At 35.1% G+C, this 57,671-nt stretch carries 51 protein-coding genes and 1 tRNA gene (1 of these 52 running past the window's edge); 46 read left to right on the top strand and 6 right to left on the bottom strand.

The window, feature by feature from the left end; genetic code table 11:
* Positions 1-7: 7 nt before the first annotated feature.
* The 3 genes from metF (at position 8) to ACFSTE_RS11740 (ending at position 2,972) form a co-directional block, all read left to right on the top strand.
* Positions 8-961: a methylenetetrahydrofolate reductase [NAD(P)H] gene (gene metF / locus ACFSTE_RS11750; RefSeq protein WP_176028795.1), complete on the top strand. Its 954-nt coding sequence runs from the start codon at positions 8-10 to the stop codon at positions 959-961.
* A gap of 140 nt (positions 962-1,101) precedes the next feature.
* Entirely contained in the window at positions 1,102-2,208 is a 1,107-nt protein-coding gene (locus ACFSTE_RS11745) for an acyloxyacyl hydrolase (RefSeq protein WP_378257039.1), read from the top strand.
* Between the two features lie 17 nt (positions 2,209-2,225).
* Positions 2,226-2,972, top strand: coding sequence for a head GIN domain-containing protein (locus ACFSTE_RS11740; protein WP_378257037.1), 747 nt, complete (start codon positions 2,226-2,228; stop codon positions 2,970-2,972).
* 3 nt (positions 2,973-2,975) lie between these two features.
* Here ACFSTE_RS11740 and gldA read toward each other — a convergent pair whose 3' ends face one another.
* On the bottom strand, positions 2,976-3,872 hold the full coding sequence (gene gldA / locus ACFSTE_RS11735; protein ID WP_378257035.1) for a gliding motility-associated ABC transporter ATP-binding subunit GldA: 897 nt from the start codon (positions 3,870-3,872) through the stop codon (positions 2,976-2,978).
* Between the two features lie 135 nt (positions 3,873-4,007).
* Positions 4,008-4,472 carry an Lrp/AsnC family transcriptional regulator gene (locus ACFSTE_RS11730; protein WP_176028798.1) on the bottom strand — a complete coding sequence of 155 codons (465 nt, stop codon included), beginning with the start codon at positions 4,470-4,472 and terminating at the stop codon, positions 4,008-4,010.
* Positions 4,473-4,645: 173 nt separating this feature from the next.
* Here ACFSTE_RS11730 and ACFSTE_RS11725 point away from each other — a divergent pair, with 173 nt between their 5' ends.
* The 22 genes from ACFSTE_RS11725 (at position 4,646) to dnaG (ending at position 31,333) form a co-directional block, all read left to right on the top strand.
* A complete protein-coding gene (locus ACFSTE_RS11725; RefSeq protein WP_378257032.1) occupies positions 4,646-5,605 on the top strand; it encodes an NAD-dependent epimerase/dehydratase family protein in 960 nt (319 codons plus the stop codon).
* 12 nt (positions 5,606-5,617) lie between these two features.
* The gene (gene kbl, locus ACFSTE_RS11720) at positions 5,618-6,805 is read left to right on the top strand and encodes a glycine C-acetyltransferase (protein ID WP_176028800.1); all 1,188 of its coding nucleotides are present in this window, start codon (positions 5,618-5,620) and stop codon (positions 6,803-6,805) included.
* 400 nt (positions 6,806-7,205) lie between these two features.
* Positions 7,206-8,036, top strand: coding sequence for a prephenate dehydratase (locus tag ACFSTE_RS11715; protein WP_176028801.1), 831 nt, complete (start codon positions 7,206-7,208; stop codon positions 8,034-8,036).
* Positions 8,036-9,193, top strand: coding sequence for a pyridoxal phosphate-dependent aminotransferase (locus ACFSTE_RS11710; RefSeq protein WP_378258945.1), 1,158 nt, complete (start codon positions 8,036-8,038; stop codon positions 9,191-9,193). Before ACFSTE_RS11715 ends, ACFSTE_RS11710 begins: the two co-directional genes overlap by 1 nt.
* Positions 9,190-10,038, top strand: coding sequence for a prephenate dehydrogenase (locus tag ACFSTE_RS11705; RefSeq protein ID WP_176028802.1), 849 nt, complete (start codon positions 9,190-9,192; stop codon positions 10,036-10,038). The genes ACFSTE_RS11710 and ACFSTE_RS11705 overlap by 4 nt, the downstream gene beginning before the upstream one ends.
* Before the next feature lie 28 nt (positions 10,039-10,066).
* The gene (locus tag ACFSTE_RS11700; protein WP_176028803.1) at positions 10,067-11,158 is read left to right on the top strand and encodes a bifunctional 3-deoxy-7-phosphoheptulonate synthase/chorismate mutase type II; all 1,092 of its coding nucleotides are present in this window, start codon (positions 10,067-10,069) and stop codon (positions 11,156-11,158) included.
* A 25-nt stretch (positions 11,159-11,183) separates the two neighbouring features.
* Entirely contained in the window at positions 11,184-12,134 is a 951-nt protein-coding gene (gene rsgA, locus ACFSTE_RS11695) for a ribosome small subunit-dependent GTPase A (RefSeq protein ID WP_176028804.1), read from the top strand.
* Positions 12,135-12,158: 24 nt separating this feature from the next.
* Positions 12,159-12,611, top strand: coding sequence for a D-aminoacyl-tRNA deacylase (dtd, locus tag ACFSTE_RS11690; protein ID WP_378257028.1), 453 nt, complete (start codon positions 12,159-12,161; stop codon positions 12,609-12,611).
* Positions 12,612-12,634: 23 nt separating this feature from the next.
* Positions 12,635-14,554 carry a DUF3857 domain-containing transglutaminase family protein gene (locus ACFSTE_RS11685; RefSeq protein WP_378257026.1) on the top strand — a complete coding sequence of 640 codons (1,920 nt, stop codon included), beginning with the start codon at positions 12,635-12,637 and terminating at the stop codon, positions 14,552-14,554.
* Between the two features lie 18 nt (positions 14,555-14,572).
* Positions 14,573-16,564: a transglutaminase domain-containing protein gene (locus tag ACFSTE_RS11680; protein WP_378257024.1), complete on the top strand. Its 1,992-nt coding sequence runs from the start codon at positions 14,573-14,575 to the stop codon at positions 16,562-16,564.
* A gap of 44 nt (positions 16,565-16,608) precedes the next feature.
* Entirely contained in the window at positions 16,609-16,935 is a 327-nt protein-coding gene (locus ACFSTE_RS11675) for a nucleotide pyrophosphohydrolase (RefSeq protein ID WP_176028806.1), read from the top strand.
* On the top strand, positions 16,935-17,189 hold the full coding sequence (locus tag ACFSTE_RS11670; RefSeq protein ID WP_378257022.1) for a hypothetical protein: 255 nt from the start codon (positions 16,935-16,937) through the stop codon (positions 17,187-17,189). Before ACFSTE_RS11675 ends, ACFSTE_RS11670 begins: the two co-directional genes overlap by 1 nt.
* A gap of 3 nt (positions 17,190-17,192) precedes the next feature.
* Positions 17,193-18,416, top strand: coding sequence for a 3-phosphoshikimate 1-carboxyvinyltransferase (locus tag ACFSTE_RS11665; protein ID WP_378257020.1), 1,224 nt, complete (start codon positions 17,193-17,195; stop codon positions 18,414-18,416).
* A gap of 74 nt (positions 18,417-18,490) precedes the next feature.
* Entirely contained in the window at positions 18,491-19,540 is a 1,050-nt protein-coding gene (gene queA, locus ACFSTE_RS11660; RefSeq protein WP_176028809.1) for a tRNA preQ1(34) S-adenosylmethionine ribosyltransferase-isomerase QueA, read from the top strand.
* 358 nt (positions 19,541-19,898) lie between these two features.
* Positions 19,899-20,828: a chalcone isomerase family protein gene (locus tag ACFSTE_RS11655; RefSeq protein WP_176028810.1), complete on the top strand. Its 930-nt coding sequence runs from the start codon at positions 19,899-19,901 to the stop codon at positions 20,826-20,828.
* A 128-nt stretch (positions 20,829-20,956) separates the two neighbouring features.
* Entirely contained in the window at positions 20,957-21,997 is a 1,041-nt protein-coding gene (rlmN, locus tag ACFSTE_RS11650) for a 23S rRNA (adenine(2503)-C(2))-methyltransferase RlmN (RefSeq protein WP_176028811.1), read from the top strand.
* Between the two features lie 123 nt (positions 21,998-22,120).
* The gene (locus ACFSTE_RS11645; protein WP_378257017.1) at positions 22,121-23,098 is read left to right on the top strand and encodes a polyprenyl synthetase family protein; all 978 of its coding nucleotides are present in this window, start codon (positions 22,121-22,123) and stop codon (positions 23,096-23,098) included.
* An 82-nt stretch (positions 23,099-23,180) separates the two neighbouring features.
* Positions 23,181-23,744, top strand: a complete 564-nt coding sequence (locus ACFSTE_RS11640) for an RNA polymerase sigma factor (protein ID WP_378257015.1) — start codon at positions 23,181-23,183, stop codon at positions 23,742-23,744.
* Positions 23,731-24,465 (top strand): hypothetical protein, encoded by a 735-nt coding sequence (locus ACFSTE_RS11635; protein WP_378257013.1) that lies wholly within the window; start codon positions 23,731-23,733, stop codon positions 24,463-24,465. Before ACFSTE_RS11640 ends, ACFSTE_RS11635 begins: the two co-directional genes overlap by 14 nt.
* A gap of 89 nt (positions 24,466-24,554) precedes the next feature.
* Positions 24,555-25,601 carry a hypothetical protein gene (locus ACFSTE_RS11630; RefSeq protein WP_378257011.1) on the top strand — a complete coding sequence of 349 codons (1,047 nt, stop codon included), beginning with the start codon at positions 24,555-24,557 and terminating at the stop codon, positions 25,599-25,601.
* A gap of 630 nt (positions 25,602-26,231) precedes the next feature.
* Positions 26,232-29,225, top strand: a complete 2,994-nt coding sequence (locus tag ACFSTE_RS11625; protein ID WP_378257009.1) for a T9SS type A sorting domain-containing protein — start codon at positions 26,232-26,234, stop codon at positions 29,223-29,225.
* Between the two features lie 146 nt (positions 29,226-29,371).
* Entirely contained in the window at positions 29,372-31,333 is a 1,962-nt protein-coding gene (dnaG, locus tag ACFSTE_RS11620) for a DNA primase (RefSeq protein ID WP_378257007.1), read from the top strand.
* Here the strand turns inward: dnaG and ACFSTE_RS11615 are convergent, their stop codons facing one another.
* Positions 31,334-31,966, bottom strand: a complete 633-nt coding sequence (locus ACFSTE_RS11615) for a response regulator (protein ID WP_176028817.1) — start codon at positions 31,964-31,966, stop codon at positions 31,334-31,336.
* 143 nt (positions 31,967-32,109) lie between these two features.
* Complete coding sequence (gene nadE, locus ACFSTE_RS11610) at positions 32,110-32,898, bottom strand: NAD(+) synthase (protein WP_378257005.1); 789 nt, start codon at positions 32,896-32,898, stop codon at positions 32,110-32,112.
* Positions 32,899-33,033: 135 nt separating this feature from the next.
* Here nadE and gldB point away from each other — a divergent pair, with 135 nt between their 5' ends.
* Positions 33,034-33,978, top strand: coding sequence for a gliding motility lipoprotein GldB (gldB, locus tag ACFSTE_RS11605; RefSeq protein WP_254884129.1), 945 nt, complete (start codon positions 33,034-33,036; stop codon positions 33,976-33,978).
* A complete protein-coding gene (gene gldC, locus ACFSTE_RS11600) occupies positions 33,978-34,316 on the top strand; it encodes a gliding motility protein GldC (protein ID WP_176028820.1) in 339 nt (112 codons plus the stop codon). The genes gldB and gldC overlap by 1 nt, the downstream gene beginning before the upstream one ends.
* Before the next feature lie 63 nt (positions 34,317-34,379).
* On the opposite strand, the gene yihA is transcribed toward gldC, so the two are convergent.
* Positions 34,380-34,985, bottom strand: a complete 606-nt coding sequence (gene yihA, locus ACFSTE_RS11595) for a ribosome biogenesis GTP-binding protein YihA/YsxC (protein ID WP_176028821.1) — start codon at positions 34,983-34,985, stop codon at positions 34,380-34,382.
* 10 nt (positions 34,986-34,995) lie between these two features.
* Positions 34,996-35,760, bottom strand: a complete 765-nt coding sequence (locus tag ACFSTE_RS11590) for an alpha/beta fold hydrolase (protein ID WP_176028822.1) — start codon at positions 35,758-35,760, stop codon at positions 34,996-34,998.
* A gap of 290 nt (positions 35,761-36,050) precedes the next feature.
* Between ACFSTE_RS11590 and mraZ the strand changes: the two genes are divergently transcribed.
* The 19 genes from mraZ to ACFSTE_RS11495 form a co-directional block, all read left to right on the top strand.
* Complete coding sequence (mraZ, locus tag ACFSTE_RS11585) at positions 36,051-36,521, top strand: division/cell wall cluster transcriptional repressor MraZ (RefSeq protein ID WP_176028823.1); 471 nt, start codon at positions 36,051-36,053, stop codon at positions 36,519-36,521.
* Complete coding sequence (gene rsmH / locus ACFSTE_RS11580) at positions 36,508-37,404, top strand: 16S rRNA (cytosine(1402)-N(4))-methyltransferase RsmH (protein ID WP_378257000.1); 897 nt, start codon at positions 36,508-36,510, stop codon at positions 37,402-37,404. The genes mraZ and rsmH overlap by 14 nt, the downstream gene beginning before the upstream one ends.
* 34 nt (positions 37,405-37,438) lie before the next feature.
* Positions 37,439-37,750: an FtsL-like putative cell division protein gene (locus tag ACFSTE_RS11575; protein WP_176028825.1), complete on the top strand. Its 312-nt coding sequence runs from the start codon at positions 37,439-37,441 to the stop codon at positions 37,748-37,750.
* Between the two features lie 5 nt (positions 37,751-37,755).
* A complete protein-coding gene (locus ACFSTE_RS11570; RefSeq protein ID WP_378256998.1) occupies positions 37,756-39,750 on the top strand; it encodes a penicillin-binding protein in 1,995 nt (664 codons plus the stop codon).
* Positions 39,750-41,210 (top strand): UDP-N-acetylmuramoyl-L-alanyl-D-glutamate--2,6-diaminopimelate ligase, encoded by a 1,461-nt coding sequence (locus tag ACFSTE_RS11565; protein ID WP_378256996.1) that lies wholly within the window; start codon positions 39,750-39,752, stop codon positions 41,208-41,210. Before ACFSTE_RS11570 ends, ACFSTE_RS11565 begins: the two co-directional genes overlap by 1 nt.
* 48 nt (positions 41,211-41,258) lie before the next feature.
* The gene (mraY, locus tag ACFSTE_RS11560; RefSeq protein WP_176028828.1) at positions 41,259-42,494 is read left to right on the top strand and encodes a phospho-N-acetylmuramoyl-pentapeptide-transferase; all 1,236 of its coding nucleotides are present in this window, start codon (positions 41,259-41,261) and stop codon (positions 42,492-42,494) included.
* Positions 42,495-42,523: 29 nt separating this feature from the next.
* Entirely contained in the window at positions 42,524-43,882 is a 1,359-nt protein-coding gene (gene murD / locus ACFSTE_RS11555; protein ID WP_176028829.1) for a UDP-N-acetylmuramoyl-L-alanine--D-glutamate ligase, read from the top strand.
* Between the two features lie 21 nt (positions 43,883-43,903).
* Positions 43,904-45,103 carry an FtsW/RodA/SpoVE family cell cycle protein gene (locus ACFSTE_RS11550; RefSeq protein WP_176028830.1) on the top strand — a complete coding sequence of 400 codons (1,200 nt, stop codon included), beginning with the start codon at positions 43,904-43,906 and terminating at the stop codon, positions 45,101-45,103.
* Positions 45,100-46,203, top strand: a complete 1,104-nt coding sequence (gene murG, locus ACFSTE_RS11545; protein ID WP_378256993.1) for an undecaprenyldiphospho-muramoylpentapeptide beta-N-acetylglucosaminyltransferase — start codon at positions 45,100-45,102, stop codon at positions 46,201-46,203. Before ACFSTE_RS11550 ends, murG begins: the two co-directional genes overlap by 4 nt.
* A gap of 11 nt (positions 46,204-46,214) precedes the next feature.
* Positions 46,215-47,561 (top strand): UDP-N-acetylmuramate--L-alanine ligase, encoded by a 1,347-nt coding sequence (gene murC / locus ACFSTE_RS11540; RefSeq protein WP_378256991.1) that lies wholly within the window; start codon positions 46,215-46,217, stop codon positions 47,559-47,561.
* Complete coding sequence (locus ACFSTE_RS11535; protein ID WP_378298154.1) at positions 47,558-48,274, top strand: cell division protein FtsQ/DivIB; 717 nt, start codon at positions 47,558-47,560, stop codon at positions 48,272-48,274. Before murC ends, ACFSTE_RS11535 begins: the two co-directional genes overlap by 4 nt.
* Before the next feature lie 7 nt (positions 48,275-48,281).
* Positions 48,282-49,640: a cell division protein FtsA gene (gene ftsA / locus ACFSTE_RS11530; RefSeq protein ID WP_176028834.1), complete on the top strand. Its 1,359-nt coding sequence runs from the start codon at positions 48,282-48,284 to the stop codon at positions 49,638-49,640.
* Positions 49,641-49,691: 51 nt separating this feature from the next.
* A complete protein-coding gene (ftsZ, locus tag ACFSTE_RS11525; RefSeq protein ID WP_378256987.1) occupies positions 49,692-51,689 on the top strand; it encodes a cell division protein FtsZ in 1,998 nt (665 codons plus the stop codon).
* Positions 51,690-51,797: 108 nt separating this feature from the next.
* Complete coding sequence (locus tag ACFSTE_RS11520; protein ID WP_176028836.1) at positions 51,798-52,247, top strand: GatB/YqeY domain-containing protein; 450 nt, start codon at positions 51,798-51,800, stop codon at positions 52,245-52,247.
* A gap of 34 nt (positions 52,248-52,281) precedes the next feature.
* Positions 52,282-52,355 (top strand) — tRNA-Arg (locus ACFSTE_RS11515).
* A gap of 359 nt (positions 52,356-52,714) precedes the next feature.
* The gene (locus ACFSTE_RS11510; RefSeq protein ID WP_378256985.1) at positions 52,715-54,031 is read left to right on the top strand and encodes an ATP-dependent DNA helicase; all 1,317 of its coding nucleotides are present in this window, start codon (positions 52,715-52,717) and stop codon (positions 54,029-54,031) included.
* A 653-nt stretch (positions 54,032-54,684) separates the two neighbouring features.
* Positions 54,685-55,287, top strand: a complete 603-nt coding sequence (locus tag ACFSTE_RS11505) for an RNA polymerase sigma factor (RefSeq protein WP_176028910.1) — start codon at positions 54,685-54,687, stop codon at positions 55,285-55,287.
* A 144-nt stretch (positions 55,288-55,431) separates the two neighbouring features.
* Positions 55,432-56,466 carry a FecR family protein gene (locus ACFSTE_RS11500; RefSeq protein ID WP_378256981.1) on the top strand — a complete coding sequence of 345 codons (1,035 nt, stop codon included), beginning with the start codon at positions 55,432-55,434 and terminating at the stop codon, positions 56,464-56,466.
* Between the two features lie 46 nt (positions 56,467-56,512).
* Positions 56,513-57,671: the beginning of a SusC/RagA family TonB-linked outer membrane protein gene (locus tag ACFSTE_RS11495; protein ID WP_378256979.1), read on the top strand. 2,195 nt of this gene lie beyond the right edge of the window; only the first 1,159 of its 3,354 coding nucleotides appear in the window; it begins with the start codon at positions 56,513-56,515; its stop codon lies off the right edge, out of view.

Genomic DNA, 57,671 nt, shown 5'->3' with positions numbered 1-57,671 from the left:
AGCGAGAATGAAAGTAACAGAACATATAAAAAAAGCCAAAGGAAAAACATTGTTTTCCTTTGAGTTAATACCACCACAAAAAGGAAAAAGCATACAGGAACTATATAATAATATAGACCCGTTAATGGAGTTTAATCCACCATTTATAGATGTAACAACTTCTAGAGAGGAATTTATTTATATCGACAGGGATGGGTTGCTGGATAAGAAATTAACACGAATGAGACCGGGAACTGTAGGGATTTGCGCTTCTATAAAACATAAGTATAATGTAGATACAATACCTCATGTACTTTGCGGAGGATTTACTAAAGAAGAAACAGAGTATTTATTAGTAGATTGTCATTATCTGGGGATTGATAATGTTATGGCATTAAGAGGAGATGCTATGAAAGAAGAAAAGTACTTTGTCCCTACCAGAGGAGGGCATACATATGCAAATGAATTGGTAAAGCAAATTACCAATATGAATAAAGGAAAGTTTTTACATGAAGTTATAGAATCAGACAATAAGTCAGATTTTTGTATTGGGGTAGCTGGTTATCCCGAAAAACATATGGAAGCTCCTTCTCTCGATGCAGACTTAAGAAGATTAAAAGAAAAAGTTGATGCAGGAGCAGACTATATTGTGACTCAGATGTTTTTTGATAATAAAAGATATTTCTCTTTTGTAGAAAAAGCAAGAGAGCATGGGATTGAAGTACCGATCATACCAGGAATAAAGCCTGTGGCGGTACAGCGACATTTACAGTTACTACCTCAGGTTTTTAAACTAGATATGCCAGATGAATTAGTAAGAGCAGTAGAGGGATGTAAGACCAGAGAACAGGTGCGACAGGTGGGAGTAGAATTCGCTATTCAACAGTCTAAGGAACTATTAGATTATGGAGTACCGGTTTTACATTATTATTCTATGGGGAAATCTGATAATATTAAACAGATAGCCGAAGCGATTTTTTAAATATATGTTAGGATATTGTCCATATAGAGATAATTAGTACTTTTGACCGGATATCAAAAGAAAGAAATGTAGTCATCTTTAGGTAGATTGATTACATTTTTTGTTTGAATAAAAAGAGGTTACAAATTAAGATTTGAAATGTGAAAAAAGTTTTCTTTGGAGGATTTTTGATGTTAAGCTTTTTGTTAAAAGCTCAGGAGAGTGAAGTAACGAATGCTCGTAAGTATACAGTTGGGATTACTGCTTTTAGTGGCACCGTGTTGAAGCATAACCCTACAATATCTCACCTGATTACTGGACACCCATCGGGGATTTTATTGTCAGTTGATAGGAAAACATTTGGAGATCGGGAATGGCAACGTTTATATAACTACCCGGATTATGGTGTTTCATTTATTTACCAAAATATGGATAATACATATTTGGGAGAAAATTATGGGCTTTACGCACATTATAATTTCTATTTTCTAAAGCGAACTTTGATGTTTCGAATTGCGCAAGGGATAGCTTATACGACCAATCCTTATGATATAGATGATAATTATAGAAATATAGCATATGGATCGCATATAATGAGTTCTACATATGCATTGCTACACTATAAAAAAGAAAATATTGTAAAAGGAGTGGGGGTTGAAGCTGGTATTGGAGTGGTGCATTACTCCAATGCTAATTTTAAAGCACCTAATACCAGTACCAATACATTCCTGTTTACTGTAGGAGTTAATTATGCCGTAGATAATGAGGAATATACATTTGTAGAAAAGGAAAATGATTTGCTAAAAGGAAAAGAACCTGTGGGAGTAGGTTTTTTCTTTAGAGGAGGAGTCAATGAAAATGATGTAGTAGGATCAGGACAATATCCGTTTTATACCATAGGAGGATTTGTTGATAAACGATTAAATAAAAAAAGTGCAATTCAATTGGGAACAGAGTTGTTTTTTTCCAAAGCATTAGAACGTTATATAGATTTTAGGGCAGTAGGAGGATTTAATAATGAAACAACAGGAGACGAAGATGCTAAAAGAGTTGGGGTTTTTGCAGGGCACGAACTGCGCATTAATAGATTGTCATTGCTTACTCAATTAGGATACTATGTGTATTATCCATATGATTTTGAAGGAGAACTGTACAATAGGTTAGGACTGCAATTTTATATAACAAATAAAATAATCAGTTCTGTCACGGTACGCTCTCATGCAGCGAAGGCCGAAGCGGTAGAGTTCACGATTGGGTATCGTTTATAATTAGAGAATAAGAAGAAATGAAAAATATAAGCTGGTTGTTCGTTATAGTACTTTTTTGTGCATGTGATTCGGAAAATGCTCCGGATTGTTTTCAAAAAGGAGGAGACACCATAAGAAAAGAATTTGAGGTATCCGGGTTTTCCAGAATTTTAGTGAATCCAAATATAGAAATGATTATTAAGCAAGGAAATGAGTTTTCTGTGTATGTCGAAACAGGAGAAAACCTACTGGAAGAGGTAAGTGCAGTGGTAGAAAACGAGCGTCTTATTCTCAATAATACGAATGATTGTAATTTAGTGAGAAGTTTTAAGCAAACAACTTTTTATGTGACGGCTCCTGATATAACGGAAATACGGAGTGCAACACAATTTGATATTGCCTCAGAAGGAGTGTTGAGCTTCCCATCTTTAGGGATTCTTTCGGAAGATTTTGGAGAAGATACAGGAAGTACAAATGGAACATTTCACCTGACAATAGATAATAATAGGGTAAGTGTGGTAGGAAATAACGTGGCTTCTTTCTTCCTGGAAGGAAAAACGAAGGCTTTATCCATAAATATTGCTTCGGGAACAGGAAGGTTTGAGGGGGAACGATTCATTGCAGATGATGTATCTGTTTTTCACAGAGGAGCTAATAAAGTAATTGTTCATCCGGTGAATAAGCTGAGTGGAGAAATAAGAAGTACAGGAGATCTTATTGCTGTAAACAGACCGGATGAGGTAGCTGTAGAAGTTTTCTTTACAGGAAAACTACTCTTTCAATAGCGGTTATTCAGAAGTTAATTCCCGGAATAAGCTTTCCAGGCTTTTGTTTTGTTTTCTTAGCTGTAAAATCTTTAGCTCATTTTCGTTGGCAAAATCAAAAACCGCAGTACGCATATCAGTAGTAGTGTCAAAAGTTAGCTCATAAACAAGTCCATACGTATTTGTGACTGTCTTGATATTAGGAATTCTTTTTAGAAAAGCATCTTCTATTCTGTAATCAAATTCTACTTCAATAATCTGAGAAGAAGCATCTGTCAGATCTTTTAAGTAAGAGTCATTGACAATTTTTCCTTTTTTGATAATGATAACTCTGTCGCACATAGCTTCAACTTCCTGCATGATATGTGTAGAAAGTAAGATCGTTTTTGTTTGTCCGATCGCGCGGATAAGTTCCCTGATTTCGACCAGTTGGTTAGGATCAAGACCTGTGGTAGGTTCATCGAGTATTAATACTTTTGGGTCGTGTAGAAGAGCTGCGGCGAGCCCGATTCTCTGTCTGTATCCTTTTGATAACTGATTGATTTTTTTATGGGCTTCAGTTGTTAAACCGGTTAGGGAAATTACTTCCTCAATTCGCGAAGAAGAAATTTGGTGTAGTTGTGCTTTGAAAAGCAGGTATTCCCTAACATACATTTCTGTATAGAGGGGGTTGTGTTCTGGGAGGTAACCGATACTTTTTTGAACCAAAAGAGCTTCGGTAACCGTGTCATGACCATTGACAATCGCTGTTCCCTCTGAAGCATTCAGATATGTAGTCAATATTTTCATCATTGTCGATTTTCCAGCTCCGTTAGGACCTAAAAAACCAACAATCTCACCTTCTTTGATAGAAAAAGAAATAGTATCTAATGCTTTTTGAGATTGGTAATGTTTGGAAATATTGGATACGGAAATAGACATGAGATAATATTTTTTTCAAAAATAGGAAAATAGATACTGAAGAAGGCTACTCTTTTTTTGAATTCAAAAGAAAGTACATTTATTTGTATCTGATTTCTTGATGTACTAACGAAAGGAATGAGGGATTATGATAGATTATCCGATAAAAAATTCAGAAGTATGTTTGATCTCTTTTAAAACAAAAGTACTGTTTAGTACACCAATGTTTTCAATCTTAGATAGTTTGTACTTGACAAAATCATGATATTCCTCAAGGCTTTTTACGTTTATTTTTAAAACAAAGTCAATCTGTCCTGCCATATGGTAACATTCCTGTACTTCTTCCAGGCTTTGAATTTGTTCTTCGAATTTTTCTATAAAAGCCTCATCGTGATATCGCATTGATACCTGACATATAGTTGTAATAGAACGATTGATAAGATCCTTGTCCAGAATGGCAACATATTTCTTAATGTACCCCTGTTTTTCCAGCCGACGGATTCTTTCATAGACAGGAGATGGAGTAATGTTGAGGATTTCTGCTATTTCTTTAGCAGTTTTTTTAGCATCTTTTTGCAAAATCCTCAAAATTGTTAGGTCGGTTTGGTCTAAATATTCCATTATGTTTAAAAAGTTACTTCAAAATTCAGTTCGAATAGCTGTAAAAAGTAAAATCAGCTGCATATGAATACAAATAAAGCGAAAATTACTTAATTTTCTTCTGTATATGATTGTAAAAGCGATGTTTGTTACTTTTGTTAGTAAATAATGCTTTTAATAATAACTTGAAATATATGCAGACCGTTGTATTAGTAATTGGAGCAAATGGACAATTAGGTTCTGTTTTGACACAGGCCTTGCAAGAGAAATTTGGGAAAGAAAATGTGATCGCTTCTGATTTAAGGGAAAAAGAAGGGTATAGCGGAATTTTTGAAATAATTGATGCTACTGATAGTGAGCGAATTCAGGAAATAGTAACTCGATATAAGGTCACTCAAATATACCATCTGGCGGCTATTTTATCTGCTAAGGGAGAAGAAGCCCCTTTGAGAACTTGGGATATCAATATGAAAACACTTTTTAATGTGTTGGAAATTGCCAGAACAAATTCGATTGATCGGGTTTTTTATCCGAGTTCAATAGCTGTATTTGGGGCAAATGCAACTCCGTTGAATACGCCTAATAATGAGAATCTAAGTCCTACAACTGTATATGGTATTAGCAAGGCAGCCGGAGAGAACTGGGCGCAATACTATTTTGAGAAATACGGAGTGGATATACGCTCATTGCGTTATCCGGGGGTGATTGGATATCAGTCATTACCAGGAGGAGGAACCACTGATTATGCAGTAGATATTTATCACAAAGCTGTACAGGAACAAGAGTTCAGCTGCTTTTTGAAAGAAGACACGATGCTTCCAATGATCTTTATGGAAGATGCTATAAGGGCTACTATAGAATTGATGGAAGCCCCTAAGGAAAGTATAAAAATAAGAACATCTTATAATTTGGCTGGCGTAAGTTTTTCTCCGGATGAAATTATAGCGGAGATTCAAAAAATATATCCTAATTTTAAAGTAAAATTTGAACCTGATTTTCGCCAGGATATTGCTGCAAGTTGGCCGAGGTCAATTGATGATACCGAAGCAAAAAAAGACTGGGGATGGGAACCGGAATATACACTGGAAAAAATCACTCAGATAATGATCCAAAAATTAAGAGAGCAATATAAGAACCAAACGAATCTGATCTAAATTAAAAGCATTATGTTTTCTAATATAAAAGAAAGTTTACAAAAAGAACTTGAAGAAATTAAAGCTGCCGGATTGTATAAGGCAGAAAGAATTATTACAACTCCACAGGGAGCAGCAATTGATACAGAAACCAATAAAGATGTGTTGAATTTCTGTGCAAATAACTATTTGGGATTATCTTCTCATCCCGATGTGATCGAAGCAGGAAAGGCTGCGATTGATTCACATGGATATGGGATGTCATCAGTACGTTTTATTTGCGGGACACAGGATATACACAAGGAATTAGAGAGAAAAACGGCTGATTTCCTAGGAATGGAAGACTGTATTTTATATGCTGCTGCATTTGATGCTAATGGTGGAGTCTTCGAACCGATTTTAGGAGCAGAAGATGCTATTATATCAGATGCCCTTAATCATGCTTCGATCATAGATGGTGTTCGTTTGTGTAAGGCAAAACGTTTTCGTTATACTCATAATGATATGAAGGATCTCGAAGAACAACTGAAACAAGCTTCGGGATCAAGAAGAATATTGATTGTTACAGATGGGTCCTTCTCGATGGATGGAACAATAGCACAATTAGATAAAATCTGTGATTTGGCAGATGCGTATGGAGCAATGGTGATGATAGATGAATGTCATTCTACAGGATTCTTAGGGAAAACAGGAAGAGGAACTCATGAGTATAGAGACGTGATGGGGCGTGTTGATATCATTACAGGGACATATGGAAAAGCTTTAGGAGGAGCTTCAGGAGGATTTACAGCAGCAAAAAAAGAAATCGTGGAAATGCTTCGACAGCGATCCAGACCATATTTGTTTTCTAATACAGTAGCGCCTTCAATTGTAGGAGCTTCTATAAAAGTATTGGATCTGTTGACTTCTTCTACTGCATTGAGAGATAAACTGGAAGAAAATACAAAGTATTTTAGAGAAGAAATGACAAATGCAGGGTTTGATATAATACCTGGGGATCATCCTATTGTACCAATTATGTTATATGAAGCGACATTGGCGCAAGAGTTTGCAGCAAAATTGCTAGAAGAAGGAATTTATGTAATTGGTTTTTTCTACCCGGTAGTCCCTAAAGGAAAAGCGAGAATACGAGTGCAATTGTCTGCAGGACATGAGCGGGAACATCTCGAAAAAGCAGTGAAAGCATTTGTGAAAGTAGGTAAAGAATTGAAAGTGATATAAATACAAACGTTTGTTAGTGGTTGTTTTTATGTGAATACGGTAAGCAAACATCATTTTTTTTAAAAAATACCTATATAAAAATGCTATTAAGTAGAAAATTCGTGATAATTGCTGTTTTTAGTTGAAAAAAGCAAAAAGAATTTTAAAATTTAATTTTATTCTATAATTTAGCACTGTAATAATTAAGACAAGACATGATCAGTTTATTTACTTGGAGCCGATTTTACTTTTACTTCTTTTATAAAAAAAGAAGCGGGATGGCTATGTAAATAATTGAGACCAAATTTATACAGTAAAAATCCCGATGAAAATCGGGATTTTTTTTTGTAATTAATTGAAATGGTATGAATTTGATGAAAACAATGTTTTGAGAATAAGAATGCTTTAATACAATAGTAAGTTGAAACAAAAGGTAGCTATACAAGGAATAAAAGGGTCCTATCATCATGGGGTAGCACAAGCGTATTTTGGAAAAGAAGTAGATGTACTGGAGTGCATGTCTTTTCAGGAGTTAGTACATAGTGTAGAAAGTAAACAAAGTACGGATGCGGTCATGGCAATAGAGAATTCCATAGCAGGATCTATAATACCTAATTATGCGTACATAGATGAATCGGACTTACGAATCACTGGAGAATATTATCAGCCGATACATCATTGTTTAATGGCATTGGAAGGGCAGCAGGTACAGGATATAAAGGAAGTTTATTCACACCCGATGGCATTGTTACAATGCAAGGAGTTTTTCAAAACATATCCACACATAAAGTTGGTAGAAGATGTAGATACTGCAGATGTGGCTAAGAGGATTCAGGAGAATAAATGGAAAGGAATTGCAGCAGTAGCAGGAGAAACAGCAGCTGATATATACCAGTTGGATGTCCTGGCAAAAAATATTCAGACGATCAAATCAAACAGTACTCGATTTTTTATTCTCAATTCCAAAGAAAATCAGACGACAAATGAAGTGGCAGTTAACAAGGCATCTTTAAAGTTTGTAACAGATCACAAAAGAGGAAGCTTGGCAACAGTATTGAATGTGATGAGTGATTGTAATCTCAATTTGACAAAAATTCAGTCATTACCTGTTATTGATAAACCATGGAAATATTCCTTTTTTGTAGATGTAACATTCGAAGAGTATGAAGATTTTGGGAAAGCGATTTCAATAATGAAAATAATGGCATTGGAATTAAAAATATTAGGAGAGTATAAAAATAATAAAGGATAATAATGCAAACAGCCAAACGATTAGAAACGGTAGAAGAATACTACTTTTCTACAAAGCTTAGAGAAGTGCGAGCACTGGCAGCAGCAGGTAAACCGATACTCAATATGGCTATCGGAAGTCCTGATCTGGCTCCGCCAAAAGAAGTTATAGAGTCGATACAGGAATCCCTGTATCAAGAAGGAGCACATAAGTATCAGAGTTATCAGGGCTTGCCGGAACTTCGAAAAGCAATGGCTGATTTTTATCAGAATAAGTATGCAGTCTCTTTGGATCCGAACCATGAAATTTTGCCCTTAATGGGGTCAAAAGAAGGGATTATGCATATCTCTATGGCGTACCTTAATGAAGGGGATGAAGTGTTAGTCCCTAATCCGGGATACCCTACATATACTTCTGTAACCAAATTAGTAGGAGCTAAACCTCTGTTTTATGATTTGAATGAAGCAGGGGGATGGGAGCCGGATTTGGATTTTCTGGAAAAGAAATATAACCTCTCAAAAGTAAAAATTATGTGGGTTAATTACCCCCATATGCCTACAGGGGCCGCTGGAAGTAAAGAGTTGTTTGAAAAACTGATCAGGTTTGCAAAAAAACATGCCATTCTTTTAGTAAATGACAACCCTTACAGTTTTGTGTTAAATGAATCTCCTCTAAGTATATTGTCAGTTGATGGAGCAAAAGAAGTGGCGCTCGAATTAAACTCTCTGAGTAAAACATTCAATATGGCTGGGTGGAGAATCGGTAAAGTAATGGGGGCAAAAGAAAAGATAGAAGCGATTCTAAAAGTAAAAAGTAACATGGATAGTGGAATGTTTCAGGGGATTCAGCGAGGTGCGATCACAGCGCTTCACTTGTCGGAAGAATGGTATCATTCTATGAATGCTATTTATAACGAAAGAAGAAAATTAATTTGGTCATTGGCGTCTTCTTTAGGGTGTACCTATGATATAAATGCAACAGGGATGTTTGTATGGGCTAAATTACCAAAAGGAGTAGATGCAGTAGACTTTATAGATAGAATACTCTATGAAAACAGCATTTTTATAACCCCGGGAGATGTTTTTGGGAGTAATGGCAAAGGATATATTCGCTTTTCCTTATGCATTAATGAAGAAAGTATAAAAGAAGCGATGAAACGGTTACAGGTGGCAGTATGAAAGTATTTGTAATAGGAATAGGACTTATTGGAGGGTCCATGGCAATTGATATAAAAGCAGCTTTTAATGATGCAATAATTTATGGAGTTGATAGTAACAAAGAGCATATAGAGCAAGCACTGAATTTAGGCTTGATTGATCAGGCGGCAACGAATGTTCAGTTGAAGGAGGCAGAGGTAGTTATTTTGACAACTCCTGTTGATATAGCAGTTCGCTTATTACCCGATGTATTAGATGAAATAAACGAAGAATGTTTGGTGTTTGATGCAGGATCTACAAAGAAGAATTTATGTGAGGTAGTGGCAGAACATCCCAGAAGAAGAAACTATTTGGCTACCCATCCGATAGCAGGAACAGAATTTTCCGGACCCAAAGCAGCTATTGCAAATCTCTACCGAGGAAAAACAAATATTATTTGTGAGGTAGAAAAGACAGCATTTAAACTGCAAGAAAAAGCGATGGAGATTTTTAATAGATTGGGAATGAGAATTCGATATATGGATGCAGCTTCACATGATAAACATATTGCCTATGTTTCACACCTGTCGCATATTAGTTCGTTTATGTTGGGGAAAACAGTGATAGAAAAAGAAAAAAATGAGAGAGATATCTTTGATATGGCAGGAAGTGGGTTCGCTTCTACAGTGAGGCTGGCGAAAAGCTCTCCGGCAATGTGGACACCGATTTTCGAACAAAATAAAGACAATGTGATAGAGACATTGGAAGAATATATAGCAAATCTGGAGAAATTTAAAAAAAATATAGAAGAAGATAAGTTTCCTGAGATCTATAAAGAAATGAAAGAAACCAACCATATAAAGACAATTTTAAAAGGAATTAACTGATAAAAAATACAAATCAAAAAATTAACCTATGGAGAATAAAAAGGAATTAAGGACTTGGTTAGATGATTACAATCTGGCGCATCCATTAGTGATAGGAGGTCCTTGTAGCGCAGAGACAGAAGAGCAAGTACTAAAAATAGCCCACCAGCTCAAGGATACCGATGCTACAGTGCTTAGAGCAGGAATCTGGAAGCCGAGAACACGCCCAGGAAACTTTGAAGGAGTAGGAGCGTTAGGGTTGAAATGGCTGCAAAGAGCCAAAGAAGAGACAGGGATGAAAATTGCGACAGAGGTAGCGAATCCACACCATGTAGAGCTTGCATTAAAGCACGATGTTGATGTGTTGTGGATAGGAGCCAGAAGTACAGTATCTCCCTTTATAGTACAGGATATTGCCGATGCGTGCAAAGGGATTGATAACCCTGTCTTAATAAAAAATCCGATCAATCCAGATCTGTCATTATGGTTAGGAGCTGTAGAGCGTTTTTATACAGCGGATGTCAAAAATCTGGGAGTAATACACAGAGGGTTTTCTACCTATGAAAAAACCAAATATAGAAATATCCCAGAGTGGCAGATACCGATTGATTTACAAAATAGATTTCCTGATTTGCCTCTGATTCTTGACCCGTCTCACATTGCCGGTAGAAGAGATCTGATTTTCGATCTATGCCAGACAGCATTGGACCTTAATTTTGACGGCTTGATTGTAGAGACACATTATGATCCGGATAATGCATGGAGTGACGCAAAACAACAAATAACACCAGAAACCTTAGTTCAAATTATGAAAGATCTTAGAATACGAAAAGAAGTAGGGGAGAATGAATCGTACCAGAAAGCATTAGATAAGTTGCGGGCAAAAATAGATGTGGCGGATAATCAGCTACTCGAAATTATGGCCAAACGGATGAAAATATCGGATGAAATAGGAAAGGTAAAAGCAAAACAAAATGTGGCGATCCTGCAGTCCAAAAGATGGAATGAAATACTGGGAAGAATGATTCTGGAAGGAGAAGAACATGGACTGAGTGAAGAATTCATTTTGAGAATTTATAAAGCAATTCACCAGGAGTCTATTAATCATCAGAAAAATATATCAAAAGTACAGACTGCATAAGATATAATTTGCATCTTTGTGCTCTATGACAGGTACTGTTTATAAATCTACAGGAAGTTGGTATACCGTTAAAACAGATAACGGGAAAGTGTATGAGTGTAGAATTAAAGGAAAATTTAGAATCAAAGGAATAAAAAACACGAACCCGGTTTCAGTTGGGGATCGGGTCGGGTTTTCTGTCGAAAAAAATACGGAAGAAAATAGAGGGATTATAGAAAGGATTGAGGAACGAACCAATTATATAATTCGCAAATCAGTAAACCTTTCCAAACAAACCCATATTATTGCTTCTAATATTGATACTGTTTTTTTGATTATTACATTGAATAACCCTCCAACGTTTCCTGCATTTATCGATCGCTTTTTAGTAACAGCAGAAGCATATGGAATTAAAGCAGTGCTGTTGTTTAATAAGATAGATGTCTATGACGAAGAAGAACTGTTAGAAGTAAAATACCTGGCTGCGCTTTACAGAAAAATAGGATATGAATGTATCGGCATATCTGCTAAAACAGGAAAAAATATAGCCAAAGTTAAAAACCTGATGAAGGATAAGGTTAGTGTTTTTTCAGGGCATAGTGGAGTGGGGAAATCTACATTGGTAAACGCGATAGAACCGGGACTTTCTTTAAAGACAGCAGAAATTAGTGATCAACATCAGCAGGGACAGCATACGACTACTTTTGCAGAAATGTTTGATTTGAGTTTTGGGGCTCGTATTATTGATACTCCGGGAATTAAAGGATTTGGAGTAGTAGATATTGAAAAGGAAGAATTAGGAGATTATTTTCCTGAGTTTTTCGAACTAAAACCTATGTGTAAGTTTAATAACTGCTTGCATATTAATGAACCAAAGTGTGCTGTAAAGGAGGCGTTGGAAAGAGAAGAAATTGCCTGGTCGAGATATAAGAGTTACCTTCAGATACTAGAAGGAGAAGAAGAACATTACCGAAAAAATAATTATTCAGAAGACTAATCACCGTTTTTTTTGAGTTGAGATATGAGAGTAGTAATTCAGCGAGTAAAAAATGCCTCCGTAGAAGTTGATAAAGAACTAGTTTCGGAAATAGGGCAAGGGCTATTAATTCTTGTAGGAATAGAAGATCAAGACACAGAAGAAGATGCAGTATGGCTATCAGGAAAAATTACACATCTTCGAATTTTTGAGGATGATAAAGGTGTTATGAACCGAAGTGTAAAGGAAATTGATGGAGATATTATTCTGGTTAGCCAGTTTACCTTACATGCAAGTACGAAAAAAGGGAATAGACCGAGTTATATCAAAGCTGCAAGACCAGAAACTGCAATCCCGTTATATGAAAATCTACTGAAACTACTGAAATTAGATTTGGGGAAACCGGTTGGCTCAGGTATTTTTGGAGCCGATATGAAAGTCGCACTTGTCAACGATGGTCCGGTGACGATTATCATTGATACAAAAAATAAAGAATAAAAATCATTTACAAATCGTTTAAAATGAGACATAAAAAGAGATATTGGCTTTTTATGGTGATAGTGCTATGTGGTTTATTTAAGCTGTTAGCACAAGATAAATCGCATTATCAGTCACTTGTGTTAGATTCAATGTTTACTAAAAATACTAATGCCGTTCTTAGGTATGAGAAGATAGTAGTGACAATAGAGAGTAGTAAGGCAGTAGTTGTAACAACTAAAAGAGCGGTCACTGTACTCAATAAATACGGAGATAAGTATACGGATACTTTTGAACGATATGACCCTTCAACTTCTATAAAAAAACTGGAAGCAAGAATATATGATCAATTGGGAAATGAGATAAAAAAAATTAGAAAAAAAGACTTTAATGATCATAGTGCAGTTAGTAATGGAACACTTTTTTCTGATAGTCGAGTGAAATTTATAGAATATACACCTGTATCTTATCCATATACATTAGAGTTCGAAAGTGAAGTGGTGTATTCCTCTACAGCATTCATTCCAGAATGGTTCCCTGTGAAAGGGTATAAAATAGGAGTAGAAGAGTCAATATATGAAATTAATAACCCAAATAAAATATCATATAGAAAACAGGAGAAAAATATTGAAAAATATGAAGTTGCTGTTAAAAATACTGGAGAAAGTATTAAATATATTTTATCCAATGTTCCAGTAGTGGAGGAAGAGATGTATAGTCCTGCATTTAGGGAACTGGTTCCTAGGTTACGAATTGTTCTGGATGAGTTTTACCTGGAAGGAAAGAAAGGAATTGGAACAGATTGGGAGACCTTAGGGAAGTGGCAGTATGAAAATCTTATAAGAGGGCGAGGAGACGTATCGGAGAAGACTATCCAAGAAGTTGAGGCATTAATGGAAGAAGGACTATCTGATAGGGAAAAAGCAAAACGTATCTATGAATACGTGCAAAAAAAAACAAGATATATCAGTGTTCAGTTAGGAATTGGAAGTTGGATGCCTTTTAAAGCTAGTGAGGTTGATAATTTAGGGTATGGAGATTGTAAAGCATTGACTAATTATACAATGGCATTATTACACAGTCAGAACATTCCCGCATACTATACAGTCCTATATGCAAAAGAAAGAAGAGATGTAGATCATGAATTGGCTGCTTTTGAAGGGAATCATGCGATATTAAATATTCCTGGAGAAAAAGAAGATATGTGGTTGGAATGTACGAGTCAAACTATGCCATTTAATTTTATAGGAGATTTTACAGATAATAGAGATGTGCTGGTGATTACTCCAGAAGGAGGTGTTATTAAAAGGACAAAGAAGTATGATGTAGAGGAGAATAAACGGCAAACAGTCAGTGAGATACATTTGAATGTAGATAGGTCAATGTCTGCAATGGTAGAAAGAACGTCAGAAGGTTTAGAGTATGATTGGAATAATGGAATTCAATTCCTGGCAAGAGATAAGCAGGATGTGTCTTATAAAGATGAGTGGGGGTATATTAATAATTTGAAAGTAAAAAATATTGATTTGAAGGATGATAAAGACGAGATTGTTTTTTTTGAAAAAATATCTGTATGTGCATCTTCATATTTAAAAAAAGCCGGAAGTAGGTTTTTGCTAATTCCAAATGTGTTTAAAAGAAATCAGGGAAGTTTACCGGTATATGAAGAGCGTAAAACTCCTTTTATAATAGAAAGAGGATATATACATATTGATTCATCAGCAATCCATTTACCAAAAGGATATACTCTTCGTAAGATTCCTTTAAAGAAGAGGATTGAAACTCCATTTGGAAGTTACTTATGGGAAGTAGAAAAGAAAAACGATTCTTTATTGATTTTCAAAAGATTCTTAAAGATTAATGATGGGGCATATGCAAAAGAAGAATATGAAAAATATCGGTTGTTTCAATCGGATGTAAAAAAATATGATAAATCAAAAATAATTTTAGAGAAACAAGAGTAAACCTAATAAATCAGTAACGTGAAAAAAAGTATTGTAATTTTTATTTGGATAATTTCCTGCGTAGGGGTAGCGCAGGATTACAAATTTGGAAAAGTTTCTAAAGAAGAATTAGAGGAAGTAATATACGTAAGAGATAGTGCTGCAGATGCAGCTATATTGTATGAAAAAAAGAAACTGTACTATTTATATAGTCAGGGAGAAGGTTTTAAGCAAGTGACAGAAGTGCAAAAAAGAATCAAATTATACAAGAAAGAAGGGTTTGGTCATGCGACAGCACAAGTATATTTATTCAAGGATAATAGTAATCGTGAAAAAATCCTTGGACTTTCAGGTAGAACATTTGAATTAAAGAAAGGAAAGATAATAGAAACAAAATTAAAAAGTGATGGAATTTTTAAAGGAGAGTATTCTGAAAACTATAACCAGGTAAAATTTACTATGCCAGCATTAAATGAAGGAGTAGTGATCGAGTATAAGTATAAAATTGTTTCTCCATTTACCAGAGGGATTGATCGGATTTATTTGCAAGATGAAATTCCTATCAAAAAAATTGATGTGGAAATTAAAATGCCAGAATATTACAACTTTAAAAAGAATATGACAGGTTATATTTCTTTTAAAGTAGAGGAATCAAAAGAAATTGATAAGATAACTTTTAATACAAAGGCAAGGTCTCAAAATGGGACGTCTTATAGACAGGATCAAATTGATTATACTGTTTCTATAGATAAAATACAGATGAGCAATGTGCCTGCTTTCAAAAAAGAACCTTATGCAGGGAATTCCAAAAACTATATTTCATCTATTGATTATGAATTGTCATTCGTGCAATTTCCTAATAGTCCTATAAGAACGTATTCAACAACATGGGTAGATGTGGCAAAAACGGTGTATCGAAGCTCTAATTTTGGAGATGAGTTAAAAAAGCAAAAATATTATAAAGAAGAATTAGATAAAGAACTGAAAGGTGTTTTGGATCAAAGTTCAAAGATTATTAAGGTCTATGAATTTGTAAAAAAGAAGGTGAAATGGAATGATAAAAATGGAGTAGGGACAATAGATGGAGTGAAAAAAGCTTTTAAAGAAGGGGTTGGAAATACTGCGGAAATAAATATAATGCTAATGTCAATGTTAAGGTATGTCGGAATTGATGTTAAGCCTGTGTTAGTGAGTTCAATTCGAAAACCTATTAGCTTATTCCCTACTTTAGATGGATTTGATTATGTGATTGTTAGGGTGAAATTCCCGGATGGAAAAATCTGGTACCTTGATGCTACAGATCCTTATGGACAACCCAATATTTTACCGAATAGAGTAATACAAGGGATAGGAAGAGTAATTGCAGAAAATGGGACTTCTCAATTGGTAGATTTTAGACCTAAGGAGCCTTCAAAAACGATGGTAAATGTAAAGTTCGATATTCAGGAAGATGGAACTGTTAAAGGAGTAATGAATACCCGATATATGAGTTATGAAGCACATAGGTTTAGGGAGAGAAATGGAGAGAAAGAAAATCGTAGCAACAGTATAAAAAAACGATTTGAACTTACGGAAATAAAAGATTATGAGCTAAAAGGAATAAAAGAATATGGGAAAGGAGTAAATGAACGATTTAGCTTTATAATAGAGAATGTTGTAGAGGCTGTAGAAGATGAATTGTTTTTTTCACCTTTGTTTTTTTTGAAACAGAAAGAAAATATATTTAAGTCGGAAGAAAGAAAGTTTCCGGTAGATTTTTCATATAGTTTTTCGAGAGTCTATAGAATCAATATAAAGATTCCCGAAGGATACGAAGTAATAGAAGTTCCGAAAGCTAGTGTTGTTAAGCTGCCAGATGGCTTAGGAATGTATTCTTTTAAAATGGATGCGACAAATCAGTATCTTCAATTAGTGCTTAATGAAGTGATTTTAGAGGCTGTGATTCCTTCAGATTATTATCCAACATTAAGAGAGTTTTATAACTCTTTAGTGGAAAAAGGAAGTGAGCAAATTGTTTTAAAAAAGAAGTAATTGTAGTTTGGGAAACAGGGCTTATATTTGATGAAAAATAATATATGAATATTCAAAATGCACAAAAAGCGGTTGATGAATGGATCAAGAATCACGGCGTAAGATATTTTAATGAATTGACCAATATGGCTCAGTTGACAGAAGAGGTAGGAGAAGTTGCAAGGATTATTGCGCGACGATATGGAGAACAAAGTGAAAAAGAGAGTGATAAAAACAAAGATTTAGGAGAAGAGTTAGCTGATGTGTTGTTCGTGGTTTTGTGTTTGGCTAATCAGACAGGAATAGATCTGCAGGCTTCTTTCGATAAAAAATTAGATATAAAGACCAAGAGAGATCACGAGCGTCATCATAATAATGAGAAACTGAAATAATGTTTAAAAAAGTTGTTACTTCTAGGAAATATTGGTTGTCAGTATTGTATTTAGGGATTGCATTTATAGTAGTATTTAGCCTCATAGAGCATGTGTCACAATTTAGAGGGGTTTCTTTATCAGGTTTTGTAGAAACAAAATTAGCGAATGGAAGATGGATGCGTTTTTTTCTGTCCAGAATTGTAGGAGGAGTTGCATATGGGATGATTATGTCCTATTATTTTACTGCTAGAAAAATTAAATCAAATAAATAAAAGATGGATGTAAGATTAGATTGTATATCAAATATAGAAAATAAAGAGCTGAAGATTACAGGATCCAAAAGTGAGTCAAACAGACTTTTAATCTTACAGGCATTATACCCGGAAATCACCATACGTAATTTATCGAATAGTGATGATTCAAAAGTAATGCAAAAAGCATTGCAAAGCACAGGAGAAGAAGTAGATATTCACCATGCCGGAACTGCTATGCGTTTTTTAACAGCTTATTTTGCATGTAAGGAGGGAAGAGAAGTATTGCTTACCGGAAGCAAAAGAATGAAGCAACGACCAATAAAAGTATTAGTTGAAGCGTTGCGACAATTGGGATGTGATATTGAGTACGAAGGAGAGGAAGGATACCCGCCATTACGGATAAAAGGAAGTATTCCTAATTCTAATGAAGTGTCCCTGAAAGCCGATGTAAGTAGTCAGTATATTTCTGCATTAATGCTAATAGCACCTTCCTTGCCAGAAGGGTTAAAGATATGCTTGTTAGGGAAAGTGACTTCCGTACCCTATATAAATATGACAATTAGTTTGCTTAGAGATATTGGAGTAGTAGCTTCTTTTGATGGAAATAATATTCAGATATCTCATAAAAAAGAAATAGCGCCGGTATCATTAGTTGTCGAATCGGATTGGAGTTCTGCCTCCTACTTTTATAGTATTGTAGCATTATCAGATAATCGATCAGTATCGTTAGGGAGTTATAAGGATCACAGCTATCAGGGAGATGCATCATTGGCTGAAATTTATCGGCAATTAGGAGTGGAAACAATTTTTTCTGAGCATCAGATAACCCTAAAAAAAACAGATACGCTAACGCAGGAGATTAAAGCACTTGATTTGTCCAATTCTCCAGACATAGCGCAGACAATTGCAGTTACCTGTTTTGGGTTGGGACTAGCGTGCTATTTAACGGGATTACACACCTTAAAGATAAAAGAAACAGATAGGTTGGAAGCGCTAAAGACAGAAATAGAAAAGCTGGGAGGAAAGGTAGAAGTGACAAATGATACCTTAAAATTATTTCCGACAGAAAATGTATTAGAGAATATTACGATTAATACCTATGATGATCATCGAATGGCGATGGCATTTGCTCCCTTAGCATTGAGGAAGTCGATACAGATTCACGAAGCAGAAGTAGTCTCTAAATCATATCCTGACTTTTGGTCAGATCTAAATGAATTAGGCTTTAAAGTTTCAGAGATTTAAAATATATCTGGGTAATTACTTGACAACCCCTGTTTTCAGATTGTATATTTGTCACTTCAAAAAAGTAAAAACGAATGAAGTTATCACATTTCAATTTCAATCTCCCAAAAGAGCTATTGGCTGAGTATCCGGCAGAAAACAGAGACGAGTCTCGTTTGATGGTTTTAAATAGAAAGGAGCAAAAAATAGAACATAAACAGTTTAAGGATCTTATTGATTATTTCGAGCCAAATGATGTTATGGTACTTAATAATACAAAGGTATTCCCTGCTAGATTATATGGGAACAAAGAAAAAACTGGAGCGAGAATTGAAGTGTTTCTTCTTAGAGAGTTAAACTCAGAAACTCGTTTATGGGATGTATTGGTAGATCCTGCTAGAAAAATACGAATAGGAAATAAACTGTATTTCGGGGATGATGAGAGTCTGGTAGCAGAGGTTATTGATAATACAACTTCCAGAGGACGTACATTGAGATTTTTATACGATGGTTCTTATGATGAGTTTAGGCAGAAGTTAACCGATTTAGGAGAGACACCACTTCCTAAATATATAAAAAGAGAAACAGAGCCTGAAGATGAAGAAAGATATCAGACAATTTATGCAAAAAATGAAGGAGCAGTAGCAGCACCTACTGCAGGATTGCATTTCTCTAAACACTTGATGAAACGTCTGGAGATAAAAGGAGTGGATTTTTCTGAGATAACATTACATGTAGGACTAGGAACTTTTAACCCTGTAGAGGTAGAAGATCTTTCCAAACATAAAATGGATAGTGAAGAAGCTTATATTACTGCAAAGGCAGCCGAGGTTATAAATGCAGGTATAAAGAACAAAAGAAGAATTTGTGCCGTAGGAACAACTGTGATGAGAGCTTTGGAAAGCTCAGTATCTTCTGAGAAAACATTAAATGAATTTAGAGGATGGACGAATAAGTTTATCTTTCCTCCTTATGATTTTAGTATCGCTAATAGTATGATTACTAATTTTCATACACCAAAATCAACGCTTCTAATGATGGTTTCTGCATTTGCAGGGCACGATTTGATAAAAGAAGCCTATGAAGAAGCCGTAAAAGAGAAGTATAAATTTTACTCTTATGGAGATGCAATGTTAATATTGTAATGTTTTTTTAACGAAGTATTTGCATATATAATAAAGTACCTCTAAAAATACTACAAAATTTATTTTTTTTGAGAGCTCAGTTTTACAAATGTTAAAATTGAGCTCTTTTTCGTTTTAACATCTATTTGTCTTAAAATTAAATTGTTAGGTTGTTTTTTATCTAAAAAAAAATTAATTTTGCACCTTGTTTTTGAAAAATTATACGGTTTTACCGTAAAGTTTTGTTAAAATAAAAATGTCATTTAACGATAAAAAATGAACTTTGTCGAAAAAAAAGAATTCACAAAAATATGGGGTAATTTTTGTTGTTGAATTGTCTAGTTTCGCAAAGTTTTCGGACAGTTTAATTTAATTATATATGAAAAGAATAGGGTTTTGTTTCGTTTTATTAATTTCTGTTTTTTCATTTGCTCAGACAAGAGTAGGAGAAGTTCAATTTAATAATTCGGATGTTTTTGAAGAAGAAGAACTGATGCTTAATGGAGCAGGAGCAAAAGATAAATTATATGCGATAGGATTATATTTAAACTTCGAAGTTGATGGAGTTGATGATGGAATCTTGGTAGCTGAAAAAAATGAAAATATGGCATTGACCATAAAAGTATTATCTAGCTCATTAAACTCGGATAAACTAAAAGAAGTTTTAAGAAATGGATTAGAGAGAGCTACTGATGGGAATAGCTATCTTTTAGAAGATCAGATCAGAAAGTTTTTTACGTATATTCCCAAAGAAGTAAATAAACACGATATCCTAAAAATTACTTTCAAAAAGGATAAAGGACTTACCGTGTATCGCAATATGGAATCACTAGGGACATTAAATAACCTGGATTTCAAAAAAGCATTTTTCAAAATCTGGTTAGGAGAAAATCCTACTGATGAAGAATTAAAAGAAGACTTATTGGGGAGTTTGCAAACGAATCCTGTATTGGGAAGATGGAAAGTTTATGATAAAAGAACAGGAGTGGCTACTAGTATTGTACAAATTTACGTTATCAAAAACAGTGTTTTTGGAGTCATAGAAAGAATGCTAAGGCAATCCGAAAGAGATGCGGTATGTTATGAATGTAAAGGAGATGATAAGAATAAACAAGTCGAAGGATTGGTTGTTTTAAAAAGATTACGTCCCAAAGGAGAGAATAAATATGCAGGGGGTAAGTTTACCAATATAAAAAATGGAGAAGTGTCTGATTGTCAGATATGGGTAGATGAAGATGAAGAAGATATTCTTAATGTTCGTTATAAAGGAAGTGGTGGAACCCACAAATGGAAACGAATTAAAAAATAAAGAGATGAAAAGAGTTTGAATTTCAAACTCTTTTTTTTGCAATAAAAAGGATTGAAAATAAGTCGATTTGGTATGGAAAATAAAAGATATCTGGAGGACTTCTTTATCTTTTATATTTTTGCAGTATTATGAAGGTGAAAAAAAAGGATATTAGGTCATTAACGAAAGACGAATTACGAGATTTTTTTAAAGAAAGCGGAGATAAAGCTTTTAGAGGGAATCAGGTGTATGAGTGGCTTTGGAATAAAGGAGCACATGACTTTGATGATATGACGAATGTCTCTAAAAATACCCGAAAAATGCTGGCGGAGCACTTTGTTATTAATCATATCCATGTAGATCAGATGCAAAGAAGCTCGGATGGAACGATAAAAAATGCAGTGCGATTACATGATGGTTTAATAGTAGAATCCGTATTGATCCCTACAGCTACAAGAACGACAGCGTGTGTTTCTTCTCAGGTGGGATGTAGCCTGGATTGCAAATTTTGCGCTACAGCCAGGCTCAAAAGAATGAGAAACCTTAACCCTGATGAGATTTATGATCAGGTAGTGGCAATAGATAAAGAAAGCAGACTTTATCACAACCGTCCTTTGTCTAATATTGTTTTTATGGGAATGGGAGAGCCATTAATGAACTATAAGAATGTATTAAAATCTATAGAGAAGATAACCTCAGAAGATGGATTGGGAATGTCTCCTAAAAGAATTACAGTTTCTACTTCCGGAGTTCCTAAGATGATCAAAAAACTGGCAGATGATGAAGTGCGGTTTGGTTTGGCAGTTTCTCTGCACTCTGCCATCGATGATGTCAGAACCAGGATTATGCCATTTAATAAAATGTTTCCCCTGTCCGATCTTAGAGAGTCATTAGAGTATTGGTATCAGAAAACAAAAAGTAAGGTTACCTACGAATACGTAGTCTGGAAAGGGATCAATGATCGTAAAGAAGATATTGATGCCTTGGTGAAATTTTGCTCCTATGTTCCCTGCAAGGTGAATCTTATAGAATATAATCCAATCGATGACGGAGAGTTTCAACAGGCAGACTCACATGCAATAGATCGTTATATCAGCTCTTTGGAAACAAAAGGAATTGTTGTGAATGTTCGAAGAAGCAGAGGGAAAGATATCGATGCTGCATGCGGGCAATTAGCGAATAAATCATAGATACAAAACATAAGAAATCTTAATATTTTCATAGAAATGCAATATCAATTAGCGAAAAGAAGAATACAAACTTATTTATGCTATCTTCGCAGCTAATAATCAGATCGAATTAAGAAGTAACTGTTGAAAATAGTTGAGCAAATAAAGCGACCTATCATAGATGAAATGGAACTTTTTGAGAAAAAGTTTTCACAATCTATGTCTTCTAAAGTGGCCTTATTAAATAGGATAACGCATTATATTGTAAACCGAAAGGGGAAACAAATGCGTCCGATGTTTGTTTTTCTGGTAGCAAAAATGGTGGCAGAAGGAGAACTAAATGAAAGAACGTATAGAGGAGCTTCTGTAATAGAGCTTATTCATACGGCGACCTTAGTCCATGATGATGTTGTTGATGATTCTAATATGAGGCGAGGTTTCTTCTCTATAAATGCCTTGTGGAAAAATAAAATAGCTGTATTAGTTGGAGATTATCTGCTGTCCAAAGGATTGTTACTTTCTATAGATTACGGAGATTTTGATCTGCTTAAAATTATCTCTGTAGCAGTCAGAGAAATGAGTGAAGGAGAGCTGTTGCAGATAGAAAAGGCTAGAAATTTAGATATAACAGAAGAAGTCTATTACGAGATCATTCGTCAAAAAACAGCTACCCTAATTGCTGCTTGTTGTAGTTTAGGAGCATGCTCAGTAGCTCCTGATTCTGATGCTGTAGAGAAAATGAGAAGATTTGGAGAGTTAATAGGGATGACTTTTCAGATTAAAGATGATTTGTTTGATTATGGAGATGAAGCAATAGGAAAACCTACCGGAATAGATATCAAAGAGCAAAAAATGACACTCCCTCTGATTTATACCTTAAATCATTGCTCAAAAGAAAAGAGAAAATGGTTGATTAATTCCGTAAAGAACCACAATAAAAATAAAAAGAGAGTCAAAGAAGTGATTGACTTTGTTAAGCTTAGTGGAGGATTGGAATACGCTACTAAAATAATGCATGAATTTAAAGAGGAAGCCTTAACAATTCTTTCATCCTTCCCAGATTCAGAATACAAAGACTCTTTAGAGTTGATGGTCACCTATGTTATAGACCGAAAAAAATAACAAACCATACTTTTTTTATATCTCAGGCAACTATTTTAATTTTATGAGCGTCTATGTATATAGAGCATAAAAATTAAAGGACTTGAGAATTGTTCAATTTTATAAAAACGAAACATTACTCATTAGCAAAGCTGCTAAAGGGCATAAAGAGGCACAGTATAAACTATACAAAAGTTATGCTGCCAAAATGCTTAGTGTGTGTAGGTATTATATCAAAGATATACACCATGCAGAAGAGGTGATGTTGTCAGGTTTTTTGAAGGTATTTATGAACTTGAAAAAATTCAAGTCCGAAGGAAGCTTTGAAGGTTGGATTCGAAGAATTATGATTAATGAGTCTATTTCATACTTGAGAAAAGAGAAAACACAGCTTTTTACCGAAGAAATAATAGGAGGTAAAGAGATTTCCTGGAATAATATAGAAACAGAACTGGAGGTTGAAGAAATTCAATCGTTAATCGATAGTTTACCTTCAGGGTATAGGATGGTATTTGTCCTATATGCTGTAGAGGGGTATAAACATCAGGAAATTGCCAAAATGTTGGATATTTCGGAAAGCACGTCAAAGTCACAGCTTTTCAAAGCGAGAAAGATGCTACAGAGAAAAATGATAAATCAAAACATAATGAATAATGGCACCGTCTAAGTTTGATGAAGAAATAAAGAAGAGATTAGAAGGACGTTCAATAACGCCTTCAGCAGCAACATGGACACGTTTGGAGGAGAAGCTGGATGCTGGTAAAAGAAAAGAGAAAGGATTTCAGCTGGTAAAAATGCTAGTTGCAGCTTGCGTGATAGGAATTGTGGCTGTTATCGTATTCCGATTTACAAAAAGAGAAAACATTTCTGATAGAATTACCAATACAGATACAATATTGTTAGAAAATAAAATAGATTCAGTTCAGAGCACCGAAATTGTTTTGGAAAAAATAGTAGAAGATAAAAAACCTATCGATAAAAAAACACCTCAAAATAACATTGTTTATAAGGAGAACAAGGAACAAAAGCAAGATATCAAAATACCAGCAAAAGAAAATATAGCGCCGTCAGAAGAGTCAAGGGGATTCGTGTTTGAAAAAACCGAAGAAGAGATGATTCAGCAGGAAGTAGCCAATGTGCTAAAAGAAGTAGTGGCGCTGGAGAAAGAGAAAGAAGAGGTGTCGGATGAAGAGATTGAAGCACTTTTGTACAAAGCGCAACAAAAAATTTTGTTAGAAAAAATAACAAAATCAAATAAGGTCAATGCTACTGCGCTTTTGCATGATGTAGAGCTAGAACTTGATGAAACCTTTAAGGAACGAGTTTTTGAAGCATTAAAAGTAGGATTTAAGAAATTACATATTTCGATTGTAGATCGGGAGAATTAATACATTCATTAATCAAAACCATTGCGATCTTTTCCCTGTGTTTTATATGCAGGGGGAGGACGTGTTGGAAATCAAAAATCATCATCAAAATGAAAACAGTTATTTTAATCGCCATGTGGATGGCAATGGCTTTATGCACCCATTTATTTGCACAGGATACAATACATAATAGTAAGATAGTGCAATTAAAGAAAACCAAAGAAGAAATAGTTGTAAGTGAAAAAAATAAGCTAAAAAAAGAAGTAGAGAAGATTAATCAACAATTAATTGATGGAGAAATTACGAAAGAAAAAGCAATAATGCTAAAAGAAGCTGCGGCAAATAAAAGAGCGTTAAATATAGAAAATCAACTAACAATCATAGATAATAAAATAGCACTTCTAATTAGGAATGGAGAGGTTTATGAAGAGGTAGAGGAAAGGAATAAAATTGAAAAAGAAATAGAGATATTTGGTTTTAAGATTAACGGTAATAATTCCAATAAAAAAGAAGTATATGACAGGAGAACGAATGAAAGTTTTGTTATCGCTTTTGGGTTGAATAATGTACTTACAGAGGGCACTTCATTAGAAGACTCTGATTATAGAATTGGAGGGAGTAGGTTTTTTGAAATGGGAATTGTATGGAAGACTAGAATTTTTGAAAAATCAAATTTTGCAAGAGTCCTATATGGAATTTCATATCAATCAAATGGACTAAAACCGACAGGAAATAGATATTTAGTAGATAAAGAAGGGCAAACAGTTCTGGAGGAATTCAGAGTAGGGTTGGACAAATCTAAATTTAGAGTAGATCATCTTGTGGTGCCGTTGTACTTGGAATTTGGTCCTTCTAAGTTTATAGAAACCCCAGAAAAAATAAGATACCGTATACACAAGAAGTTCAGAATAGGTGTTGGGGGATATGCAGGATTGAATATTAGTACGCGACAGAAGTTAAAATATATAGAAGAAGGTGAGAAAGTGAAAGAAAAAATTAAAATGGATTATAATACTAGCAATTTTGTGTATGGATTAGGAGGATATCTGGGTTTTGGGGATATGTCTTTGTATGCAAAATATGATATGTCTCCATTGTTTAAAAATGCAGTAGTAAAACAAAATAATATTTCTTTGGGAGTTAGGTTTGATTTGTAAAAAATATCTAGCTTAATATTAAAGCCTTATATGCTATCATATGAAGGCTTTTCTTATTTAAAAACAATTTTTAAAGGGATTTAAAACCGTAAAATTGAATGTTTTGTTGAGTCATATCATGTTATTTTTAGAGTTTTTTGTGTTAAAATTGTTAAAATAATGTAATATAATAGTTAATTCTGTTAAATAGTTTGATTTTTTATTTTACAAAAAACACAGAAAAAAAGAAGAAGCTTCAGGTTAAATTTGTTTTATGTAACTATCTGTTTTTTAATTGTTTAATGTTGTTTTGTTTCTTGTTTAAACGAGTTTTGTTTTAATGATCAGTGTAATGTATTGATTATTAACCCATTGCTATGGTAGTGTTTTTCCGTATATCATCTATTGAATGAATTTGTAATTTTGAGTCACACACAAATCAAGACTTAAAATAAAACTTATGAACATTACTCCTTTAGTAAGGCAAATCCCTTTTGCTTACACGTTGATTATCTAGTTATTGCGTCTGTTTTTTATTTGATTTCCGGATTTCGTAGTGTGTTGTCTTCCCCGGGCAAAATACGATGATAAACCTATGCTTATGCGATCATTGGTGTTTGTTTAACGAACAATTAACCAAAATTTAAAAAAATGAATGCAAAAAACTTTTTTCTTGTATTTTTTCTGTTCTCTGGTCTGGTACTATTTGCACAGAAAGGCGCTGTAAAAGCGAATTTAGTTACTTCATCCTCCTATATGAGGGAGATTCCAGCTCTGTCGTCAATGGATAATATCATTGCTGCAAAAGGCTTTGGACATGTTGCACCTCCAAAAAGAAGAGGAACAAATACAGTGGTTCCCGGAAAAGGATTCCCGAAAGGTGGAGATCCTTTATTGCAAAGCCAAAAAAATGCTTCACAAGTAAGAACTGCTGATGAAATAGCATCGTTTGATGCACATGCGGGAACAGTATTGAACGATGCCACAGGGGCAATTGGACCTAATCATTATGTGTATGCATTTAATTCCGGATTTGGGATTTTAGACAGGTCTGGTAATGTGTTAGTACCTGAAGCTTCTTTGGGAACTATTTTTCCAGGGGAAACCCTTGGAGACCCGGTAGTAATGTATGATAATTTTGCGGAACGCTTTATTATTATGGAGTTTAGTAATACGCCTAACGGTTTTTTAATTGCTATAGGAAAAGGACCGGATCCAGTTAATGATGGATGGTATACTTATCGTTTTAATACAGGGACATTTCCTGATTATGAAAAGCTTTCTATTTGGTCCGATGGATATTATATTACAGCAAACAAAGACCAAAATGCACCAGATTCCAACAACGTAGTATTTGTAGTAGAAAGAGATCAAATGTTAGCAGGAAATACATCGGCACAGATGATAGGATTTCCTTTGCCAGGAGCTAAAACAAACGGATTCTATAGTCCAGGAGGTTTTAATGCTACCGGAACATCCTTGCCGCCAGTGGGAGCGAAACATTCCATTGTATACTTACAGGATGATAGTTGGGGAGGAGTGTCTCAAGATCATTTAAAAGTATGGACCACCACTATAGATTGGACCAACCCTTCTAGTTCAACAATTTCACAACCACAGGAAATCACAACTACTCCCTTTGACAGTGTATTTGATGGAGGTTCCTTTCAGAATTTAGATGAGCCTGGATCTGGACCTGATATAGATGCACTACAGGCTACGATGATGTTTATGACTAACTATAGAAGGTTTGGAACACATAACTCAGTTGTGCTTAATTTTGTAGTAGATTTAGATGGGAATGATAGTCTGGCAGGAATTCGCTGGTATGAATTGAGGCAAAACAATGATAATGATCCTTGGACAATATATCAGGAAGGAACCTATACGCAACCAGATGGGCATAGTGCCTTTTGTGGAAGTATTGGGATGGATGCTTTAGGAAATATTGGATTGGCGTATACGATTGTTAGTACTACAAAATATACATCATTGCGGTATACGGGAAGATTAGCATCAGACCCGTTAGGGACAATGACAGTTGCAGAGAAGGTATCAGCAGATGGAGATAGCCAGAATAATAGAAGAGATGGTCGTTATGGAGATTACGGGCAATTGACAATAGATCCACTGGATGATAAAACCTTTTGGCATATAAGTGAGTACATGAAAGGACCCGATAATGTTCGGAAAAGTCATGTGGTAGCTTTTAGATTAGCACCTGCCGTTGTAGATAATGAACCTCCGACTGCACCTGCGAACTTAGCATCGGAAAACACTACTGCTAGAGAAACAACACTGAGTTGGACAGCATCCACAGATAATATCGGAGTAGTAGGGTATGATGTATATCAGGATAACACATTGATAAAGACAGTTACGGAGACTTCTTTTACTGTTGCCGGTTTAACTCCTTTGACAACCTATACTTTTTATGTCAAAGCAAAAGATGCTTCAAACAACCAATCAGAAGCTAGTAATACGATTAGGGTGACTACCTTGGATAGTACAGTAGGACCAGGGTGTAAAGATGGTATAGCTGCACCGTATAGCGAGAGTTTCGAAAATACAATTGGTGCATGGGAGCAATCTCAGGATGATGATATCGATTGGGAATTAGATGCAGATGGAACTCCATCAAGAAGAACAGGACCTGGTAAAGCGGCTAATGGAACTCATTATCTTTATGTAGAGGCTTCAGTAGAAGGTGTCGGTTACCCTAATAAAAGAGCTGTAATTACCTCTCCTTGTTTTGATCTTAATGATGCTGCTTCAGCAGTATTCTCTTTTGAATATCATATGTATGGATCTTCTGATATGGGAACATTAGAAGTAGAAGCATCTAATGATGAAGGAGAAACATGGACGAGTGTTTGGAATCGATCCGGGAATCAAGGAAATGTGTGGAGAAAAGCTTCCATTGACCTGTCTGCCTATATAGGATCAGGGTTACAATTAAGATTTAATAGAGTAACCGGAGGAAGTTGGAGAGCTGATGTGGCGATTGATGATGTAAAATTAACGGCTGGAGATACCGGATCTTCTTGTGCATCACAAGATGTTACGGTGACGATAACTTTTGATAATTATCCGCAAGAAACTTCTTGGAAAATTACCGATGGGACAGGAGCTGAAGTAGCTTCTAAGACATATTCGAATGCTAACCCTGATGGTTCTACAGTGGTGGAAAACATTAGAGGATTGAGTGAAGGGACTTATACGTTTACGATAGAAGATTCTTTTGGAGATGGGATATGCTGTAGCCAGGGAGAAGGGTCGTATACAGTAGCAAGTGCTTCTGGAGAGATTGTATCAGGAGGCGATTTTGATAGAATGGAGAGTAAGGATTTTTGTGTGAAGGCAAGCAAAAAAGCTAGGTTAGAGACATATGCATTAACTGATAAGGAATCGGTTGATCCTGGAGTTTTTTCTTTATATCCAAATCCTGCAAAAAATGTATTGAAGATTAATGTGAAAGGAAAAACGGTTGATCAAATTAAGGTATTTTCTATGTATGGAATGCTGGTGAAGGAAATTGAAGGAACTAAAGAAGAAATTGATGTGTCAGATCTGAGTGTAGGAACATATTTTGTGCGTTTTATGGCAGAAGATATAGAAGTGACCAGAAGATTTGTAAAAGAATGATAATAGCCGTTTTAAACATGGTAGAGGGTGCTCAAAAGAGTGCCCTCTTTTTTTTTGTTTGATGGGTTTGGCTGGTAATAAATATGAATTGTCTTATTTTTGTCTATCGTTCGTATAATAGAAATAGAGTTCTGGAATAAAAGTTTATGATTCATAAAACCACAGTGGATGCTGTATTTGAAACAGCTAGATTAGAAGAAGTTATAGGTGATTTTGTGCAGCTTAAAAAAGCAGGGAGTAACTTTAAAGGCTTAAGCCCATTTAGTGATGAGCGTACTCCGTCTTTTATGGTTTCTCCTGTAAAACAGATCTGGAAAGATTTCTCTACGGGTAAAGGAGGGAATGTTGTAGCTTTCTTAATGGAACATGAGCATTTTACTTATCCCGAAGCAATTAAGTACCTGGCAAAAAAATATAACATTGAGGTACTGGAAACAGAACAGACAGATCAGCAAAAACAACAGTCGAATGAAAGAGAAAGTATGTATTTGGTTAGTGAATATGCCAATACGTTTTTTCAGGACTGTTTGTTGAATACCGAAAAAGGAAAAGCAATTGGGTTAACGTATTTTAAAGAAAGAGGGTTTACAATCGAAACGATTAAGAAGTTTGGATTAGGATACTCTCCTGATGAATGGGATGCTTTTACGAATGAAGCAATTAAAAACGGATATCAATTGAGTTACCTGGAGAAAACAGGGCTTACGATTGTCAAAACTGATAAGAAGTTTGATCGGTTTAAAGGAAGGGTGATGTTTCCTATTCAATCTATGTCAGGAAGAGTATTAGGATTTGGGGGAAGAATTCTGACCAATGATAAAAAAGCAGCAAAATACTTAAATTCTCCAGAAAGTGATATTTATCATAAGAGCAAAGTGTTGTATGGGATTTACCATGCAAAACAAGCAATTGCTAAAGAAGATAACTGTTATTTGGTAGAAGGGTATACGGATGTAATCCAGTTTCATCAAACGGGAGTGTCAAATGTGGTATCGTCCTCTGGTACTGCATTGACGAGCGATCAGGTGCGTTTGATTAATCGGCTGACAAAAAATATAACTGTGTTGTTTGATGGAGATGCAGCAGGGATTAGGGCATCAATCAGGGGGATTGATTTGATTCTCGAACAAGGGATGAATGTAAAAGTATGCGGGTTTCCCGAAGGAGAAGATCCGGACAGTTTTGCAAAACAGAATACCGAAGAGGAATTAAAGAATTATCTCAATGAAAAATCGCAGGACTTTATCAGTTTTAAAGCATCTTTATTGCATCGGGAATCAGAAAATGATCCGATAAAAAGAGCAGAGTTGATAAGGGATATTGTAACGAGTGTATCTAAGATTCCGGATGTTATAAAGCAAGAAATCTATGTACAGGAATGTGCTAGAATTATGGGGGTTTCTGAGGATGTCCTGTTTGATACATTGGCTCAGATGAATCAAACGGAAGAAAAAGGAGGAAAGGATAAAAAAACTAAAAACAAAAGGTCGATGGCTGTGGTTCCGCAGGAAGAACCGCAACAGCCCAAAGTAGATGAGCAATATCAGTTAGAGTGTAAGATTATAGAAATACTGTTGCTTTATGGACAGCAAGTAGAAGAATTTGAAGATTGGGTGTTAAAAGAAAATGAAGAAGGAGATCTGGAGATGGAACCAGAAGTGTATAAAGCAAAAGTTTTTGAGAAAATATATCTGGACTTACAAGATGATGAGGTGGAGTTTGCAAATAACAGCTTTAGAGATATCTATGCGTTGTTGATAGATCGGTTGAATCAGGATGACGACTTTAAGATAGAAAGTTTTATTAATCATGTGCCTCAGGAAATAGCTTCAGAAATAACGGCTATAATGATGAATGAAGAACGCTACGCTTTACATCGTTGGGAAGATCAGGAAATTCATGTAAAAAAGAAAGAGTATTCAGTAGCTCAGTATACCCGGGATATTATTCTTAATTTGAGAAGGTTTTTGATCAGTCAGAAAATAGATGAGCTTTCACAAGAAGTGAAAGCCCAGTATGACAAAGATCATCGTGAAACAATTCAAGATGTTTCCGATTATCTTACATTGCGAAAAATTCTTTTTGAAAAATTAAATCGCGTAGTTTGATTAGCTGATATGTAACAATCTCGATTGATGGATTAAATCCGCGAGATTATCAACTTTTAATTTTTTAAGTAACCTTGTTTTATAGGTGCTTACCGTTTTTTCATTAATAGATAAGGTAGCCGCTATATCTTTGTTTCTTTTTCCGGAAGAGAGTAAATTAAGTACTTCGATTTCTCGGGAGGAGAGTTTCTTATACTTTACTACCATATTACTTTCTTTGGTGTTTCCATCTGCTAATTGTTGTGTGAGGTTGTCGTTTAGGTAGATACCTCCTCTAGCTACTCTATCGATAGCCTTTCTTAGAGTTTTGGTAGATACTGTTTTGGACAGATACGCAGAAGCCCCTGCTTTAATGGCGCTCAATGCATACATTTCCTCAGGATGGGAACTAAAAATAATGACCTTGATTTTAGTGAATTCCTGCTTTATTGTTCGTAATGCGGTAATTCCGTTGATTTGTGGAAGGTCTAGCTCCATGATGAGAATATCAGGAGTGTTTGATTTAAGAACATCATACATTTCATTCCCATTACTAACCTTACCTATAATTTCAAAGTTTTCAGCATTTCGTAGTAAAGAAGAAATTCCTTTTCTTGTGATTGGATGATGATCAGCTATTAGTACTGTTGTCATTCTTGTTTACGATTGTTAATGTTAATTTTAGATTAAGGGCAAACATTTATTTGTAGGGGTAGTAAAGTATTTTATCATCTGCAAAATTACTAAGAACTCCCACTCGTAAACTTATTTTTATTAATTTATCGACCAAGTGTTCACTATATTAGATTAACGGGTATTTTACATACCGGAATTGGATTCATTTTATGTTGGTTTACGGTATTTAAGCGATCAAAAATAGTGAAAACCTCTAATTCTCTGCCGTTAAAATCATTGGCAGTTTTTCCTGAATCTTTCATTTTCATAGCCCACTCTAGCTCGTCATAGCTTGCTCCGATTTGATCTTCATCGCTTCTGCTGTCTCCAAATAATCCGTCTGTTGGAGCTGCATTTTGAATGGAGTCAGGAACTTTTAACTCTTTTGCGATTGTATATACTTCACTTTTTAGTAAATCAGCTATTGGACTCAGGTCGACTCCTCCGTCTCCGTATTTAGTAAAGAAGCCAACGCCAAAATCTTCTACCTTATTACCGGTTCCCGCAACAAGTAATCTGTGTAAACCGGCAAAGTAATACAGTGTAGTCATTCTAAGTCTGGCTCTGGTGTTGGCGAGAGCAAGATCAAGGGTGGCAGATGCCTCTGTCGCAGGAGTGATATTTTTGAATTGTTCGAATACAGGAGTTAGATCTGTACGAGTATCAGATACATTAGAGTATCTTTCTTTTAATTGACTGATGTGTTCCTGAGCACGATCAACCTGACTTTTAGCCTGATGAATAGGCATCTCTACACAAAGTGTTTTTAAGCCTGTTTTGGCGCATAGAGAAGAGGTAACGGCACTGTCTATTCCTCCGCTGATTCCAACAACAAAACCTTCCATTTTAGCGTTAGTAGCATATTCTTTTAACCAATTAACAATGTGATCGATTACTTTTTCTGTTTGCATATATTTACATTTAATAATTCTTTAATAAGTACCTTTGCTGTCATAAAATTAATAAAAATAGGGAGCGTTTCTGTAAATAAAGAACAAAGTAACAGGTTTATTCAGATTATTGAAATGAAAATAAAAAAAGTACTAATGTGTTTATTATACGTAGCGATGATTTCGTGTAATAAGAATAAGGGGGTAGAAGAGGATATTGCTAAAGTAGATGTAACGATAGAGGTAGAGCGGTTTGATGAGCTCTTTGCTGCAGTAACATCAGAAAACCTGAATGAACTGAAAGAGCGCTTTCCTTTTCTTTTTCCTGAGCGGTATGAAAATGACGTGTGGTTGAAGAAGTCAGTTGATACCTTGCAGGTCGAAATTAATACTGAGGTGTCAAAGAAATTTTCTGATTTTTCTACAGTAAAAAATGAGCTGCATTCTTTTTTTCAACATGTAAAATTTTATTTTCCAGAAGAGAGAATTCCGAGAATTGTCACTGTTACATCTGATGTAGATTACCGAAATAAAGTGATTTTGCATGAAGGATTGTTGATTATTTCTTTGGATACGTATTTGGGAAAAGATCACTTTTTTTATGAAAACATTTCGGTGTATTTAAAGCAAGGGTTTGTAACGGAGCAAATTGTACCAGATGTAGCCTCAATGTATGCTAAAAAAATGATAAGGTTAAGTAAAGACAGAACTTTCCTATCGAATATGATTTATTACGGAAAAGAACAGTATCTCAAAAAATTGTTTCTGCCGGTGCACTCCAAAGCTTCATTGCTCGGATATACAGAAGAACAATATGCGTGGTCAGAGGCTAATGAAGAAGAGATTTGGAAGTATTTTATAGATAGACAGTTGTTGTACAGTACAGATACTTCTTTGTTGTCAAGATTTTTGTTTCCAGCTCCTTTTTCTAAGTTTTATCTGGAGGAAATCGATAAGGAGGCTCCGGGAAAAATAGGGCAATTTATAGGGGAGAGAATTGTTTCTTCGTATATGGAAAATAACGACGTATCTTTGCATCATCTGTTGATGGTAGATGCCGAAACAGTTTTTAAAAAATCAAAATATAAACCAGTAAGATAATGGCGAGTGTACATAAATCGGAGATTAAGATAGATATTGAATTAGATGAAAATAGAGTTCCGGAAAAATTAAAATGGACTGCACAAGATGGGGGTGTAGAAAATGAAGAGACAAAAGCAATGTTATTGTCTGTTTGGGATAGTGCTAATAAGGAGAGTCTTAGAATTGACTTATGGACCAAAGATATGCCTGTTGATGAAATGAAGATATTTTTTCATCAAACATTAGTGTCAATGAGTGATACGTTTAACAGAGCAACACAGGATCAGAAAATGTCAGATACTATGAAGGATTTTTGTGATTACTTTGCAGAAAAACTGGAGCTTAAAAAGAAATAAAGAAGGTATTGTTTAATGCTGCATAAAAAAGCTGAAAAAATACATTTTCAGCTTTTTGTGTTTTTATGATGATTGTAATTGTTTGTTGATATTGTCGATATAGGCAAGTAATTCTTCTTTTCCTTGACCAGAAGAGGAGGAAGTGATAAAATAAATAGGCATTTCTTCCCAGTACTCTAATATTTTCTTTTTGTACTCTGCTATCTGGACCTCTAGTTTGTTTTTGGATAACTTGTCAGCTTTCGTAAAAATGATAGAAAATGGAATTTGATTTTCTCCCAGCCAAAGCATGAATTCTACATCTATTTTTTGAGGTTCATGTCTAGAGTCTACTAGAACAAAAGCATTGACAAGCTGTGTTCTTTTGGAGAAGTAAGAGGTGATAAATTTTTGAAACACCTTCTTGGCTGATTTAGAAACTCTAGCGTATCCATATCCGGGTAAATCGACCAGGAACCACTTTTTGTTAATGATAAAATGGTTGATTAACTGTGTTTTTCCGGGGCGCCCTGAGGTTTTGGCTAGATTTTTTCTATTGGTAAGCATATTTATCAAAGAAGACTTTCCTACGTTAGATCTTCCGATAAAGGCATACTCAGGGAGTTTTTCTTTCGGGCATTTAGCAACATCGCTGTTACTTATTACAAATTCAGCGCTGCTTATTTTCATAGTTTTCTTATTAAATACCTCGTTCTTTAAACCAGGAATGAAGTAATTGGTTGAATTCTTCTGGATGTTCCATCATTGCAGCATGACCGCATTTGTCTATCCAGTAAAGGTCAGAATCAGGTAATAGTTTGTTGAAATCATTTGCTACTTCTGGTGGAGTAACAGTATCATCTTTTCCCCATATGATACATGTTGGGGTGTGCATATTAGGCAGATCTTTTGCCATGTTATGTCTGATTGCACTTTTGGCGATGGATAGTGTTCTGATTAATTTGTTTCTGTCATTTACAGTTGCATAAACCTCATCTACGATCTCTTTTGTAGCAATGGCTGGATCATAAAACACATTCTCGGCTTTCTTTTTAATATATTCATAGTCACCTCTTTTAGGGTAGCTTTCCCCCATGGCACTTTCATATAATCCAGAACTACCGGTTATGACTAAGCCTTTTACATTTTCAGGGAACATTTTTGTACATAACAAGGCAATGTGTCCTCCAAGAGAGTTCCCTAGCAGGACTACTTCTTTGTATCCCAGATGATCTATGAAATCTTTTAGGTATTTAGCAAAAGTGCCCACTTTGGTTTTTAAGATTGGTAATGTGTATATAGGGAGTTCTGGTATAAGAACTTTGTATCCGTGATTAGGAAAGTAAGAACTAACACCATCAAAATTGCTAAGACCACCCATTAAACCGTGTAAAATAACAATTGGTGTTCCTTCTCCTGTCTCTAGGTAACTAAACTTTCCGCTTTTTTTTAATCTGTAATTCATTAATATTTCTTACAAGAATTATCAGCAAATATAGCACTTTCATAGTTAGATCAAAGCTTTTTGTTGATAGTGTATCACGAATTTATGTTTTTTTAATGTTCGGTGAAATCCTTTTGCGGGAGCGAAGGAACTTGTCTTTTTGTATTGGGTTGATAGACAAAAATTTAAAGAGTCATTCGTCTTGTAAAGAAGTATTTTAACGATAACTTATTAACAATGTGGTAGATTGTGGTAAAAAGTGGTAATATTTTCAATATATTTGAAATATAAAAGAAGGCAGGGAAAATCAAGTGGTAAATCTAATCGGCACATATGAATGTAAGGCAGACGCTAAAGGGCGTTTGATGATGCCTGCTGCTTTTAAGAAGCAGTTGGCTAGTGTGTTAGAGGAAGGGTTTGTTTTGAAGCGCTCAGTTTTTCAGCCTTGCTTGGAGCTATATCCAATGCAGGAGTGGAATCAATTAATGGCGAAAATAAACAAGCTAAATCGCTTTAAAAAGAAGAATAACGACTTTATAAGAAGATTTACGGCTGGAGTCAAGGTGGTAGATATAGATGCTACAGGACGACTTTTGATTCCAAAAGATTTGATCGGTTTTGCTAGTATAAAAAAAGAAATAGTTCTTTCGTCAGCAGTGAATATTATAGAGGTGTGGGATAAGGATCTTTATGAAAAAGCAATTGAAGATGCTACAGATGATTTTGCGGATTTGGCGGAAGAAGTAATGGGTTTTGAAGACGAGATAGATGGAATATCATAATTCGGTATTGTTAAAAGAAACAGTAGATGGTCTGGCTATTAAGCCAGATGGGGTGTATGTGGATGTGACCTTTGGAGGAGGAGGGCATTCAAAAGAAATACTAAGTCGACTGGGGGAGAAGGGGAAATTGTTTGCATTTGATCAGGATAAAGATGCATTGGTCAATGCGTTAGAGGATGACCGTTTTGTGTTGATTAATGAGAATTTTAGATACATAAAACGCTTTTTGAGATTTTATGGTGTAAGAAAGGTTGATGGTATTTTAGGAGACTTTGGGGTTTCTTCTCATCAGTTTGATGTTGCAGAAAGAGGGTTTTCGACCCGATTTGAAGCAGAACTGGATATGAGGATGAATCAGGATGGAGCACTGTCTGCTTTTCATGTAGTAAACGATTATGACGAAATGGATTTGAGAAGAGTGTTGCTGCAATATGGAGAATTGAGGAATGCGCCTAAGTTAGCAAGGGCAATAGTAACAGCAAGAATTGAGGCTCCTGTTAAAACAAGCGCAATGCTAAAAGAGGTGTTAAGACCTTTTTTAGTAAAACATAAAGAACACAAGATATTAGCACAGATTTATCAGGCAATCCGTATAGAGGTAAATCAGGAAATAGAAGTGCTGAAAGATTTCTTGCTGCAAACGGAAGAATTGTTAGACAAAGGAGGAAGGATAAGTTTGATATCATATCACTCTTTGGAAGATCGATTAGTAAAGCGATATATCCGTAATGGGATGTTTGAAGGAGAACCGGAAAAAGACTTGTATGGTAATGTAACGGTGCCTTTCAGAAAAGTAGGAGGATTGGTGGTGCCAACAGAAGAAGAGGTTAAAGAAAATAACAGAGCGAGAAGTGCGAAACTTCGAATTGCTGAGCGTATATAATATATAGGTATACGTTTTGACGGTTTAGAAAATAATGAAGCAGACAATTTATGACATATTAAAAGGAAAGTTCTTGATAGCGGATGATGCTATGAAAAACTGGAGAATGTTGTTGTTTTTGTCCTTTTTGGCAATCATAATGATTGCAAGTTCTCATAATGCGGAGAGTAAAGTGCATGAGATTGCAAAATTAAATAATGAAGTAAAAGAGCTTAGGACGCAGTTTGTAGATGGAAGAACAGAATTGATGCGATTAAAAATGGAGTCTTCTGTAATCGAAAGAATGAAGAAAAAGGGGTTAAAACAACCTTCTACACCTCCTAAAAAAATTATAGTAACCAAGTAAGTATTTTGGCAGTAGCAGATAAGAACATATTGAATCGATTGTATTTTGTAGCAGGATGTATGCTCATCTTTGCTATTGCTGTTGTTGTAAAATTGGTGAATATTCAGTTTGTAGAAGGAGATGAATATAGAAATAAAGCACAACAACGGGTTTTTAAAACTTTTGATATCCCTGCAAATCGTGGAAACTTATACGATTCCAATGGTAATTTGCTGGCTACTTCAGTACCAAAATACGATATCCGATTTGATGCCTTGGCGGTAAAAGAAAAAGATTTCAGGAAATATATAAAACCACTATGTGAGGCATTGGCTAAAGAGATGGGTAGGTCGGTTTCGTATTATGATAAGCTGTTGCGCACAGCGAAATCGAATAAAAACAGATATCTGCTGCTGGCGCGTAATGTTGGGTATTCCAGATATATGCGATTTAAAAAATTTCCGTTGTTGAAATTTGGAGCGAATAGAGGAGGATTGATTATTGAGCAGCGAACAGTGAGAGAGCACCCTATAGGGAAAATTGCAGAAAGAACAGTTGGATATGAACGTAGAGATGATCAAGGGTATTATACCAGAGTAGGTCTGGAAGGAGCATATGGTCCTTTTCTTAGAGGAAAAGAAGGAAAAAGAAAAAAACAAAAAATAGCAAAGAACCAATGGAAGCCAATAGGAGATGCGAATGAGGTAGAGCCAGAAGATGGGTATGATGTGATTTCCACTATTGATGTGAATATTCAGGATGTGACACATCATGCTTTATTGGCGCAATTGGAAAAGTTTGAAGCAGAGCACGGAACAGCTGTTGTGATGGAAACAAAGACAGGAGAGATAAAAGCTATTTCTAATTTAGGAAGAGGCAAATCCGGGAAGTATTATGAGAAGTTGAATTACGCAGTAGGTGAGTCACATGAGCCGGGATCGTCTTTCAAACTGGTAACGATGGTGGCAGCCTTAGAAGATAAAGTGATTGATTCTAGTTATGTGGTAGATACAGAGAATGGAAGAGTAAAGTTTTATGATCGAGTTGTAAAAGATTCTCATTGGGGAGGGTATGGAAAAATATCTGCAGCAAGAGCTTTTGAAGTTTCTTCAAATACAGCTTTTGCAAAAATTGTTTTTGAACATTATAAGAATAATCCTAAAAAGTTTGTGGATCGCCTGATAAATATGGGGCTCAATGATAAATTAGGGCTGTCTATAAAAGGAGAAGGAACCCCTAAGATACCTTATCCGGGAGAAAAAAATTGGTATGGGACTACCTTGCCATGGATGGCTTTTGGATATGGAGTTTCTTTAACTCCTTTGCAAACCTTGGCGTTTTATAATGCAATAGCGAATAATGGGGAGATGGTAAAACCACGGTTTATCAAGCGAGTGATGTCCTGGGATAAGATTAGAGAGCAATATGATAAAGAAGTGTTGAACCCCGCAATTTGTTCAAAAGAAACCGCAAAAATAGTTCAGGAAATGATGAAGAATGTGGTGGCACGAGGAACAGCAGATAATATCAGGACAGATAATTTTATGATTGCCGGGAAGACTGGAACTTGTTGGGGGAATTATGGAAAGCATAAAGAGAGAGAATACATTTCTTCGTTTGCAGGATATTTCCCGGCAGAAGACCCTAAGTATTCTTGTATAGTCGTGATTCATAAACCTAACAAAGAAAAAGGGTATTATGGGAATATTGTTGCTGGACCGGTTTTTAAAAGAATAGCAGAAAAAATTTATAATGATATCCCTGTAGAAGATAAGATTTCTGCTGAGGTTGTGAGTAACAAAAAAGTAGAAAGAAGCTATAACGGATATTATGGAAAGGTTCAGAAATATAAGACGATCATGCCTAATGTAAAAGGGATGCCGGCAATGGATGTAATCTCACTATTGGAGAATATGGGGCTTCGGGTAGAGATAAAAGGAAAGGGGTTTGTGAAAAAACAATCAATAGAACCGGGAAAAAAAGTAAAGCAAAACCAAAGAATCAGTTTAGAGTTGTCGTAATGGAATTAAAGGAGTTATTATATAAGGTATCAATAGAAAAGGTAGTTGGTGATACGGCAACCCAGATTAGTGCTGTTCATTTTGATTCCAGGAAAATAGATAAGGGGAATGCCTTTGTGGCAGTTAGAGGGACGGTATCGGATGGACATGATTTTATAGCGAAAGCGATAGAAAAAGGAGCAATTGCGATTGTTTGCGAGGATATACCACAAAACATAAAAGAAGGAGTAACATATGTAGAGGTAGAAAATGCAGCAGAAGCATTGGCAATTATGGCTTCTAATTTTTATGGAGTGCCATCGGAGAACCTAAAGTTGATTGGGGTTACAGGGACAAATGGCAAAACCACAATTGCTACGTTATTATTTCAGCTGTTTAAAAAAGCTGGATATAAGGTAGGGTTGTTATCTACAGTGAAAATCATGGTAGATGCTCAGGAGTATAAAGCAACTCATACAACGCCTGATCCTTTGATGATCAATAGGTATTTAAAAGAGATGAATGAGGTAGGGGTAGAGTTTTGTTTTATGGAAGTAAGCTCTCATGGGATCCATCAAAAAAGAATAGAAGGATTAGTGTTTGAAGGAGGGGTTTTTACCAATCTGTCACATGATCATTTAGATTATCACGAAACTTTTAAAGAATATAGAGATGTTAAAAAAAGTTTTTTTGACAGTTTGCCTTCGGGAGCATTTGCATTGACAAATAAAGATGATAAAAATGGAGCATTTATGCTTCAGAATACAAAAGCCAAACAATATACGTATGCGTTGAAATCATACGCTGACTATAGGGGTCAGATCTTAGAGAATAGCATCGGCGGGTTGTTGCTAAAATTTAATGATAATGAACTTTGGGCAAAGTTGATAGGTGATTTTAATGCATATAATTTGTTGGCGATATATGGAACAGCAGAATTGTTGGGGCTGGAGACCTTAGAAATTTTGCGTTTGTTGAGTGAGTTAGAAAGTGTGAGTGGTAGATTTCAGTATATGATATCTAATGATAAAATTACTGCGATTGTAGACTATGCACATACACCAGATGCATTGAAAAATGTATTGGATACTATTAATGAAATACGAACAAATAACGAGACTTTGATTACAGTTGTGGGGTGTGGAGGTGATAGAGATAAAACTAAAAGACCAGTGATGGGGAATATTGCTTCCTCATTGAGTAATAAAGTGATTTTTACCAGTGATAATCCCAGAACAGAAAAACCAGAAGATATTATTGCAGATATAGAGAAAGGGGTCGAGCCTCAACACTATAGAAAAACATTGTCAATTACAGATCGGGCGCAAGCTATAAAAACCGCTTGTCAATTGGCGATGGCGAATGATATTATTCTGATTGCGGGAAAAGGACACGAAACATATCAGGAGATAGATGGGGTCCGTAATGACTTTAATGATTTTGAGATCGTAAAAGATGAATTAAAGCGAATGGGGAAATAAATGATTTGTATTGACGTGTTAAAAAACAGTATTTAGAAGAAGAGAGCTATGTTATATTATTTGTTTGAATATTTAGAGAGTGAATATCAGTTTCCTGGAGCGAGTCTTTTTCAGTTTATCACTTTTAGAGGAGCATTGGCAATAATTCTCTCCTTGATGATCTCAACGATTTATGGGAAACGAATTATTAGATTTCTTCAGAAAAAACAAATGGGAGAAAGTATTCGTGATTTGGGATTGGAAGGACAGGTGGAAAAGGCAGGAACACCGACTATGGGAGGGGTGATTATAATTCTGGCTACCCTTGTGCCTGTACTGCTTTTTGCTAAGATAGATAATGTTTACATTATTTTGTTAATAGTGACTACGTTGTGGATGGGGGCTATAGGTTTTATAGATGATTACCTGAAAATACTCAAAAAAAATAAAGACGGATTAAAAGGTTGGTTCAAGGTAATTGGTCAAGTTGGTCTTGGAGTGATTGTAGGATGTACTATGTATTTTCATGAAGATATAACCATAAAAGAGGAGATTGTGTCTTCTGTAGAGACAGTAGAATCGGTATCAGGAACAACGGCAGAAAGCGATTTTAATCCAGCGATCAAATCGACAAAAACAACCATTCCTTTTTTTAAAAATAATGAATTTGATTACGCTAGTTTGATCACCTGGATAAGTCCTTCGCTAGCTAAATATGCGTGGCTTATTTTTATTCCTTTTGTGATTTTCATTATCACGGCGGTTTCTAATGGAGCAAATCTGACAGATGGAATTGATGGATTGGCGGCAGGGTCTTCAGCGATTATCGTGTTGACACTTGCGTTGTTTGCATGGGTGTCTGGAAATATAATTTTTTCAGATTATCTCAATGTGATGTATATCCCTAACTCAGGAGAGATGACCATTTTTGTTACAGCTTTTGCTGGAGCACTTGTTGGGTTTTTGTGGTATAATACGTATCCGGCACAAGTGTTTATGGGAGATACAGGAAGCTTGACGATAGGCGGGATTATCGCCGTGTTGGCAATTGCGACAAGAAAAGAATTTTTAATACCGATTTTATGCGGAATCTTTTTTATAGAAACCCTTTCTGTAATGATTCAGGTAAGTTGGTTTAAGTATACAAAAAAGAAATATGGTGAAGGGAGAAGGGTTTTTCTAATGTCTCCTTTGCATCATCATTATCAGAAAAAAGGAATTCACGAGAGTAAGATTGTAGCCAGATTCTGGATTGTTGGGATTATTTTGGCGATCATTACCGTGATCACATTAAAAGTCAGGTAAAAAATAAGAATTTCTATGCCTGAAAAAATATGAGAGAAGAAAAAAGACATATAGAAAAACGACTGGTAGTACTGGGAGCAGGAGAGAGTGGTGTCGGAACTGTCATCTTGGGAAAGAAGGAAGGGTATACAGTTTTTGTGTCTGATAAAGGGAAAATAAAAGAGACCTATAAAAAGACATTGGATGAGTTAGGAGTGGCTTGGGAAGAGGAACAGCATACAGAAGCTAAAATTCTGACTGCAACAGTGGTGATGAAAAGTCCGGGGATACCTGATACGGTGCCGCTGGTTGTTCGGTTAAAAGAAAGAGGAGTGCCTGTTGTTTCAGAAATTGAGTTTGCGGATAATTATACAGCTGCAACCATTGTTGGAATTACTGGAAGTAATGGTAAGACCACTACTACAATGATGACACATCACATATTGAAAACCGGAGGGCTTGATGTAGGAGTGGCAGGGAATATAGGATATAGTTTTGCGAAGCAAGTGGCAACTACAGAAGTGGCGAATTATGTACTGGAGCTAAGTAGTTTTCAGTTAGATGGTATAGAGAAGTTTGCACCACACATTGCTGTTTTGACAAATATTACTCCAGATCATTTAGATCGATATGAGTATAAGTTGGAGAAGTATGTGGCTTCAAAATTTAGAATAATAAAAAATCAAACAGAACAAGATTATTTCATCTATGATGCAGATGATCTAGAGATAAAAAAATATCTGAATACGCATGAGATAAAACCTCAGTTATTGCCTTTTTCATTGACGAAAAAGTTTGATCAGGGGGCGTATTTGGAGGAGAAAAATATAGTAGTAAAAATAGATAACAACGAATTTATTATGTCAACATCAGATTTAGCGTTAAAAGGAAATCATAATGTAAAAAATGCAATGGCAGCAGCTACTGTGTCGCAATTGTTAAAAATAAGAAAGAGTACGATACGAGAGTGTTTGGAAAATTTTCATGGAGTGGAACACCGATTGGAAAATGTGTTGAAGATTAATAACGTGCAGTATATTAATGATTCGAAAGCTACAAATGTCAATGCGGCATATTATGCATTAGATGCAATGAAATCATCTACGGTTTGGATTGTAGGAGGTGTTGATAAAGGAAATGATTACAGTCTTTTGTATCCGTTGATCAACGAGAAAGTTAAAGCGATTATTTGTCTTGGGATAGATAATGAAAAAATCATCAATGCTTTTGGAAATTGCGTGGATAATATAGTAGAAGCTAAATCAATGAAAGAAGCAGTAAAGGCTGCTTACTCAATTGCAGAGCGAAATGATAATGTTTTGTTATCCCCGGCGTGTGCAAGTTTTGATTTGTTCAAAAACTACGAAGACAGAGGAAGGCAATTTAAAGAAGCGGTAAGGGAGCTTTAAGAATACTAAAGAAAGGGGAATATGACAAAAATAATGGCAAATATAAAAGGTGATAGAGCAATATGGGCAGTAGCGGCGCTATTGGCACTATTCTCTTTCTTGCCGGTATATAGTGCTAGTAGTAATTTGGCATATTTATATGGGAACGGAGATACGTTTACCTACCTAGTGAAGCATTTCGCACATTTGATGCTGGGATTTGGGATTATTTATGCAGTCCATAAAGTGCCGTATCATTATTTTAAAGGGTTATCTATTATTATGATACCTGTAGTTATTGTGTTGTTATTGTTGACGATGGCGCAAAATACAACTATAGGAGGTGCGAATGCGAGTAGATGGATTAAAATTCCGTTTGTGGGGGTCACTTTTCAGACATCCACATTGGCGGCTGTAGTGCTGTTAGCCTATGTAGCCAGATATTTGTCAAAAATAAAAGGGAAAAAGATCACGTTTAAAGAGACTTTATTGCCACTTTGGTTACCGGTATTTGTTGTTTTGATGTTGATTCTTCCAGCAAATTTTTCTACAACGGCTATTATCTTTTCAATGGTCGTTATGTTGGTGTTTTTAGGGGGGTATCCTATCCGATATTTGATGATAATCATAGGAACAGGAGTTGTAGCACTCGCCTTTTTTGTGTTGACCGCAAAAGCATTTCCGGGGATGTTTCCGAATAGGGTAGATACCTGGATAAGCAGGGTGGAGAATTTTGCAGATAATAAAGATACGCAAGAAGATTATCAGATAGAAAGAGCGAAAATAGCCATCGCCAGAGGAGGAGTTATAGGAAAAGGACCAGGGAAGAGTGTGCAAAGAAATTTTTTGCCACAATCATCTTCGGATTTTATTTATGCAATCATCATCGAAGAGTGGGGGCTGTTAGGAGGAGTGTTTTTGATGTCATTGTATATCTTGTTATTGATGAGATTGGTAATTGTGGCTCATAAGTGCGAAGAAGTATTTGGTACATTGCTAGTGATAGGAGTGGGGCTTCCGATAGTTTTTCAGGCAATTATTAATATGGCGGTAGCTGTAGAGTTGTTTCCGGTTACCGGACAGACATTGCCTTTGGTTAGTAGTGGAGGAACATCTATATGGATGACTTGCCTGGCTATAGGGATTGTGTTGAGTGTGAGTAGAAAAAGAGAAGCCGTAATTGAAAAAGAAATAAAAAATAAAGAAGAAGACCCGGTAGAGGTTCTGAGAGAAGCAGTATGAATGAACAACCACGAATCATATTATCCGGTGGGGGGACAGGAGGACATATTTTTCCTGCTATCGCTATCGCGAATGAATTTAAAAAAAGATATCCAGAAGCAAAGATCTTATTTGTAGGTGCTAAAGATAGAATGGAGATGACCAAGGTTCCGGAAGCAGGGTATGAAATTGAAGGTTTATGGATTAGTGGAATTCAGCGAAAACTAACGATTAGTAATTTGTTATTTCCCTTTAAGCTGCTAAGTAGTTTGTGGAGATCAAAAAAAATACTCAAAAGTTTTAATCCAGATGTGGTGATTGGTACTGGGGGGTTTGCTAGTGGTCCTATTGTGAAGATGGCGAGTAGTGCGGGAATTAAAACCGTAGTCCAGGAACAAAATTCGATTCCTGGGATTACTAATAAGTGGTTGTCAAAAACAGTAGATAAAATATGTGTCGCTTATGATGGGCTAGGGGCATACTTTCCTGAAGAAAAAATAATAAAAACAGGAAATCCTGTGCGTCAGGATTTGTTGAAGATTGATGCAAAAAAGGAAACCGCCATTACTAAGTATGGATTGGATGATGAAAAGAAAACAGTGTTGATCCTTGGGGGGAGTTTAGGAGCTAGAAGAATTAATGAGCTGATTGCTGCTAATCTCGATTTTTTTGAAGAGAAAGGAGTGCAGCTGCTATGGCAATGTGGAAAACTGTATTATGAGGAGTATAAGGTATATTCCAAAAGAAAAGGGATTCAGGTACATGAATTTTTAGATACAATGGATCTGGCATATGCTGCAGCAGATGCTATTATATCCAGATCAGGAGCAGGTTCGGTGTCTGAGCTTTGTATTGTAGGGAAACCAGTTTTGTTTATTCCTTCTCCTAATGTAGCAGAGGATCATCAGACCAAAAATGCACAAGCTATAGCTGATAAAGAAGGAGCAAAGGTTTTAAAAGAAAGTGAACTGGAAGAATTTTTTCAAAAGCGAATTATGCAATTGTTAGAATTGGAAGCAATGAAAATTAAATTAACACATGCAATTAAAAAATTAGCATTGCCTAATGCTACATCAGATATCGTAGACGAAGTGGAAAAATTAATGCAATCTGACAAATAGAAAAGAGATAGATGGATCAGCATATTGAAGATATAAAGAATGTGTATTTTGTTGGGATAGGAGGTATTGGAATGAGTGCTTTGGCTCGTTATTTTAATTTCTCAGGAAAAAATGTAGCAGGGTATGATAAAACACCAAGTCAGATTACAGAAGATCTAAAAGCATTGGGAATTGAAATTCATTTTGATGATGATGTAGCGCATATTGCAGAAGGTTTTTTGGATAAGGAAGAGACATTGGTAGTGTATACTCCTGCAATTCCATCAGATCATTCAGAGCTTACTTATTTTGAGAGTCAAGGTTTTCTGATAAAAAAGAGAGCAGAAGTGCTAGGGATTATTACCAAAGGGAAATATACCTTGGCGGTTGCGGGAACACATGGGAAGACAACCACTACAGCTATTTTAGGACATTTGTTAAAAGAAAGTGGAGCGAAGGTGACTGCCTTTTTAGGAGGGATTAGTGAAAACTATAACTCTAATTTGATTCTCGAAGGAGATGAGGTTGTTGTGGTGGAAGCAGATGAATTTGATAGATCATTTCTGCAATTGTATCCGGATATAGCAGCAGTTACTTCAATGGATGCTGATCATCTGGATATTTATGGGCAGTCAGATGCTCTGGATGCCTCATTTGTGGAGTTTTCATCACGGGCAAAAGACCATTTGTTGGTCAAAAATGGACTAGTATTAGGCGGCATGACTCTTGGTATTGAAGATGATGCAGATTATTGTATAAAAAACATAAAAATAGAAAATGGGTCATATGTTTTTGACTTAAAGACACCAGAAGAAATAATTGCAGATTTAAGATTTGATTTGCCTGGTGAACATAACCTGTTGAATGCTATTACAGCCTTTGCCATGGCAATGCTTTATGGCTCCCCAACCAAATTGCTGGCAAAGGCTTTATCTTCTTTCAAGGGAGTGAAAAGAAGGTTTAGTTATCAGGTAAAGACAAAAGAAAAAATATATATAGATGACTATGCGCATCACCCGACAGAAATAACAGCTTTACATCAAGCAGTGAGACAAATGCATCCTGATAAAAAAGTGTTGGTAGTGTTTCAGCCACACCTGTTTAGCAGGACGCAAGATTTTGGAGTAGAATTTGCGGCGAGTCTCAGTAAGTTTGATACAGTGTTTATGTTAGATATATATCCTGCCAGAGAATTGCCGATTGCAGGAATAACAAGTCAGTGGCTTCTGGAAATGATTGATATGGAAGATAAAAAAATGGTGGTAAAGGAAAATTTAGTCGCTGATATTTTATCAAGTGATGCAGAAGTTATTCTTACTGTAGGAGCTGGTGATATAGGAGAAGAAGTGGTGAAGATTAGAGAAGCGTTATTAGCATGAAAAAGCTATTGGGTTACATAAAATTTGGGGTTCTTTTTTTGTTAATAGTGTTGTTGTATGCTTTTACAACAGCTAGAAATCACGAAAGAAAAATTGAAGAAATTAAGGTAGAATTTATCGAAGAACAGAGTCCGTATGTAAATGAAACCATGGTTAATAAATTGTTAATACAAAATCAGAATCGGGCTACGAGCGTAGGGAAAGAAATTTTAGCTTTGAATAAGGTAGAAAAACAATTGGATCAACACGAAATGATTCAAAATTCAGACGTGTATCTGTCTGTAGATGGGAAACTTAAAGTAAGTATAAGGCAACGCACCCCTATTGCTAGGGTAGATGCGGTTACGCCTTTTTATGTTGACACGAAAGGTGAAATAATGCCCTTGTCGAATAATTATTCGGCACATGTGCCATTAGTGTATAATGTTTCTGAAAGAGAAGTTTCAGAAATATTTCCGCTTTTAAAAGAAATCAGAGAAGATGAATTTCTGAAAAGGCATGTGGTAAGTGTGTATAGAAACAGACAGGGAAATTATGAGCTTGGATTTCGTGTGTATGCGTTTAAAGTGAATTTTGGTAAGGCTGAGAATTTAAAAAGTAAGGTCAGTAATTTTAAAGCTTTTTATAAGAAAGCGATTAAAGATAAAAACCTTAAAGAATATAGGACAATTAGCTTGCAGTTTAGGAATCAGGTAGTGTGTACAAAAAAATAATACCAATATGGATAGAGAATCAAACGAAATAGCGGTAGGATTAGATATAGGAACAACAAAAATTGTTGCTATGGTCGGGCGGTATAATGAATATGGCAAAATGGAGGTTTTGGGAGTTGGAAAATCAAAAAGCCTGGGAGTACATAGAGGAGTGGTAAATAATATTACACAAACAATCCAGTCTATTCAGCAAGCGGTGCAGGAAGCAGAAGGGATTTCGGGGCATAAAATAGAAAAAGTAACTGTAGGGATTGCAGGACAACATATTAGAAGCTTGCAACACAGTGATTATATTACCAGAACAACAGCTGATGAAGTGATTGATGAAAGGGATATCGATATGCTGTGTAATCAGGTACATAAACTGGTGATGTTACCAGGTGAAGAAATATTACATGTATTACCACAGGAGTACAAAGTAGATGGTCAGGCAGAGATAAAGGAACCCGTAGGGATGTTTGGAGGAAGGTTAGAAGCGAACTTTCATGTGGTTGTCGGACAGGTAACCTCCATTCGCAATATAGGAAGATGTGTTAAGAATTCCGGGTTAGAATTATCAGATGTAACCTTAGAACCATTAGCATCTGCGGATGCAGTACTCAGTCAGGAAGAAAAAGAAGCAGGAGTAGCTTTGATTGATATAGGAGGAGGAACTACTGATTTAGCCATTTTTAAAGATGGAATCATTCGTCATACCGCTGTAATTCCTTTTGGAGGAAATGTAATAACAGAGGATATAAAAGAAGGGTGTTCTATCATAGAAAAACAAGCAGAATTACTAAAGATTAAGTTTGGATCTGCCTGGCCGGGAGAGAATAAAGACAATGAGATTGTTTCTATACCGGGATTACGAGGTAGAGAACCTAAGGAGATTACATTAAAAAACCTTTCCAAAATCATACATGCCAGAGTGGTAGAGATTGTGGAACAGGTGTTTTTAGAAATTAAAAATTACGGATATGAATCTCCTAAGAAAAAATTAATTGCCGGAATAGTACTAACAGGGGGAGGATCTCAGTTAAGACATCTAAAGCAATTAGTAGAGTACATAACCGGAATGGATACGAGAATTGGGTATCCTAATGAGCATCTGGCAGGGAATAGCGATTCAGAAACTACTAGTCCTATGTATGCAACAGCTGTTGGGCTTGTGATGGATGGATTGGCACATATAGAAAGAAATAAAAAGACTCAAAAAGTAGAAGTAGAGGTACAGCAGAAAACTGAAGAAATGACACCAGATAATACTGAAGAGTATGCTGTAGAAAAAGAAGAGAATTATAAGGAAGAGGAAGTGAAGCCTCGGAAGAATATATTAGAGAAATGGACGGAAAAATTCAAAGATTTTTTGGATAATGCCGAATAATTATAACGATATTTAAGAAAAAGAGAGAACTAGAAAATTAGCAAATTTATTATGAGTAGTAATGAGGAGTTCGGGAATATTTCATTTGATTTACCTAAAAATCAGTCGAATGTGATAAAAGTGATTGGAGTAGGAGGAGGTGGTAGTAATGCCATCAATCATATGTTTCAGCAAGGCATCAAAGGGGTTGATTTTGTAATATGTAATACAGATGCGCAAGCATTAGAAAATAGCCCTATCCCTAATAAGATACAATTGGGAGTATCTTTGACAGAAGGGTTAGGAGCGGGAGCAAATCCCGAAGTAGGAGAGCAGGCAGCAGTAGAGAGTTTTGAAGAGATTAAGAGAATGTTGGATACCAATACAAAAATGGTATTTATCACAGCAGGAATGGGAGGAGGAACAGGAACAGGAGCTGCTCCGGTTATTGCTAAAATGGCAAAAGAATTAGATATTCTAACGGTAGGGATTGTAACCATACCTTTTCAGTTCGAAGGTCGTATGCGTAACCAGCAAGCTCAGTTAGGAGTAGAAAAATTAAGAGCACATGTAGATTCCTTAATTGTTATAAATAATAACAAGCTAAGAGAGGTGTATGGAAACCTCGGATTTAAAGGAGGATTCTCTAAAGCGGATGAAGTGTTATCAACTGCTTCTAGAGGAATTGCAGAAGTAATAACACATCATTATACGCAAAATATTGACTTGCGTGATGCAAAAACAGTGCTTAGCAATAGCGGTACAGCAATAATGGGGTCTGCTAATGCCTCTGGTGCTAACCGAGCTAATGATGCTATTGTAAAAGCATTAGATTCTCCATTACTGAATGACAATAAAATTACAGGAGCAAAAAACGTATTGCTGTTAATCGTATCCGGGAAAGAAGAAATTACTATTGATGAGATAGGAGAGATTAATGATCATATCCAGCAAGAAGCAGGACATGGAGCAAATATCATTATGGGAGTTGGAGAAGATGAGTCCTTAGAAGATGCTATTTCTGTAACAATTATAGCCACTGGATTTGATATAGAACAGCAGGATGAAATTGTCAATACAGAAACAAAGAAGATCATTCATACATTGGAGGACGAACAAAAGGCAACACCTCAGGATCTTACACCAAAATCGACTAGTACGACAACTGCAATTCCAGTAACTACTCCTGTAGAAGAAAAACCAGTGCAAGACCCACCGGTTATAAAACACCAGTTGATTGATGAAGAGGAGGAAAAATCCTTGTTGATACCAACAACAGATTTTATAAAAAATATCAATGTAGAGAGTGAAGAAGTAAGTGCTTTTTCAGAAGCAGAAGAAGATTTTGTGATTATTAATGCACAGGATATTCTGAATCAGATCGAAGTAAATGATGCAGATGAAGTAGGAGCAGGAACGAATGAAGGAGCAGATCAGTTTACATTAGCTTTTGATATGCCAAGTTCTACGAACGCCGCTCCACCACAAGAAGAGGTAAACGCGAAACAGATAATTTCGGAAGAATCTTTTGTGGCAGAAAAAGAAGTGGAGGAAGAAAAACCAATTGTTTTTGATCTTACGGATGATATTATGGATATGGAAGTAAATGAGCCTATTGAAGTAATTCCGGTAAGTGAAAATAAAGATGGAGAAGTATTGAAGTATAGTCTGGAGGATTATATGGAAGAAGAGAAACGACTTACTGATGCTAAGCCCGTAAAAGAAGAAGAAACTGTAGAAGAGGAGCTTATTTTCGAAAAGAAAACAGTACCCCCTGCAGAACCGGAAGAGCAAGGAGAAGTAGATCCGGTAAATCAGCCTATCTCCGAAACATTAAAAGCAAGAGCAGCAGAACGAAGAGCAAAGATGAAGGAGTTTAACTATAAGTTCAGAAATAATGTAGCAAACATTGATGATATAGAGAAAGAACCAGCATATAAAAGAGCAGGGATTGATGTAAATTCTAAACCGGATGCTTCTGAATTATCCAGAACCTCTTTAGGAACGGATAGCAATGACGATATTCAGTTAAGAAGAAACAATTCTTTTCTTCACGACAATGTAGATTAAATAAAATAATAGATTGTAGATAAAAACCGATAATCCGTATAGAGATTATCGGTTTATTTTTTATCTTCGCAATCCTAAATAATACAGTAATTTTAAATCTTAGAATTAATGAGTTTACAGCAGGAAGTGATGACCGCAATGAAGGAAGCTATGAAAGCAAAAGATAGTAATGCGTTAACATCGTTGCGTGCTATAAAATCTGCTATTTTGCTAGCGCAGACAGAAAGTGGAGCAAAAGAGGAGTTATCAGAAGATCAGGAATTAAAATTATTGCAGAAATTAGTAAAGCAACGAAAAGATAGTGCAGCTATTTTTACAGAGCAGGGAAGAGAAGATCTTGCCGAACCAGAATTAGCGCAGGCAAAAGTTATAGAGCAATTCTTGCCAGAACAATTGAGTGAAGAAGAAATCGAAAAAGTCGTAGTAGAAGTAATTGCTGCTACGGGAGCAGCAGGAATGAAAGATATGGGGAAAGTAATGGGAGCCGCAAGTGCTAAGCTTGCCGGAAAAGCAGATGGAAAAACAATCTCTACTATCGTTAAACAAAAATTAGTATAAGAGATCCGAATTAGGAATTATCTTTTTATAAAATGGCCCAGTAGTTCAACTGGATAGAATATCAGATTTCGGCTCTGAGGGTTGGGGGTTCGAATCCTCCCTGGGTCACATCAAAAAGAAAACCACGCCATTGGCGTGGTTCTTTGTTTTATGAAAAAACCCAAAACTTAAGGCTTTGAGGTTTTGAAATAAAATAAGGAACCAGAGCGATAGCTCATGGTTTTGTATTTGCAGTAGTGAGTTTATCGAGGATCATCAAAGATAATCCTCCCTGAGGCATAAAGTATTAAAAGCCAGACAACATTGTCTGGCTTTTTTGTTGGGGATTTTTTTATATTCTCAAGAATAGAGTCATTTAGGTCACTATATTTCTTAATATTTGGATATATAAGCTACCTTAGTGATTATATGACATTGTTAGATTTAATTTCAATCGACACAAAAACAAACTCTCTATAAAATAAAAAATGCAGGATACATTAGAGTTTTCAAAAGAAGCAATAAATATAATTGAATGTGTTAATAACACAAATGAAAACCTATTCATCACAGGTAAAGCAGGAACAGGAAAATCTACACTATTAAAATATATACAAAAGAATGACTCTAGTATTATTGTATTAGCTCCAACAGGAATTGCAGCAATTAATGTAAATGGAGAAACGATACATTCTTTTTTTAAATTAAAACCAGGTTATGAGTTTGATGAGGCTATGCACGTTCGTATAAATAATAATATGATTAGTCAATATGCAGCTATTCATACTATAATAATTGATGAAATATCTATGGTTAGGGCAGATATTTTAGATGCGGTTGATATTTTTCTGCAAAGAATCAGAAATACATCAGAACCATTTGGAGGTATTCGTATGATATTCTTTGGAGATTTATTTCAACTTCCTCCTGTAATATTAAATAATGAACGTGAAAAATTCTTACAAAAATACAAGACTCCTTATTTTTTCTCTGCTCATTCATTTATTCAAAAGGATTTATTCACTTCACCATTTATCCAAAAAACATTAGAACTCAAAACCATTTATCGTCAAAAAGACCTTTTATTTATAGATATTCTCAATGCTGTTAGAGAAAACAAAACCAATGATTCTCATTTGAGTCTTTTAAATCAACAAGTTAAAACTTCTATTGAAGATGAAAATAGTAATTTTCAAATCAGTCTAGTACCAACAAACGCAATAGCAAATAGTATAAATTTTCAAAAACTGCAAACTCTTAACACATCTGAAATTAGTTTTTTTGCTCATCATACTGGCAATATTGAAAACCTTAAACCTAATGACTTTGAAGTGAAATTAAAGATTGGAGCTCAAGTAATGTTTCTAAATAACGACCCGAAAAAAAGATGGATGAACGGAACAATAGGTAATGTAACAAATATTGCTTCTACAATAGATGAAGAAACTAATGAAAATTATCAATTTGTTGAAGTAGAACTGGAAAATGGAAACATAACTGAGGTTTTACCCTTTACTTGGGAAATATCAAAGTATAGATTTAAACGAGGTCGATTTGTTCGTGAAGAAATTGGAACATTTACTCAGATTCCTATAAAATTAGCTTGGGCTATTACAATACACAAAAGTCAGGGAAAAACGTTTAACAAAGTAAAAATTGACCTTGGTACAGGAAGTTTTGCTCACGGGCAAACTTATGTAGCTTTAAGTAGGTGCAAAACTCTTTCTAATATTACACTAACAAGACCTATTTTGAAATCAGATATTATAATTGATGAACCTGTTATTGAATTTATAAAAAACTAACCCTAACAAGGTGTCCTAAAACATAGCTGGTAAAGGATTTTCGAGAGGTTTATGTATATTTAGAAAGTCCGCCAAATTTTTAATTTGGCTTTTAAAAAAGAGAAAAATTAAAAACAAAATATAAAAATTCAGCTCTTTATTAATTACCTTCTTTTCATGACAGGTCTGTTATATTGAAGCTCTTTTTTTAAAAAAACATTCTTCATTTTCAACTGACCGATCAGGGCGTAAAGCTTCTCACCGTCAACCTGATTATCAATTGATTTATTAATATCGCAACTTGGCACTGTTTTCTAAAAACTCCTTTTTCTATGGAGATATCATCACGGAGCAAAGATTAAGCTTTCAGAAAGCTCTGCCAATGTATAGCGTTCCCTTATAGCTTCTATTTCGACATTGGTATTGAATTGAGGGCTGAACTTTCTTCGTTTTCCTTTCATAATATTAGTTGAATTTAAACTTTCGTTTTTTACCAGGACATTGGTCTGACTTTAGGGGAGTATTACATTTTGATATTTAATGGTTTTGCAAAATTTAATCTGATTTAGTGTAAGATGAAGTTTATATTCAAAAAAAACTGAAAATAAAAAAAAATGTTTTTCGTTGTTAATGATATATGAAATCGTATTTTTTTTACAAAAAATCATTAAATAATGATAAAAAATAAAGCCGAAACCTTTGAATCTTTCAAAAGAGGAAATACACTAGCCTTCTGTGAGGTTTACACAAAGTATTATAATAAACTCTACCGCTATGGAATGTTTTTTTGTAATGATTCAAGTCTTGTTGAAGATGTAATTCAAGAGTTTTTTGTGAAAACACTTAAAAATCCGGAAAAACTTAATCATGTTCTTAATATAGAGGTTTATATGTTTCGGTCAATCAAGTTAAATGTGATATCAGAAAAACAAAAAAATAATCGTAGAGGGGTTATTCGGAAACTTTCAGTTGATCAAGAAAACTACGAAATATCGAGAGAGAAAAGTATCATTGAAGAAGAAACATCCTCTTTAAAAAAGGAATGGATGGTGCAGCAAATTAAAAATCTTCCTCCCTATCTAAAAGAAATTATTTACCTGAGATATTATGAAGGATTTAGTTACGAAAAAATATCACAAATAACGTCATTAAATAAGCAGGTAGCTAGAAATTATGTATCCAGAGCAATTCAGAAAATCCGTTCTAAAATTGAAAAAGGAAAAACATTTCTGTTTACCATTATATTTGGTTTTTCACCTCTTAAAAAATTCCGATAAATAAAACACCACAAGCATAATCTCTATTTTTTTTAAAAAAATAGGGTTACAAATTCCTTCTTTATATATCATACATATAAAACTCCTTAAAAATTAGATCAGGAGTGTTTAAATAAATTCTCTTAAAGTGATATTTATTTTGGTATGAGCTATTTTGAAATATATAAAGAAATGGATTTTGAAGAATTAGTAGAAAATACTGAATTTCAGAGTTGGGTGTATACTCCTTCTTCATCAAATAATGATTTTTGGAAAGGATTTTTAAAAAAATACCCAGAAAAACAAGCGATAGTAGATGAAGCAAAAATGTTTTTACTTTCTGGAAAATCCTATTTTGAACAATACGATAAAACTCATGAAGAAATACAACTAGAACTCACCGATGTATTTGAATTAGCTAACAAGAAACTTCCTCTGTCATTAAGATCAAAAAGAAAGGTTTTATTCAATAAAAGAAATCAACATCTTGCAATTGCAGCCTCATTTGCAGTACTGTTTTTTTTAGGATATTTTTTCTATAAGTCAAGTTATGAATTTAATAAAAACTACACCACCGACTATGCAGAATGGCAAACTGTTAAACTGCCGGATGCTTCCGTTGTAGAATTAAATGCAAATTCAACATTAAAGTTATCAAAAGACTGGAAAGATCGAGATACTCGTAAGGTTTGGTTGGAAGGGGAAGCATTTTTTGATGTAGAAAAGAACCTTACAACACATAGTAAATTTCAGGTTATTGTTAATGATCTAACTATTGAAGTTCTAGGAACAGAATTTAATGTTCAATCCAGAGGGGATCTTACCAAAGTTTTTTTAAAAGAAGGAAAAATAAAACTCTTAATGAATAATAAGGAAGAATATCTCTATCCAGGAGATTTTATTACATATTCTTCTAAAAAACAAACAATTATTAGCCGTAATAAAGTTCCTCAAGAATCATATACTTCCTGGAGAACAGGAACACTACAGATGAACGATACTGTAGATAAAATTTTTAAAGAAATAGAAAATATCTACGGTGTAAATATAGAATTAGAAGACGAAAGCTTATACAATGAGACTCGTAAAATTGGGATTCCTATGAAAAACTTAGATATAGTGATTCCTATTCTTGAAATTTCACTTGATGTTGAAATAATAAAAGATAAGAACAAACTAATTGTCAGACAAAACAATTAACCAACATAAATACCCCTTTTTTAGGCGTTAAAACAAAGTACTAATTATGAGAAAAGATCTTAAATATATCTTCTTCTGTTATTGTTTTATTATGGTAGGAACTCTTCCAATAGAGGCTAAAAATTACTCAAAGAGTAGGCCTCTTTCAGAGATTTTGGATGAGTTAGGTCAAAAATATAAAGTGTTCTTTACATATAATTCGGCAAAGCTTGATAATGTATTAATTGACTTTGATGTTAATGATAATGAAAAAATAGAGGTTACCATCAAAAGATTACTCAAAAAAACAAATTTTAATTACAAGTCTTTTGAGAATAAATACTATGTGGTTTATGAAAATACAAAAAGAGGGCGTAAATATCTAGAAAAAGCTCTGTATCACTTATCAGAGATTGAAAAATTAGAAAAAGAAGGAGTTCATATCAACAAGAAAGGTAAAAAAAGGTCACTTTCTTCACAAAGTAATGGTGCACAGGGATTTACTGTTAATGGAACCGTAAAAGATAAAAATGGTTATCCTCTGATGGGGGCTTCCGTATTAGTTAAAGGGACAAATCAAGGAGGGGTTACAGATTTTAATGGGGTGTTTAGTCTTATACTAACGAATAATCGAGCAATATTAGAAATTTCATATGTTGGGTTTGAAGACAAAGAGATTCAAATAAAAGGGCGCTCAACAATTGAAATCGTCCTTGAAGAAGATACAAGTGCATTAGAAGAAGTGGTGGTTGTAGGATATGGCTCTAAAGCTAAAAGAGAAATTGCCGGAGCTATTACACAAGTTGAGTTTGACGAATTAGAAAATACTTCAATACAAAGTTTTGATAAAGCTATACAAGGGCGTGCCACTGGAGTACAAATTGTTAATTCTGGAGCACCAGGAGGAGCAACTCAAGTTCGAATTCGCGGGATAGGTTCTATTAACTCAGGAAATAACCCTTTATATATCGTAGATGGTGTACAAGTAGTACAGGGACAATTTTCACAGGTTAATACTCAAGAGAATGTACTATCAACCATTAATCCAAATGATATAGTTTCTATAGATATATTAAAAGACGCTTCAGCTTCTATCTATGGAGCCCAGGCTGCAAATGGTGTAGTCATTATCACTACAAAAAGAGGATCAACAGGAGGTAAAACAAAAATAAACCTAAATGCACATTGGGGGATTAATAGTGTAATAAACAGACTTGATCTTTTGA

Source organism: Aquimarina hainanensis (genome assembly GCF_042684685.1).
GTDB lineage: Bacteria > Bacteroidota > Bacteroidia > Flavobacteriales > Flavobacteriaceae > Aquimarina > Aquimarina hainanensis.
This window is presented reverse-complemented; position numbering and strand designations above follow the sequence as displayed.

Coding starts and splice junctions, on each gene's coding strand:
- metF (WP_176028795.1), top strand. CDS start 8: ATGAAAGTAACAGAACATATAAAAAAAGCCAAAGGAAAAACATTGTTT.
- ACFSTE_RS11740 (WP_378257037.1), top strand. CDS start 2,226: ATGAAAAATATAAGCTGGTTGTTCGTTATAGTACTTTTTTGTGCATGT.
- gldA (WP_378257035.1), bottom strand. CDS start 3,872: ATGTCTATTTCCGTATCCAATATTTCCAAACATTACCAATCTCAAAAA.
- ACFSTE_RS11730 (WP_176028798.1), bottom strand. CDS start 4,472: ATGGAATATTTAGACCAAACCGACCTAACAATTTTGAGGATTTTGCAA.
- ACFSTE_RS11725 (WP_378257032.1), top strand. CDS start 4,646: ATGCAGACCGTTGTATTAGTAATTGGAGCAAATGGACAATTAGGTTCT.
- kbl (WP_176028800.1), top strand. CDS start 5,618: ATGTTTTCTAATATAAAAGAAAGTTTACAAAAAGAACTTGAAGAAATT.
- ACFSTE_RS11705 (WP_176028802.1), top strand. CDS start 9,190: ATGAAAGTATTTGTAATAGGAATAGGACTTATTGGAGGGTCCATGGCA.
- ACFSTE_RS11700 (WP_176028803.1), top strand. CDS start 10,067: ATGGAGAATAAAAAGGAATTAAGGACTTGGTTAGATGATTACAATCTG.
- rsgA (WP_176028804.1), top strand. CDS start 11,184: ATGACAGGTACTGTTTATAAATCTACAGGAAGTTGGTATACCGTTAAA.
- dtd (WP_378257028.1), top strand. CDS start 12,159: ATGAGAGTAGTAATTCAGCGAGTAAAAAATGCCTCCGTAGAAGTTGAT.
- ACFSTE_RS11685 (WP_378257026.1), top strand. CDS start 12,635: ATGAGACATAAAAAGAGATATTGGCTTTTTATGGTGATAGTGCTATGT.
- ACFSTE_RS11675 (WP_176028806.1), top strand. CDS start 16,609: ATGAATATTCAAAATGCACAAAAAGCGGTTGATGAATGGATCAAGAAT.
- ACFSTE_RS11670 (WP_378257022.1), top strand. CDS start 16,935: ATGTTTAAAAAAGTTGTTACTTCTAGGAAATATTGGTTGTCAGTATTG.
- ACFSTE_RS11665 (WP_378257020.1), top strand. CDS start 17,193: ATGGATGTAAGATTAGATTGTATATCAAATATAGAAAATAAAGAGCTG.
- queA (WP_176028809.1), top strand. CDS start 18,491: ATGAAGTTATCACATTTCAATTTCAATCTCCCAAAAGAGCTATTGGCT.
- ACFSTE_RS11655 (WP_176028810.1), top strand. CDS start 19,899: ATGAAAAGAATAGGGTTTTGTTTCGTTTTATTAATTTCTGTTTTTTCA.
- rlmN (WP_176028811.1), top strand. CDS start 20,957: ATGAAGGTGAAAAAAAAGGATATTAGGTCATTAACGAAAGACGAATTA.
- ACFSTE_RS11635 (WP_378257013.1), top strand. CDS start 23,731: ATGGCACCGTCTAAGTTTGATGAAGAAATAAAGAAGAGATTAGAAGGA.
- ACFSTE_RS11630 (WP_378257011.1), top strand. CDS start 24,555: ATGAAAACAGTTATTTTAATCGCCATGTGGATGGCAATGGCTTTATGC.
- ACFSTE_RS11625 (WP_378257009.1), top strand. CDS start 26,232: ATGAATGCAAAAAACTTTTTTCTTGTATTTTTTCTGTTCTCTGGTCTG.
- dnaG (WP_378257007.1), top strand. CDS start 29,372: ATGATTCATAAAACCACAGTGGATGCTGTATTTGAAACAGCTAGATTA.
- ACFSTE_RS11615 (WP_176028817.1), bottom strand. CDS start 31,966: ATGACAACAGTACTAATAGCTGATCATCATCCAATCACAAGAAAAGGA.
- nadE (WP_378257005.1), bottom strand. CDS start 32,898: ATGCAAACAGAAAAAGTAATCGATCACATTGTTAATTGGTTAAAAGAA.
- gldB (WP_254884129.1), top strand. CDS start 33,034: ATGTGTTTATTATACGTAGCGATGATTTCGTGTAATAAGAATAAGGGG.
- gldC (WP_176028820.1), top strand. CDS start 33,978: ATGGCGAGTGTACATAAATCGGAGATTAAGATAGATATTGAATTAGAT.
- yihA (WP_176028821.1), bottom strand. CDS start 34,985: ATGAAAATAAGCAGCGCTGAATTTGTAATAAGTAACAGCGATGTTGCT.
- ACFSTE_RS11590 (WP_176028822.1), bottom strand. CDS start 35,760: ATGAATTACAGATTAAAAAAAAGCGGAAAGTTTAGTTACCTAGAGACA.
- rsmH (WP_378257000.1), top strand. CDS start 36,508: ATGGAATATCATAATTCGGTATTGTTAAAAGAAACAGTAGATGGTCTG.
- ACFSTE_RS11575 (WP_176028825.1), top strand. CDS start 37,439: ATGAAGCAGACAATTTATGACATATTAAAAGGAAAGTTCTTGATAGCG.
- ACFSTE_RS11565 (WP_378256996.1), top strand. CDS start 39,750: ATGGAATTAAAGGAGTTATTATATAAGGTATCAATAGAAAAGGTAGTT.
- mraY (WP_176028828.1), top strand. CDS start 41,259: ATGTTATATTATTTGTTTGAATATTTAGAGAGTGAATATCAGTTTCCT.
- murD (WP_176028829.1), top strand. CDS start 42,524: ATGAGAGAAGAAAAAAGACATATAGAAAAACGACTGGTAGTACTGGGA.
- ACFSTE_RS11550 (WP_176028830.1), top strand. CDS start 43,904: ATGACAAAAATAATGGCAAATATAAAAGGTGATAGAGCAATATGGGCA.
- murG (WP_378256993.1), top strand. CDS start 45,100: ATGAATGAACAACCACGAATCATATTATCCGGTGGGGGGACAGGAGGA.
- murC (WP_378256991.1), top strand. CDS start 46,215: ATGGATCAGCATATTGAAGATATAAAGAATGTGTATTTTGTTGGGATA.
- ACFSTE_RS11535 (WP_378298154.1), top strand. CDS start 47,558: ATGAAAAAGCTATTGGGTTACATAAAATTTGGGGTTCTTTTTTTGTTA.
- ftsA (WP_176028834.1), top strand. CDS start 48,282: ATGGATAGAGAATCAAACGAAATAGCGGTAGGATTAGATATAGGAACA.
- ftsZ (WP_378256987.1), top strand. CDS start 49,692: ATGAGTAGTAATGAGGAGTTCGGGAATATTTCATTTGATTTACCTAAA.
- ACFSTE_RS11520 (WP_176028836.1), top strand. CDS start 51,798: ATGAGTTTACAGCAGGAAGTGATGACCGCAATGAAGGAAGCTATGAAA.
- ACFSTE_RS11510 (WP_378256985.1), top strand. CDS start 52,715: ATGCAGGATACATTAGAGTTTTCAAAAGAAGCAATAAATATAATTGAA.
- ACFSTE_RS11505 (WP_176028910.1), top strand. CDS start 54,685: ATGATAAAAAATAAAGCCGAAACCTTTGAATCTTTCAAAAGAGGAAAT.
- ACFSTE_RS11500 (WP_378256981.1), top strand. CDS start 55,432: ATGAGCTATTTTGAAATATATAAAGAAATGGATTTTGAAGAATTAGTA.